General features: G+C 45.7%; 45 protein-coding genes and 5 pseudogenes (1 of these 50 only partly in view). 23 read left to right on the top strand and 27 right to left on the bottom strand.

Going from position 1 to position 57671, the window contains the following annotated elements:
• Positions 1-4 precede the first annotated feature (4 nt).
• Genes KJB05_RS25725 through KJB05_RS25745 form a run of 5 tightly spaced genes read left to right on the top strand, consistent with a single transcriptional unit; the run spans position 5 to position 5786 of the window.
• Complete coding sequence (locus KJB05_RS25725) at positions 5-988, top strand: DUF58 domain-containing protein (RefSeq protein ID WP_208444313.1); 984 nt, start codon at positions 5-7, stop codon at positions 986-988.
• A complete protein-coding gene (locus tag KJB05_RS25730) occupies positions 975-1451 on the top strand; it encodes a DUF4381 domain-containing protein (protein ID WP_020197346.1) in 477 nt (158 codons plus the stop codon). The genes KJB05_RS25725 and KJB05_RS25730 overlap by 14 nt, the downstream gene beginning before the upstream one ends.
• Positions 1444-2448: a VWA domain-containing protein gene (locus KJB05_RS25735; RefSeq protein ID WP_208444314.1), complete on the top strand. Its 1005-nt coding sequence runs from the start codon at positions 1444-1446 to the stop codon at positions 2446-2448. The genes KJB05_RS25730 and KJB05_RS25735 overlap by 8 nt, the downstream gene beginning before the upstream one ends.
• Positions 2441-4144: a VWA domain-containing protein gene (locus KJB05_RS25740; protein WP_213053119.1), complete on the top strand. Its 1704-nt coding sequence runs from the start codon at positions 2441-2443 to the stop codon at positions 4142-4144. Before KJB05_RS25735 ends, KJB05_RS25740 begins: the two co-directional genes overlap by 8 nt.
• Positions 4145-4148: 4 nt before the next feature.
• Positions 4149-5786: a BatD family protein gene (locus KJB05_RS25745; protein WP_208446387.1), complete on the top strand. Its 1638-nt coding sequence runs from the start codon at positions 4149-4151 to the stop codon at positions 5784-5786.
• Between the two features lie 81 nt (positions 5787-5867).
• On the opposite strand, the gene KJB05_RS25750 is transcribed toward KJB05_RS25745, so the two are convergent.
• The 5 genes from KJB05_RS25750 to KJB05_RS25770 all read right to left on the bottom strand — a co-directional run bounded on the left by KJB05_RS25750 (position 5868) and on the right by KJB05_RS25770 (position 11855).
• Entirely contained in the window at positions 5868-7934 is a 2067-nt protein-coding gene (locus KJB05_RS25750) for a GGDEF domain-containing protein (protein ID WP_208446386.1), read from the bottom strand.
• Positions 7935-8306: 372 nt separating this feature from the next.
• Entirely contained in the window at positions 8307-9056 is a 750-nt protein-coding gene (gene pstB, locus KJB05_RS25755) for a phosphate ABC transporter ATP-binding protein PstB (RefSeq protein WP_005441058.1), read from the bottom strand.
• A 60-nt stretch (positions 9057-9116) separates the two neighbouring features.
• On the bottom strand, positions 9117-9980 hold the full coding sequence (pstA, locus tag KJB05_RS25760; protein ID WP_005441059.1) for a phosphate ABC transporter permease PstA: 864 nt from the start codon (positions 9978-9980) through the stop codon (positions 9117-9119).
• 22 nt (positions 9981-10002) lie between these two features.
• Complete coding sequence (pstC, locus tag KJB05_RS25765; protein WP_020197853.1) at positions 10003-10935, bottom strand: phosphate ABC transporter permease subunit PstC; 933 nt, start codon at positions 10933-10935, stop codon at positions 10003-10005.
• A 98-nt stretch (positions 10936-11033) separates the two neighbouring features.
• Positions 11034-11855: a phosphate ABC transporter substrate-binding protein gene (locus KJB05_RS25770; RefSeq protein ID WP_005441064.1), complete on the bottom strand. Its 822-nt coding sequence runs from the start codon at positions 11853-11855 to the stop codon at positions 11034-11036.
• 333 nt (positions 11856-12188) lie between these two features.
• Between KJB05_RS25770 and KJB05_RS25775 the strand changes: the two genes are divergently transcribed.
• Together KJB05_RS25775 and KJB05_RS25780 are read left to right on the top strand one after the other, a co-directional pair.
• Positions 12189-13832 (top strand): methyl-accepting chemotaxis protein, encoded by a 1644-nt coding sequence (locus tag KJB05_RS25775; RefSeq protein WP_208446385.1) that lies wholly within the window; start codon positions 12189-12191, stop codon positions 13830-13832.
• Between the two features lie 143 nt (positions 13833-13975).
• A pseudogene (locus tag KJB05_RS25780) lies at positions 13976-14698 on the top strand (IS4 family transposase); the annotation flags it as partial.
• A 19-nt stretch (positions 14699-14717) separates the two neighbouring features.
• Here KJB05_RS25780 and KJB05_RS25785 read toward each other — a convergent pair.
• Positions 14718-16093, bottom strand: a pseudogene (locus KJB05_RS25785) (IS4 family transposase).
• A 108-nt stretch (positions 16094-16201) separates the two neighbouring features.
• On the opposite strand from KJB05_RS25785, the pseudogene KJB05_RS25790 reads away from it, so the two are divergent.
• Positions 16202-16822: pseudogene (locus KJB05_RS25790) on the top strand (transposase); the annotation flags it as partial.
• A gap of 62 nt (positions 16823-16884) precedes the next feature.
• Here the strand turns inward: KJB05_RS25790 and KJB05_RS25795 are convergent.
• From KJB05_RS25795 to KJB05_RS25825, 7 genes and pseudogenes are all read right to left on the bottom strand, one after another.
• Entirely contained in the window at positions 16885-17457 is a 573-nt protein-coding gene (locus tag KJB05_RS25795) for a DUF1566 domain-containing protein (RefSeq protein ID WP_208445322.1), read from the bottom strand.
• A gap of 1 nt (position 17458) precedes the next feature.
• Complete coding sequence (locus tag KJB05_RS25800) at positions 17459-18892, bottom strand: DUF1566 domain-containing protein (RefSeq protein WP_208445321.1); 1434 nt, start codon at positions 18890-18892, stop codon at positions 17459-17461.
• Positions 18893-18917: 25 nt separating this feature from the next.
• Positions 18918-21170 carry a proprotein convertase P-domain-containing protein gene (locus KJB05_RS25805; protein ID WP_208445320.1) on the bottom strand — a complete coding sequence of 751 codons (2253 nt, stop codon included), beginning with the start codon at positions 21168-21170 and terminating at the stop codon, positions 18918-18920.
• A gap of 9 nt (positions 21171-21179) precedes the next feature.
• Complete coding sequence (locus KJB05_RS25810; RefSeq protein ID WP_208445319.1) at positions 21180-23321, bottom strand: TonB-dependent hemoglobin/transferrin/lactoferrin family receptor; 2142 nt, start codon at positions 23319-23321, stop codon at positions 21180-21182.
• Positions 23322-25335, bottom strand: a pseudogene (locus KJB05_RS25815) (prolyl oligopeptidase family serine peptidase).
• A gap of 383 nt (positions 25336-25718) precedes the next feature.
• Positions 25719-25892: a hypothetical protein gene (locus tag KJB05_RS25820; RefSeq protein ID WP_208445318.1), complete on the bottom strand. Its 174-nt coding sequence runs from the start codon at positions 25890-25892 to the stop codon at positions 25719-25721.
• Positions 25893-26077: 185 nt separating this feature from the next.
• A pseudogene (locus KJB05_RS25825) lies at positions 26078-27420 on the bottom strand (DEAD/DEAH box helicase).
• A 422-nt stretch (positions 27421-27842) separates the two neighbouring features.
• Here KJB05_RS25825 and KJB05_RS25830 point away from each other — a divergent pair.
• The gene (locus KJB05_RS25830; RefSeq protein ID WP_005441096.1) at positions 27843-28091 is read left to right on the top strand and encodes an Lpp/OprI family alanine-zipper lipoprotein; all 249 of its coding nucleotides are present in this window, start codon (positions 27843-27845) and stop codon (positions 28089-28091) included.
• A gap of 26 nt (positions 28092-28117) precedes the next feature.
• Here the strand turns inward: KJB05_RS25830 and KJB05_RS25835 are convergent, their stop codons facing one another.
• Genes KJB05_RS25835 through KJB05_RS25850 form a run of 4 tightly spaced genes read right to left on the bottom strand, consistent with a single transcriptional unit; the run spans position 28118 to position 32233 of the window.
• Positions 28118-29044, bottom strand: coding sequence for a L,D-transpeptidase family protein (locus tag KJB05_RS25835; protein WP_005441098.1), 927 nt, complete (start codon positions 29042-29044; stop codon positions 28118-28120).
• 6 nt (positions 29045-29050) lie between these two features.
• Positions 29051-30466 carry a deoxyribodipyrimidine photo-lyase gene (gene phrB, locus KJB05_RS25840; RefSeq protein WP_208445316.1) on the bottom strand — a complete coding sequence of 472 codons (1416 nt, stop codon included), beginning with the start codon at positions 30464-30466 and terminating at the stop codon, positions 29051-29053.
• 23 nt (positions 30467-30489) lie between these two features.
• The gene (locus KJB05_RS25845) at positions 30490-31293 is read right to left on the bottom strand and encodes a MerR family transcriptional regulator (protein WP_208445315.1); all 804 of its coding nucleotides are present in this window, start codon (positions 31291-31293) and stop codon (positions 30490-30492) included.
• Positions 31283-32233 (bottom strand): DUF523 and DUF1722 domain-containing protein, encoded by a 951-nt coding sequence (locus KJB05_RS25850; protein ID WP_045479718.1) that lies wholly within the window; start codon positions 32231-32233, stop codon positions 31283-31285. Before KJB05_RS25850 ends, KJB05_RS25845 begins: the two co-directional genes overlap by 11 nt.
• Positions 32234-32631: 398 nt before the next feature.
• Here KJB05_RS25850 and deoD point away from each other — a divergent pair, with 398 nt between their 5' ends.
• From deoD to KJB05_RS25870, 4 genes are all read left to right on the top strand, one after another.
• A complete protein-coding gene (gene deoD, locus KJB05_RS25855) occupies positions 32632-33342 on the top strand; it encodes a purine-nucleoside phosphorylase (protein WP_208445314.1) in 711 nt (236 codons plus the stop codon).
• Positions 33343-33410: 68 nt separating this feature from the next.
• Positions 33411-34880 (top strand): lactate dehydrogenase, encoded by a 1470-nt coding sequence (locus KJB05_RS25860; protein ID WP_078608903.1) that lies wholly within the window; start codon positions 33411-33413, stop codon positions 34878-34880.
• 169 nt (positions 34881-35049) lie between these two features.
• Positions 35050-36534: a hypothetical protein gene (locus KJB05_RS25865; RefSeq protein ID WP_009704947.1), complete on the top strand. Its 1485-nt coding sequence runs from the start codon at positions 35050-35052 to the stop codon at positions 36532-36534.
• Positions 36518-38101: a GGDEF domain-containing protein gene (locus KJB05_RS25870; protein WP_009704948.1), complete on the top strand. Its 1584-nt coding sequence runs from the start codon at positions 36518-36520 to the stop codon at positions 38099-38101. Before KJB05_RS25865 ends, KJB05_RS25870 begins: the two co-directional genes overlap by 17 nt.
• Positions 38102-38219: 118 nt before the next feature.
• On the opposite strand, the gene KJB05_RS25875 is transcribed toward KJB05_RS25870, so the two are convergent.
• On the bottom strand, positions 38220-39110 hold the full coding sequence (locus KJB05_RS25875) for a DMT family transporter (RefSeq protein ID WP_208445313.1): 891 nt from the start codon (positions 39108-39110) through the stop codon (positions 38220-38222).
• Between the two features lie 146 nt (positions 39111-39256).
• Here KJB05_RS25875 and KJB05_RS25880 point away from each other — a divergent pair, with 146 nt between their 5' ends.
• The 5 genes from KJB05_RS25880 to KJB05_RS25900 all read left to right on the top strand — a co-directional run bounded on the left by KJB05_RS25880 (position 39257) and on the right by KJB05_RS25900 (position 44255).
• Positions 39257-39643: a DUF3302 domain-containing protein gene (locus KJB05_RS25880; RefSeq protein ID WP_005438987.1), complete on the top strand. Its 387-nt coding sequence runs from the start codon at positions 39257-39259 to the stop codon at positions 39641-39643.
• Positions 39643-40773 carry an HlyD family secretion protein gene (locus KJB05_RS25885; protein ID WP_005438989.1) on the top strand — a complete coding sequence of 377 codons (1131 nt, stop codon included), beginning with the start codon at positions 39643-39645 and terminating at the stop codon, positions 40771-40773. The genes KJB05_RS25880 and KJB05_RS25885 overlap by 1 nt, the downstream gene beginning before the upstream one ends.
• Positions 40774-41082: 309 nt before the next feature.
• Positions 41083-41631 carry an ECF-type riboflavin transporter substrate-binding protein gene (locus KJB05_RS25890; RefSeq protein WP_005432209.1) on the top strand — a complete coding sequence of 183 codons (549 nt, stop codon included), beginning with the start codon at positions 41083-41085 and terminating at the stop codon, positions 41629-41631.
• Between the two features lie 6 nt (positions 41632-41637).
• A complete protein-coding gene (locus KJB05_RS25895; protein WP_208445312.1) occupies positions 41638-43419 on the top strand; it encodes a DUF3744 domain-containing protein in 1782 nt (593 codons plus the stop codon).
• Positions 43416-44255, top strand: coding sequence for an energy-coupling factor transporter transmembrane component T (locus KJB05_RS25900; protein ID WP_208445311.1), 840 nt, complete (start codon positions 43416-43418; stop codon positions 44253-44255). The genes KJB05_RS25895 and KJB05_RS25900 overlap by 4 nt, the downstream gene beginning before the upstream one ends.
• A gap of 120 nt (positions 44256-44375) precedes the next feature.
• On the opposite strand, the gene KJB05_RS25905 is transcribed toward KJB05_RS25900, so the two are convergent.
• Positions 44376-45557, bottom strand: coding sequence for an MFS transporter (locus KJB05_RS25905; RefSeq protein WP_208445310.1), 1182 nt, complete (start codon positions 45555-45557; stop codon positions 44376-44378).
• Between the two features lie 175 nt (positions 45558-45732).
• Positions 45733-46200 carry a YhcH/YjgK/YiaL family protein gene (locus KJB05_RS25910; protein WP_208445309.1) on the bottom strand — a complete coding sequence of 156 codons (468 nt, stop codon included), beginning with the start codon at positions 46198-46200 and terminating at the stop codon, positions 45733-45735.
• 306 nt (positions 46201-46506) lie between these two features.
• Here KJB05_RS25910 and KJB05_RS25915 point away from each other — a divergent pair, with 306 nt between their 5' ends.
• The 3 genes from KJB05_RS25915 to KJB05_RS25925 all read left to right on the top strand — a co-directional run bounded on the left by KJB05_RS25915 (position 46507) and on the right by KJB05_RS25925 (position 49447).
• On the top strand, positions 46507-47385 hold the full coding sequence (locus tag KJB05_RS25915; protein WP_208445308.1) for an NAD(P)-dependent oxidoreductase: 879 nt from the start codon (positions 46507-46509) through the stop codon (positions 47383-47385).
• A gap of 243 nt (positions 47386-47628) precedes the next feature.
• Complete coding sequence (locus tag KJB05_RS25920) at positions 47629-48375, top strand: metalloregulator ArsR/SmtB family transcription factor (protein WP_208445307.1); 747 nt, start codon at positions 47629-47631, stop codon at positions 48373-48375.
• A gap of 832 nt (positions 48376-49207) precedes the next feature.
• Entirely contained in the window at positions 49208-49447 is a 240-nt protein-coding gene (locus KJB05_RS25925; RefSeq protein ID WP_039988561.1) for a hypothetical protein, read from the top strand.
• A 43-nt stretch (positions 49448-49490) separates the two neighbouring features.
• Here the strand turns inward: KJB05_RS25925 and KJB05_RS25930 are convergent, their stop codons facing one another.
• From KJB05_RS25930 to napG, 3 genes are all read right to left on the bottom strand, one after another.
• Positions 49491-49742 carry a hypothetical protein gene (locus KJB05_RS25930; RefSeq protein ID WP_199453957.1) on the bottom strand — a complete coding sequence of 84 codons (252 nt, stop codon included), beginning with the start codon at positions 49740-49742 and terminating at the stop codon, positions 49491-49493.
• A 204-nt stretch (positions 49743-49946) separates the two neighbouring features.
• Positions 49947-50801 carry a quinol dehydrogenase ferredoxin subunit NapH gene (napH, locus tag KJB05_RS25935; protein WP_208445306.1) on the bottom strand — a complete coding sequence of 285 codons (855 nt, stop codon included), beginning with the start codon at positions 50799-50801 and terminating at the stop codon, positions 49947-49949.
• Positions 50801-51571: a ferredoxin-type protein NapG gene (gene napG / locus KJB05_RS25940; RefSeq protein WP_005439014.1), complete on the bottom strand. Its 771-nt coding sequence runs from the start codon at positions 51569-51571 to the stop codon at positions 50801-50803. Before napG ends, napH begins: the two co-directional genes overlap by 1 nt.
• A gap of 670 nt (positions 51572-52241) precedes the next feature.
• Between napG and KJB05_RS25945 the strand changes: the two genes are divergently transcribed.
• Positions 52242-52742, top strand: coding sequence for a GNAT family N-acetyltransferase (locus KJB05_RS25945; protein ID WP_005439016.1), 501 nt, complete (start codon positions 52242-52244; stop codon positions 52740-52742).
• Positions 52743-52803: 61 nt separating this feature from the next.
• On the opposite strand, the gene KJB05_RS25950 is transcribed toward KJB05_RS25945, so the two are convergent.
• Both KJB05_RS25950 and KJB05_RS25955 read right to left on the bottom strand, forming a co-directional pair.
• Positions 52804-53787, bottom strand: a complete 984-nt coding sequence (locus tag KJB05_RS25950; protein ID WP_208445323.1) for a phosphotransferase — start codon at positions 53785-53787, stop codon at positions 52804-52806.
• Positions 53787-54062: a GNAT family N-acetyltransferase gene (locus tag KJB05_RS25955; protein WP_005439019.1), complete on the bottom strand. Its 276-nt coding sequence runs from the start codon at positions 54060-54062 to the stop codon at positions 53787-53789. Before KJB05_RS25955 ends, KJB05_RS25950 begins: the two co-directional genes overlap by 1 nt.
• A gap of 155 nt (positions 54063-54217) precedes the next feature.
• Here KJB05_RS25955 and KJB05_RS25960 point away from each other — a divergent pair, with 155 nt between their 5' ends.
• On the top strand, positions 54218-54952 hold the full coding sequence (locus KJB05_RS25960) for a flagellar brake protein (protein WP_009704960.1): 735 nt from the start codon (positions 54218-54220) through the stop codon (positions 54950-54952).
• Positions 54953-55115: 163 nt separating this feature from the next.
• Here KJB05_RS25960 and KJB05_RS25965 read toward each other — a convergent pair whose 3' ends face one another.
• Positions 55116-56063 carry a porin gene (locus KJB05_RS25965; protein WP_208445305.1) on the bottom strand — a complete coding sequence of 316 codons (948 nt, stop codon included), beginning with the start codon at positions 56061-56063 and terminating at the stop codon, positions 55116-55118.
• 408 nt (positions 56064-56471) lie between these two features.
• Positions 56472-57671 carry the 3' portion of a methyl-accepting chemotaxis protein gene (locus KJB05_RS25970; protein WP_005439025.1) on the bottom strand. Its footprint extends 429 nt past the window's final position, so only the last 1200 of its 1629 coding nucleotides appear in the window; its start codon lies off the right edge, out of view — the gene reads right to left on this strand; it ends in the stop codon at positions 56472-56474.

The following is a 57671-nucleotide window of genomic DNA, read 5'->3' on the forward strand; positions in this document are numbered from 1 at the left end:
TGACATGTCTGCATCATATGCATTGCCACCTCATGCGAATGGGGTGACATTAACCCTTGAAGAGCTGCTTCAATATCGCACTCAATCGGTTCGTTGGTTGCCACCAGCCCAGAGTATTTGGTCTCAAATGAGCGGTAACCATACCAGTCGTCAAAAAGGGCGCGGTATGGACTTCATGGAAGTGCGCCAATACCAAGCGGGTGATGACATTCGCAGCATCGATTGGCGAGTCACGGCTCGAACGGGAAAAGCACACACCAAGTTGTTTGCTGAAGACAAAGAGCAAGCGGTGATCTTATACATCGACTTGAGCCCAAGCATGCACTTTGGATCGCAATATGTATTGAAGTCGGTTCAACTGGCGCATTTCGCTAGCGTCTTGATTTGGCTGACATTAGCCAAGAAAGACCGCATCGGCGCGGTGATAGATGATGGTTCCCAGTGTATTGAGTTCCGCCCTTCTTCTCTTCAAAAGCAAGGGCTGAGAATCCTTGACGCGATAGTGAATACTCACAACCAATTGCTTACGAATCAACAAGCTGACAGCACACGTACGCTGCCTTACATGAACGCAATTGAAACGCTACACAACCTAACGCCGAAAGGCAGTGAACTCATTCTGCTGAGCGACTTTGCTCAAGTGGAAGAGAAAGAGCTGGTTCAATTGCGTCGATTAAAGCAACACAACAGCGTTCGTGCAGTGCAGTTTTATGATCCTCTTGAGCGAGGCGAAACTGACTTCCGAGGTCAAGCGAAAGCATCCGATGGCCATCGAAGTCAGTGGTTCAACTTCGGATCTAAAGGGGAACGTCAAGAATTGGAGTCTCACTTCGTTAAGCATCAACAAGCCATTAAACAGCAGTGTCATTCAATGGCAATTCCATTTAACAGTCTGTCGAGCGGGTTACCGCTGGTTCAGCAGTTAAGCAAATCAAAGCAACAACATACAAATCATTCAAGCAGTAGTAATAATAATGACAACGAATAATCAAAGCCTAAACCTTGAACCTTTAATCCTACCGAATGCACCTGATTGGTTCCCACTTGCTTGGGGATGGTGGGCTGTTCTGGGCGGTGTAGTTCTCTCCATCTTAATCGTCGTACTGTACTTAAGATGGCGTACAAAGCGTCTTGTTGCTAAGAAGACCGCATTGAAATTATTGACCAACCCGATCACACCACACACACCGTCTTCTGCATTAGAGGTTCTTCGTCAAGCGGCTTTGAGTTACTTCCCTCGTGAAGAAATCGCGCCATTAACAGGTTCTGCTTGGTACGAGTTTCTTGATAGCTACACCAAAGAAACTCGATTTGTCGATAAACAACAACAGTGGCAAGCGGCGCTGTATCAAAAGTCTGGTCAAGAACAGCATCAAGCCTTAATTGATGATTGCGCTTTCTGGATTGAAACCGCATTGCCACCAAAGAAAAAGGCAAAAACTCGTGACTGAGGCAACTCTCGTTTCGGGCCTCTCTCAGTGGTTGAACATTGAGTTCGTCTGGTGGTGGGCACTATTGTTACTGCCCCTACCTTGGCTGATTTATAAGTTCTTCCCTGAAGAGACTCAGCAAGCTGAAATTAAGCTGGCGTACCTGCCAGACAACAAACACAGCAACAAACCAAAACAGGTCGTACAAAAATTCCTGTCTATTGGCGTATGGGCTCTGTTGGTTGTCGCTTGTGCTCGCCCGGTTTGGTACGGCGATCCGGTTGAGTTCCAACCGAAATACCGTGACATGATGTTAGTGGTCGACTTATCTGGCTCTATGCAGAAAGAAGACATGAATGACAACGGTGAATACATAGACCGTCTAACCGCCGTCAAAAGAGTCTTATCTGATTTCGTAGAAAAACGCCAAGGCGACCGATTAGGTGTGGTTCTATTTGGTGATCATGCATATCTACAAACACCGCTAACCGCTGACCGTAAAACCGTGATGCAACAGATCAATCAAACCGTCATTGGCTTGGTTGGTCAGCGCACCGCGATTGGTGATGGTATAGGCTTAGGCACCAAAACCTTTGTAGACAGTGACGCACCACAACGCGTGATGATCTTGCTCAGTGATGGTAGCAATACTGCTGGTGTACTTGATCCGCTTGAAGCCGCTGAAATCGCTAAAAAGTACAACGCAACCATCTACACCGTAGGTGTGGGCGCAGGTGAAATGATGGTGAAAGACTTCTTCATGACTCGCAAAGTCAATACCGCCTCAGACCTTGATGAGCAAACGCTGACCAAGATTGCAGAGATGACAGGTGGTAAGTACTTCCGAGCGCGTGATGCTAAAGAACTTGAAACGATCTACGACACCATTAATCAACTAGAACCAGTTTCAAGCGATACGCAAACTTGGCGTCCTCAGTCGGAATGGTTCCCTTACCCACTAGGTGCTGCCCTTGTGCTTTCCGTGTTCCTGTTTGTTCTAAGGAGAAAACATGGCTGAGTTTACTTTCCTAAATCCGTATTGGTTGTTGGGTTTGCTCGTCATTCCTGTCGTCCTTGCAATTAACAGCCAATACAGAACCAAAAAGTCATCATTGATTGCGCCTCATTTAGCCAAAATGCTTGGTCATTCAGTGAAAACCAAGCACTACTTCGCCATTTGGGGATTAGCATGGGCGATCGCTTGTGTTGCTCTAGCAGGTCCAAGTTGGCAATCCAACACTCGGCCGAGCTTTGAACTAAGCCAAAACCGAGTGTTAGTTCTGGATATGTCGCGCTCTATGTACGCAACGGATGTGAAGCCAAATCGGCTGTCACAAACCCGCTATAAAGCGTTGGATTTATTGCCGAAATGGAAAGAAGGCTCAACAGGTTTGGTCGCGTACGCAGGCGATGCGTATACGTTAAGTCCGCTGACGACGGATTCCAGCACACTCGCTGGCATCATCGAAAACTTGTCTCCTGAGTTAATGCCTTATCAAGGATCCAACTTACCATCAGCGATTGAAACCGCGCTTGGTCAGTTTACTCAAGCGGGTGTAAATAAAGGTGACATCGTCGTGCTGGCAGATGATTTGGATGACTCTGAATTGTCTAGCTCATTAGCGCTATTAAACGGTAAAGACATTCGTGTGTCAGTACTTGCTATCGGCACATCAACTGGCGCACCAATTGCTCTTCCGGATGGTTCTTTAATGAAGAGCCGACAAGGCAACACCGTGGTAGCGAAGACTAACCTGAAAAACTTACAGAAGTTAGCCAAGGATACCGGCGGATTATTTGTGCCAATTCAACACAATAACCGTGATGTTGAGAACATTGCCGCGTTTACCAATAACGCGAGCAACAACCTTGCCGCCAAGCAAAGTGACGACGTAAAAACCGACTCTCGCTTGAACGGTGGTTTCTGGTTGCTACCTCTGCTGTTGATTCCTGCAGCCCTACTCTTCCGACGCGGCATGATTTGGGTACTGGTCGCGGCCGTATTACCGATGAGTTGGACACCGAAAGCAGAAGCAAATGCGTTCTTGAATCAAAACCAACAAGGCGAACAGCTTTATCAACAAGGTGAATACGAAAAAGCCCAAAGTACCTTTACTGATCCTAACTGGAAAGGCGCAGCAAGCTACCAAGTTGGGGATTACGAAAGTGCGATAGAAGCATTCTCCAATAATCCAAGCCTTGATGGCCGTTACAACTTGGCAAACGCACTTGCTAAGAACGGACAGCTTGAGGATGCGGCGGAGCTCTATAAAAACGTAATTCAAGAAAAGCCTGACTTTGAAGCTGCGAAAAAGAACCTGTCGGTTGTAGAGGAGAAACTGAAGCAACAGCAGCAACAGCAGCAACAGCAGCAACAGCAGCAACAGCAGCAACAGCAGCAACAAAAGTCTCAGAGTGATGCTAAACAAGAGCAAGGGCAACAGTCACAAAACCAGCAAGAACCTGAAAATAAACAAGAAAATCAGAAAGCTGAGCGACAAAAAGCTAAACAAGAAGAAGAGAAACAAGGCGAGCAAAAAGGTGAACCTATGCAGGCTCAAGCTCAGCCAGAGAAAACGCCTCAGGACGATCCTGAGTTCCGTCGCTTAGAAGCGGTAGAAAGCGCGCGTGACCCTAGTTTCTTGATTCGAGCTCAAATGCAGCTTCAAGCTCAACAAAAACAACGTCCACAACAATCTAATAAGGAGTGGTAAGTCCATGATGAAAAAAGGCGCAAAACTGGTCTTTGTTCTGATGGCCAGCCTACTGACTAGCTTTTCGGTTTTTGCACAAACCCTACAAGCTAGTGTAAACAAAACTCAGGTGGCGAAGAACGAAGTGATCAACCTAAGGATCATGGCAGATACCGAGCTTGGCTCAGATGCGATTGACTTCGATGCATTGAAACAGGACTTCTTTTTAGGACAACCTCGCTACGGCCGTTCTAGTAACAACATTAACGGCCACAAAACCGTTCGCACAGAATGGAGCATCTCAATTGCACCGATGAAAGAAGGCGTCGTCACCATACCAAGCTTTTCTGCTGATGGGATGAAAACCGAGCCAATCAAGCTGCGTGTGACAAAAGACAAAGGTGAGCCGAATCTAGACGATTTGTTTAGCTTCAACATGAGCTTGGATAGCCATACTTTGTACCCGCAGCAGTCAGCGACACTTCGCATGCAGTTGGCGATCAAAGTCGACCCTCGTCGTTTGGATAACCCACAAGTCGTGCCGCCAAGCATTGATGGGATGAAAATTGAGCCAGCCAGTGACATGAAGCAGGCACAACGCATCATTGATGGCTTGGAAGTGACGGTCGTAGAGCAAGCTTTTCGCATTACAGCTGAGCAACCTGGCACCTACACGCTAAATGGTCCTAAATTGACGGGGTCTTACATCTATGGTGACAGCCTAACTGGCTCAACCAAGATCATGCCAATCAATACTAAAACTGAGCAAATGCCGATTACTGTAAAGCCGATTCCTAAAGACTTTAAAGGTAACTGGCTGCCAGCTTCTGCTTTAGAATTGACGCAAAGCTGGCAAGATGAGCAAGGCAATCCGCTATCAGCAAATGCTGTCAGCACAGTGAAACAAGGATCTTCAATTACTCGTACGATTCGTATTCGAGCTCGTGGTACACAAGCGGAATATCTACCTCGTATTGGTATTGTCTACCCAAGTACACTGCGTGTTTATCCTGAACAACCTCAGTTCGAGACATCGCGTGATGGCACTGTCACCATGACAGTGAAGCAGGTTTTGATTCCCACAGAAGCCGGGGATCTCACCCTGCCGGGCTACAGCCTAAATTGGTGGGACAGTAACCGTGACCAAGCGAGAAAAGCCGACATTTCAGCGTTAAAGCTTAAGGTAGAGAAAAGTGACAGCGGCCTAATCACGCTGCCAGAAAGTGCGTTGCCAGCACAACCAGCGACAACCTCAGCACCTGTGGTTCAAAGTGGTGTGGATACAGTCTGGAAAACACTGACGTTCGTGTTTGGTGCCCTTTGGCTTGTCTCATCAGCAATTGCATTTGGACTTTGGAAAAAGCGCGGAACCGTAAAGCCTGAGAAAGTTGAGACTTCAACGCACGGCTCATCTCTGCAAGATTTGGAGAACATCATCAAACAAGGTGATAACGCCAAGATTGAAAGAGCGGTTAACGACTACTTAAACACCCATCACTTCAACAGTGAATCCGAAGCGGTGAAAGAAGAATTGAATGTGATGAATCAAGCTCGCTTCAGCGCTACTCAGCAAGAATGGAAACCAGACTCTCTGCTAGCTAAGATCAAACAACTCGCTAAAGAGAAGAAGAGTAAGCCTAACCACCAGCTAGAAAAGCTCTAGTCGAAGGCGAGGCGTGATTAATGAAAATGGCAGCTCTTATTGAGCTGCCATTTTTGTATCTATCCGTTCAGTCTCGATGTTTTAAGCGACAATTTGACTTGTCAGCTCACAGGTTCGAACACAGTTTCGACCACTGTTTTTTGCTAGATAGAGTGCTTTATCAGCCAGTTGGTATAAGTGATCAAAATTAAAGTCTTTGCCTTGCGCTTGATAACGCGAGTAACCCACTGAGACAGTAAGAAATTCTCCTTCTGGGTTATGGCAATGTCTTATGCCTTCTTCTTCAATGCATTGGCGAATACATTCAGCTCTCAACCTGACCTCTTCTTGGTTTGACCCAATCATCAACAAAACAAACTCTTCCCCGCCAATTCGGCAAAAAACTTCGTCTTCACTTTTTGTATGATGGTCGAGAATGTTGCCAATACGCATCAACGCAATGTCGCCTTCTAAGTGCCCATAATGATTGTTAAACAGGCCAAAATGGTCAATATCGATAAGAATCAACCCAAACGACATCACTTCGTTGTGCTCAAGAGAGCAGTACTTTTGCATAACGTGTTCTAGCATACGTCGGTTACCCAGTCTCGTTAAGGGGTCGAGCTTAGACAAGACTTCCAATTGCCGATTGGCTTCTTCCAACTCTTTAGTTCTGTTCTGCACTTCGAGCTCTAGATTCTCATTGAGCTCTCTGATTGCCTCTTGCGCTTGTGTACGCTGCAAGACTTCAACCAAGCTAGAAGCAAACATCCGAATCACTTCACGCAGTTGAGAGGTCAAAGGTGCACGAGTTAACAAGTTATCGACCGCGATGAACGCAATTGGCCCACTACTGTTCGACGTCAGCACTGTCATGGCCGCCCAACCAAAGCCGACGATATTGCAATCATGGTAAATAGGAACGGACTCTTCGAACGCCACTTCATTGGGCATGGATTTCGCTAAGTTAATCAAAGAGAAGTCTTGGGTTTCCCCAAAAAAATACGACTCATCAACCACATTGCCTTGAATGTCGGTTCCCCAAGTCCCTTGCATGTAAGAGCAATTTTCATCGGTCAAAAACACCGCCATACGGTCGATACCTAGATTCTTAATGGCAAACGTCACGGCAGATTTGCAAACATCGCTTACCGTTGTACAGCGTGATAACTCAACCATGCTCGAATGCAGCATACGTACGTTTTGTTCTTGGCGTTTGCGAATAAAGATTTGAGAGAAAAGCGAACCGAATGATTCCAGCATCTGTTTTTGATAGGCAGTGACGGGTTTACGGTGGATAAAGTTATCAAGCGCAAACCAACCAAATGGCTCATTTCCATCTCTTAAAATCAGCATCGCATTCCAGCCCTGCCCCACAACTTTGCCAGCGGTATAGATAGGCGCATCCTCTACAATAACGAGGTTACGATCCAAACTGGACAGTGATGCAATGTACTCTTCGCTCAACTGATGAAGGTCATATTGGGTGTGGAATTCATCAATGGTGATGCCATCCTCGTTCGTTCCATAAGTGCCACTGAAACTGCGCTTTTTCATGTCCAGTAACATTAACGTGGAGCGGTCGAAACCTAGGTGCTCTCGGAGTGCTTCCACCGCTTTCAAATAAAGATCTTTCAGAGAATCAGGATTAGAAATATCTAACGCAACCTGCTGAACAAGCTTCATGTTTTCAATAAAACGTTCACGTTGCCCAAGTTCATCGACATACTGCGCTTCTCGCACATCGCGATGCTTCATTTCTAACGAGGCGTGTTTTTCTGCGCGGACACACTGCCAACGCGCCGCTGAGAGTTGCATCGCGTCATAGCTTTCTTCATAAATATTGTGTGCGCTGCGAGCTTGAACGTTTTGGATCAGTAGGTAGGTACGTTTAATCGGTGTGTTGTCGAGCATCATGATATAGCTCTCGCCACCGAGGTCTTGGACATGATTCCAATTGCAAGTATTAATGGCCAGAGGAATGATGCTTTCTGAAGTATCGAATTGGTTAGCCCAATCCCAGAATGCTTCTGGATAATTTTGGAGAGGAAAGAGGTCACCCCGCGAGAATCGAACCGTCCAAGAAGGGTTGGTCAGCGGATCATCAAAGATCGCTATCGCACTGGGGGAAAAATGCTGATCTAGATGTTCGAATATGGCTTCAGCCAATAACCTATGATCCCTTGTGGAAGAGACCGTTCTTGTAAAACTCTTTAAACTCACCTGACCAACCTAATCTACTTTTTTATCCTCGATAAAAAACTACTTAGGGGTGGATATGCAATCAATGGAATCCAAGTTGAGCTGTTAAGTCATTCGCAAAAAATATGGACTTAATTTCACATTCGAGAACCCTTCAACATTTTTAGACAGGTGTTTCATCCGGATTACATACTGCAAAAATATGCGCAAAAATGAATCAACATGAACATTCTTAATATTGGTGTTTTTCAAGCCCAAAAATAAAAAAGGCCCCTCATCAAGAGGGGCAAGAGTACCATCGCTTATAGTTATTTGTGTATATGCCAGTAAATGTGTGGATTAACCGAAGTCACCGTTTACGTAACCTTGAGTACGGTCGTCTTGCGGGTTGCTGAAGATAACTTGTGTATCATCGTGCTCAACCAGTTCACCCATTAGGAAGAACGCAGTGCGGTCAGAAATACGACGCGCCTGTTGCATTGAGTGAGTCACGATAACGATGGTGTAGTTCTTCTTCAGTTCTTCCATCAATTCTTCGATTTTGTGTGTTGCAATTGGGTCAAGTGCCGATGTTGGTTCATCCATCAGAATCACATCAGGTTCCATCGCGATTGTACGTGCGATACATAGACGTTGCTGCTGACCACCAGATAGACCAAATGCATGTGACTTAAGACGGTCTTTCACTTCGTCCCAAAGCGCTGCGCCGCGAAGTGAGCTCTCAACCACTTCATCAATGTGCTTCTTATCTTTGATGCCTTGAGCGCGTAGACCGTAAGCCACGTTCTCGTAGATGCTCATCGGGAATGGGTTTGGCTTTTGGAATACCATGCCCACTTTGATGCGAAGGTCAGCAACGTCAATGTTGCCGTAAATGTCTTCACCATCCATTGACAGCTTACCCGTGATCTTTACGCCTTCAATAAGATCATTCATGCGGTTCAAACAACGTAGTAGTGTTGATTTACCACAACCAGAAGGACCGATAAGCGCCGTCACTTGGCGTACAGGAATAGGCAGGTTGATTGATTTCAGTGCTTGGTTGTCACCGTAAAACAGGTCTAGGTTTTCAATATCAAACTTGTTCATTTTCTTAATCTCTTAAATCTTGAATTCGTGTCTTTTAACGTGCGTTCTTAATTCGTTTTGTTAGTAAGTTGCGGTGTTAAAACGTCGTGCAATCAGTTTTGTAAACATGTTGATCAGTAGAACAACAACAATCAGAACTGTCGCCGTACCGTAAGCCTGATTCCATTCTTCAATGGTAAACAGTTCGGTAGTCAGTTTGTATAGGTGAACGGTTAGCGTACGACCTGAATCCAATAAAGAATCCGGAATACGTGCAACCATACCTGCTGTCAGGAATACTGGAGCAGACTCACCAATGACACGACCAATACTTAGAATGACCGAGGTTAAGATACCTGGCATTGCGCTCGGAAGAATCAAACGCCAGATAGTGTAAATCTTAGATGCACCTAGGCCATATGAGCCTTCACGGTACGTCTGTGGTACTGCCATCAACGCCTCTTCCGTTGTACGGATGATAACTGGCAGGATAAGGATACTTAGCGTCAATGCACCCGATAGAATCGAGAAACCAAGGCCAAGAATCGCCACGAAGAAAGTCATACCAAACAGACCGAAGATGATCGACGGGATACCCGCCAATGACTCAGTACAGAATCGGATGATTTTCACCAAACGACTGCCCACTTTCGCGTATTCGGTCAAGTAGATTGCCGTCATGATACCGAGTGGTGCTGCCACTGCGATAGAAGCGATAACCATGTAAATTGTCGCCACAATCATTGGGAAGATACCGTGCTCTTCACCTGTGCGCGTGTAGTTATCAGTAATGAAGTTCCAATCTACGTGTTGTAGACCGTTTGATAGGATGTACCAGATAATCCAGAACAAGAAACCTACCGTTAGTGCTGCCGAGATCCAGACAAATGCGTTAAAGACATTATCTTTGAACTGGCGTGCTTTTTTCAGTTTTGCGCGATCCATAATAGTCACCTTTAACGAGCGATTACTTCGCTTTTTCTCGGTTTAGGTACAGTAGTACAGCGTTCAACGACATGATGAAGACCAGAAGTACCACACCTGTAGCGTAAAGTGCGTTCGCGTGAACACCACTTGCGTAAGACATTTCAATAGCGATGTTTGCGGTTAGCGTACGAGCCGAATCAAGGATGCCTTCTGGCATTGCCGGCGCGTTACCCATTACCATGATAATCGCCATGGTCTCACCCAACGCACGACCGATACCCAGAATCACACCTGTCATGATGCCTGAGCGAGCCGCTGGAACGAGCAATTTAAAGATGGTGTAGATTTTCGATGCGCCCAGTGCCAAAGAACCTTCTTTGTAAGTACGAGGAACAGCGCGGATAGAGGTTTCAGATACCGTAATTACCGTTGGTAGAATCATCACACCAAGAACGATGATACCGGCCAAGATAGTGTTACCTGCTGGTACATCAAATACGTTCTGAATCAATGGAACGATAATAACCAGACCAAAGAAGCCGTAAACCACCGAAGGAATACCGGCTAGCAGCTCAACCGCTGGGCGGATGATGTCAGCTAAACGCTTTGGTGCGATTTCAGCGATGAAGATAGCGGTTAAGACACCAACTGGAACACCGACTAAAACAGCGCCGGCTGTCGACACGATAGAAGCAACAATCATGGTTGCAACACCGTACAGTGCCGGTGGTAGCCAGTTTTGGCCTAGAACGATGCCCGAGACGCCCGCTTCTTGGAATGCTGGGATACTCTCTCGAACGATGAAGTATGCGATAACTGCTAATGATACGATGCCGATTACAGCACTCGTTAGGAACAAGCCGTGGAAGATGCGCTCTCTCCAGTCGACGCGGCGTTTTTCGCGTAGGCCTGGCTTGCTGATCGCTTTTGCGTCAGTAGTCATAAGCTTTTCACTATTTGTTGCGATGGTCATAAAAATCTCACGGTTCTTGGCAATGGCGTCGAACACAATGGATAGAAAAGGCTCAGCCCGAAACGTTGGGCTGAGCAAACTTTAGAGTCCCGATAGGATTAGTTAACTGAGATGTAACCTTTTTGGTCAACTAGCGCTTGCGCTTCGTCAGTTAGCATCCAGTCTAGGAATTTTTGAGTTTCAGCTGATGGCTTGCCTTCTTTGTAAAGAACAAGGAATGGACGAGCAACTTTGTAAGAACCGTTCTTCACGTTGTCTACAGAAGCTTGGATGCCATCAATTGGAAGTGCGTTTACAGATGAATCAACCGTACCTAGAGAGATGTAGCCGATTGCGTATGGGTTAGAAGCAACCATTGTCTTCAGTGCGCCGTTACCGTTAGCAACTTGAGCACGTTGAGAGATTGCAGAAACTTTTTTACCAGAAATCTTCATTTTTAGAGACATGATGTCTTCGAATGCGCCACGAGTACCAGAAGCCGTGTCACGAGTGATAGCAACGATTGGCTTGTCTGCACCGCCAACGTCTTTCCAGTTTGTTACTTCACCTTTGTAGATTGCAGTAACTTGCTCAGCTGTAAGGCCAGTAAGTTTGTTTTGTGGGTTTACAACAACTGCGATACCGTCTAGAGCAACTGCTTCTTCTTTTAGCGTTGGCTCTTTTTCAGAATCTTTTAGGTTACGAGAAGACATGCCTAGGTCAGCAGAACCGTTCTTCGCTGCTTTAACACCTGCAGATGAACCAGGGCCTTGAACTTCGATAAATACGTTCGGGTTTGTCTTCATGTATGTTTCAGAGAAAACTTCCATCAGTGGAGTTACGCTGCTAGAACCCACTGCAGAGATAGTTTCTTTAGCAGAAACAGGAGTCACTGCCATTGCGCCTAGAAGTGCGATTGCACCGATTACTGTCTTTTTCATCACAATTTCCTTTAAGTGGCCTTATTGCCGTTGTGTTTCACTTGAACGGTGCTCACTTTAGAATCCAAATATGACAGTTGTGTTTCACTTAGTTGAAAGCTCTATGACACGTTGTCATTTCTGCTTAATAAATCGGCAATCAAACTTTATTTACTTTCGAGCTCAAAATACTTTGCAATGATTTGGTTATAACAAAATGCTAAGTACATCGCTTTTAATATATTTCATAACAAATAAACATCGTTAAATGATTGATATATCAAGCCTATTAATTAGAATCGGGTTGCTTTATTTACAAAAATGATAATAGTTCCAATCTTTAGAGGGTCAATCATGCGTCAATTACTTAGTACGCTGTCTATTAAGTCACAGGTTTTCGTGCCCGTACTTTTTACTGTCATACTTCTCATCGTCGGTTTGAGCATAGGCATAGGAAAGTTAGAACAAGCATTCGACAAGGTGACGGTTTCCACCAATAACCTTATCGTGCATAAAGAAGAGTTAAGCTCCATCGTAGACAACACTTACGCGATGCGCATTAAGGCAATCTACAGTCTCTTCAGGGCTGAAGATGTCAAAACACTTAACCAACAATTACAACAACGTCAGACAACCAACCGAGAATTCCTCAACTCCATCGACCAAATTGAAGGCATTCAAACGGAAGTGAACGCCATGCGCGATGCCATGAATCATTACGTCGATTTTACTCGTGTCACCATGACGCCACTTCTTAATACGAAGCATTCTTCTGATTACACCACGTCCGATTTTGACCGAGAGTATGAAACCGCAATGGGTCAATACCGCCTTGCTGGTGAAGCGATGATCAACGCTATCGACAACTTGTCTAAGAAGCTCAATCAAATCGTTACTGACGAAGTCGAAGAAAACGGTGTTCTTCACTCCACCACATTGACCTACAGCACGGTCTCTCTGGTGATTATTCTTTCTGTTGCTTCTTTGATCAGTTGGCTATTGGCGAGCTACATTGTGGCCCCAATCCGTAACCTGCAAGAAACCATGCGAGAAGTCGCAAAAGGCAACTTGTTGGTAGAAGCAGACGAAGTAGGCAAGAACGAAGTCTCACAACTGGCGCATGACGTAAACCAAACCATCTACCAGCTTCGTGGTACGGTCGATTCTCTGGTTCGAATCAGTGAAGACGTTGCATCAGCGTCGACTGAACTGGCAACCGTGATGACGCAAAGCAGTGCAAACTCCGATCAAGAGAAGCAAGAAGTCGAACAGGTTGCGTCTGCAATTAATCAACTTGAATCCACAGCGGCTGAGGTTTCAAGTAATGCACAACAAGCGGATAACGCTTCAAATGAAGCAAGTAAGCTGACTTCTCAAAGCTTAAGCATGTTTGAAGAAAGCACGCGCGCGAGTACCAAAATGGCGGATCAACTGAATGAAGCCGCACACGTCGTAACGTCGCTTAAAGATCAGTCCGAGCAGATTGGTAAAGTGATTGAGGTTATTGAGAGCATCTCTGAGCAAACCAACCTACTTGCTTTGAATGCGGCGATTGAAGCAGCACGAGCGGGTGAAAGTGGTCGAGGCTTTGCCGTGGTTGCTGACGAAGTGCGTATGCTGGCAGCGAGAACTCAAGAATCAACCAAAGAGATCCAAACCATCATTGAAGAGCTACAGCAGCAGTCTGGCCACGCAAATGAAAGCATGCATTCAAGCTTAGCCATGTTAGAAGACAACCAAGCGCTTGCTGCAGAAGTAAGTCGTTCACTGAGTGACATCAACAGCGCAATTTCAGATTTGAATGCAATCAACACCCAAGTTGCGACCGCTTCTGAAGAACAAAAGCAAGTAACGTCGGACATCAACAACAACCTGAGCACCATCTATGAATTAGTGAGCCAAAACGTTACTGGTATCACTCAATCAGCCGCGGCGGCGCAAGAGCTGTCTGGCTTAGCAGAAAACCAAAAGCACCAACTTAAGCAGTTCCAAGTTTAAACACTCTGCTCAAGACGATAAGTTTCAAAGGTTAGAAAAGAAAAAAGCTCCGCACTGGCGCAATGTAGATCAGATAAGGATCGGTTGACCGATCCTTCTGCTGAGAGATAATCGGAAGCCTGTTTCTAGGCTTCCGATTTTTTATGTCTATCCAAAACTGTTTTGCCGATTTCCTCGAAGAAAATCCTGTTGATGTAGCTCAACTCACCACTTTCTCTGAACATATCCCAGATGAATGGGTTGTTAAGGCAGCTAGTCTTTCTGATAAGGCGACTATTCGCCGACGTCGGCTACCAAGTGACATGGTCTTGTGGTTAATTGTCGGCATGGCCTTCTTCCGTAATGAACCTATTGCCGAAGTTGCACGAAGAATGAATGTCTGTGCGGATGGCTTAGCCGATGAAGAGTTATTAGCAAAAAGTGCTTTAACTCAGGCAAGACAACGTTTAGGTAGAGCTGCACCAGAGTGGTTGTTTAAACAATGTGGGCGGACGTGGGGTCTTGAACGATACCGTGATGATACGTGGCAAGGATTACAAGTTTTTGCTGTAGACGGTGCTCTTTTTCGAACCGCAGATACCCCCGAACTTAGAGAGCACTTTGGCTCGGGTAATACCTCCAGCAACAGACAGACACCGCATCCAGTGCTAAGAGTTGTGACTATCATGAATGTCCGCTCTCATGTCATCGTTGACGCCGCTATAAGCCCCTATCGGCGTGGTGAAATCCCGCTTGCTATGCCCTTCATCGACTCCTTGCCAGATAACTCTGTGACGTTACTGGATAAAGGGTTTTACGGTGCAGACTTACTTCTCTCTCTTCAAAATAGCGGTATCAATAGGCATTGGTTGATACCAGCAAGGAAGCTGTCTCTTGATCACAAGTCTAGTGATCAAGAGACATTGCGAGTTCGTAGCCTTCAAGGATGGTTTGTAGTTTAAACCATCCTTCCCAAAGTGCCTTTATTGAAGCTCTGCCCGTCCTCTTGGTATCTTTCCAACCGCCTAATTTAGCGAGATTCTTGTACGCCCAGCCCATATCCGGCGTTTCTTTAGGTAACGTCTTACTTTCTAGTTTCAACCACAGCAGCTTCCAAGCTTTTTTGCCCAAGACCTTTTCACAACTTTCTGTTGATAGCTCATCAACCTCTTTAATGAAGCGTAACGCCAATAAACGTGTCGCAACAAAGGCATAGATGACACTTAACCTCTCTAAGTTACCTTTACTTTGGAGTCTTAGTGACTCCACATCCGTACCTTCACTTTTCCAGACTTTATGGAAGTCTTCAATCAGCCATCGACGCTCGTAATAACCGATAATTCTCATGGCGTCTTCAGCGTTGTTTACTGGCTCCGACGTCAAGAGGTGCCATGCTAACTTGTCTTTTGATGTCCCTTGCTCAAGGCAACCAACATAATAAACAGGTATGCCTGCGTGCTCCTTTTGTTTGCTGGAGCCTTTAATGTCACCTGACCATATTTAACATCAAGATTTACATCTCTCGCTTTTCTTCCTCCTTTTTGGGGGATGGTAAGCTCTTTTGTCTGGACGCTTGGTAACGCTTGCGCATAGTCGTAAAGCTTTTGAGCGTGCTCTTCTAGACAGCGGCTTTGCATTGAACGAACGACAAAACGCTGCTGATGTTGACGTTTATAAGTTAAGTATTCGAATAGGTCAGCTTCTCGGTCACAGACCGAGATAACATCTAACATCTTATCCCCTAGGCGCTCAACGACACGGCGAGAAGCTTGCTCCCATTTGTAACTCTCTTTCTCCTCGTAAGGACGAGTCGCGTGTTGGTGCTTTTGCCCACGCTTAGTAATATCTCGGCTCCATCGTTGTTGCTCTATAAGACCAACAATGGTCTGACTTTGTGGTGCAAAAAGTAACGTCGAATGTACATGGAGAGCTCGAATTCTGTCGCCTTGATTCGTGTGCCCGAGTTCATCTTTTATACTTCGATGAGGAAAACAGAGCGTTGTTGTATCTTCAAGCGCGAGTAATTCCTCATGCTCGTTAGCTCGAGATACCGTTGATTGAAAACCTGCTTCAGCGATGTCTTTTGCATCGATGTTTTCATTGCGGATAAAGCGATATGCCCCTTCCATATCGGCGGGAAAAAGGAAGTTTAGCCACGGAGACTCTGGTTGATTAGCAATGGAAGTCGCTAAACTGATGAGGCGTTGTGTTCTTCGAGGGTCTTTAAGTTGTGCTTGTCCAAATTGTTCTTGTGCCCAAAGTTTAGCGTCTGAGTGTGTCATCTTAGTGTTTCAGTAAGGATTCTTAAGTGATCAGAGCGCACACACGTTAAAGAGTTCAAAAAAATCCCCAAGCTATAAGCTTGGGGATTTGTGTATAAGAGACAGGCAAGGAAGGGGCTGAAATACACACTTCTAGATGAAGAAGAAAGTAATGACATGCTCATAGAAATGAAAGTCTCTCCGCAAGCTCGCAAAAAGAACCCTAGCTTACCTGAGAAATGGCAAGTCAGAGCGGTGACCTACGAAGTACAAGGTAAGCAGAAAACCGTTTTTACCTCCCTTCCTAGAACAAACTACGACGCGAAGGCAGTAGCCAAACTCTACCACGAGCGTTGGGAAATCGAATTGGGTTATCGTGATATCAAAAGCTCAATGCAACACAATACCTTAGTATTACGCAGCAAAACAGTAGACCTTGTTTATCAAGAACTCTGGGGGCTGTTGCTTGGTTATAACTTAGTAAGACGTGAAGCGAGTCAGGCCGCGGTTGAGCATGGAAGAATGCCGAATGAAATTAGCTTTAAATATGCTTGTCAGTTTATAGCGAGCCAACTGAAGGTGATGAGTAAAGCGATATCGCCAGGCAATACACCTAAGCGTTTAAAGAGTCTCAGGGGAGATTTATCCATCCTCTTTATAGACAAACGCCCTAAGCCTAATCGGCCTAGGGCGGTAAAAATATCAAAGACCCGATATCCTGTTAATCGCAAAGCAACTCCGCTTAAGTGAACTACATTGCCGCACTGGCGGAGCTTTTTAATATCTGGATTAGAGAAAATCCAACTGTGTGATTATTCTTCGTCAGTGACCAATAGAACAGAGAAAGTGTTCGTTGGCTCTAGTGGGCTCCAGTTGTAAACCTCACCATTCACTGAATCAAACACCATGACGTTTGAACCATCGCCGTTCGGAGTGTTACTCCAAATGTAACCTGCATAGTCACCCACTTCTAGCGTGTAACCACTTGCGAATGCAGTGCCGTTCATCGCAGGGCTGTGGCAAGCACGCTCCGTCAGCGCGACCAACTCCTTAATGTTTGGTAAGCGCCAATTCTTTTTGCCAGCGAAGTCATGCAAAGCATGGTTACCCGATTCATTGCGGATTTGCTCAGCGGTTGATAGCGCTAGCTGCCATGACATTTTAGTCGCAGCGCCGTCACAAGCTTCATTTGCTGCATTCCACGTTGAGCCAACAGGACAACGCATCCAAGTTAGGCCCGTTTTTAAGTCAGTTACCGTCCCAGCATCAGAGTAGGTGTAACGAGAGTTAGGCGCTGTTTTTCCAAAATCAGTGGAACATTCTTGTGCCGCCATGGCTACTTGAGAAGCCAACATAAGAGATAGCGCGGTGATTAGTTTCTTCATCTTATTGGCCCTTTACTGCTACTAGACGGATTGGGAATTGGTATGACGTGCCTGTGTCACGCTCCACTTTGTCAGAATAAATTTCTACAAAGCTGACATAACCACGGTCAGCGCCTTTCGTAGCAACTACTGCAAACTGAAGCGCACCTTCGTAGTTAAAACTAGAGTAATTGTTAAATGTGAAATCACTTAGCCAAATAGCACCTGATTCAACATCTGGGCTGCCCTTGCCCTGTTGAGGGAAGTAAGCTGTCGTCATACCATAGACATTGCCGTCAGCATCTTTCTCTGTCTCACCTAAGTCGAGAACATCGTAAAACTCTTGGTATGTTGGTAGGCGCCAGTCACTAATGCCACATAGTGATTGCTTGTTTATATGTTCAACATATTGGCTTGTTGAACAGATGCCATCAGCAGCATCCACACAACCAACGACTTCAAGATCTTCGTAATACGGTTTGAATGTTGCTGACTCATACACGAATGTACGATCTTTAAATTGAACCGAGCTCGCATCCGCACTCTTGTTTTCCCAAACAAGACCAGTACGCTCGTCCATAGTACAAGCCCACCCAGTCGCATCTGCAGCTAAAGCAGCACCTTGTGAATCTAGCTTAACGAACTTAAAGCCCGCGCCTGTCGACGTTTGCTTGTCCTCTTTGTCGAAGCCGTATTCCGCATCTTGACCAGGGTAAGAAGCTTGAACCTCAGCAACATCTGCTGCGCCATCAGCAAAATGAAGAACGGCACCCGTATCGTTGCTACCAACCGTTTGTTCAGCAACCGCTGCAATTTCTTCAGCAAATGCACTCACTTCCGCTTCAGACAGAAGATCAGAGGCCAACGATTTACCTTGGAAGCTAAGACTTTGAGCAAGCAACGCTACGCCTTTGGTCATTTGTTGTGGTTGCATCGCAGCTAATAGCGCAACCGTGTTTTGCTCTAGCTTATCTAGCTCGCTGGTTTCTGCGTTAGACATTACCGTACCAGACAGAGAAACGCCGGCATCGGTGAGTTGCGCTTTCACGATCTCTTCAGCTTGAGCAACGGTTTTACCGTCAACCACAAGACCTGCGAGCAACGTTGTTACACCATTAACCGTGTTACCCGTTGCTAAATTTTGGCCCGGAGCCGCAAGACGCAACGTTTGGTTCGAACCTTGATCAACTTGAGCAAGAATGGTGCTGGTTAGTACGTTTTTATTGCTTGAAGTCAGGCTAAATTTACCGGCATTATCCGTTTTAGTGCTCGGTTCAGTCGTATCACAAACGTAGTTTTGGTTTAAATCGATGCACACTGGCGTATCAAGAAGTGTACCTGCAGAAACGATGGTGCCAGCTACATCATAGGTCGGTGCCGACGTATCATCACCAGAACCACCGCCACAGCCAGCTAGGGCTAGTGACATAGCAACGAAAGAATATTGAAACTTCATAGATTTTATCTTCTTTTGATTTTAATTAACGAGAGCGAATCACTCTCACCATTGAAAGCAGGAAAAGCCCTAACAAAGTCCAAGGCGAGCCACTGCCACCTGAACCACCACCACTGCTTTCTTTAGTGGTATCAGCACTGCACTGATACTGAGCAAAGTGACTCACACCCCACTCTTTCAACACCCCAGAGTTCCCTGACAAGCGGTCAGACACTTCGAGACGCCAAGTACCCCAACTCGGTTGACCGACAAGTGCTTGTAACTCCTCGTCATACTGAGCTGTGAAGTAACCTTTAAATCCATTGGTATTGCTTGATTGATGGCTAAGTAGCACGACCGATTTACCTTGTGGAGACACAAGCGTCACTTGCAGATCCTGCAGTGAGTCATGTTCGATGTTCAGGTAAACCGCGAACGAATCATCAATCGTGCGTGACTTGTCCGATAGCGTCTGCGAGAACAGTCTGTCGCCCTGCTCCGGCAAAGCGGAATTCACTGATTGAGGCTGGATATCGAGCTCTGGCGTACCATTAACCAACATCACCTTTTCATTCCACTGGTGAGTCTTTAGGCCTTCAGCAAATTGGTAATCCAATGAAATAGAGGAATCGAATTGCGTACCACACGTCAGACCGCTTGGTAACGCCACCTTCATTGAGGTCGAATCAGAAAGCGTTTCATCAAAGTCGAAAACGGATGCGTTGTTTAGCTGCCATTGCCCTTTGATGCTCGCTTCGCGGCCAGTTTGGCTCAGGCTCACACCAACTTCTTGACCTTGTGCGATGTATCGAGCGTCATAGCGAACGCGAAGAGGCGCTTTAAGTAAGTTGTGTTTGTTGAAGCTATCCGTCAGGAATAGGGCGTAATCTTTATTTGGGAACAAGGTGTTTGCGGCAAACACGGTCGATTCCGCCAGATCATGCATTTTCACGCCACGACCAATGCCATACATGCCTTCAAGAACAATGGCGTCAAACTCACGGAACACGTTATCGGTATCATCACCGTATCGTTCAACCGATGCTTTAAGCGCTTGGAACAGTGGCGTTGACCATAGCTCGTCGCCTAGTTCACCGCCCACACTGACGTGCGCTGGATACTCTGAGCCCTCGAAGTAACGCGCTCTTTGGTTCCATAAGCTGCGAGTTGTTTTGCGTGTTCCGAACACACCGTCCCAGTTGAACACCGTATCTAACTCGAATTCTTGACCACGACGCGAAGCATCCAAATATTGAGTGCGGTAGCTCGCGCTGCCCGCCCAGTAATCAGCAAAACCTTCTGCGATAGCACCAGTGTGACCGTACGCCCAATCCGGTACGATTTGGTAATGAATGCCATGCCCGAGCTCATGTATCACGACATCAGCATCGACTGCATCCGGAGAAACACCACCGACACCCAGCATGAGAGCTTTCGGACCGTAATAGTAAGTAGAGTTATCTTTTGATAAACCGCGAGCGTCAAAACGAAGCGGTTCATCAAACAAGTCGTAAGTCAGGCTTGTCAGATATTGGATCAAGCTATCAAGATGATAAAAAGCCATCAACTGTGGGAACGCATTGTCACCAAACTCGGTGCTTTGCATCTCATCAACATTGTCAAATGCTTGAACCCCTTCCGCGCTGAGAAAGTCCAACGTATCGAGTACAGGCGCTTCACCAGGTTCTGGGGCTGCAAATAAGCCCGTCGCATCCACTTGCTTCAATCTTGGGTTAGAGAGATAGAACTTACCGCCGGACTGTAAAACCTCAATCGACTTGGTTACGTACTCTATCGGCTGAGGGTAATCGGATAGTGCTGACCACGTCGATTCTGGTGCCGCTTGCTGTTGCATGGTACGAAGATCTGGGTTGAATAAAGAAACCTCAACATCAACCAAACTTCCAGAGCTCAAAGCCGGTGGCTCTTGTGCTTGCAGTTGGCGAGGCGATTCCAATTCCATTGCAACCGTTGGTTTACCGTTACGAATGATCGTATCGTCAAGGCTCTTAAACACTCGCACAACGTGATGATTTTTATCGGTTGTTACTACTAGGGCACGCTGTGCTTGATATTCACCGTTTACCCAAACATCAAAATTGTAATGCTCACCAAGCTGAGACTGGGTTTTGTAACGGAACTTAAACTCGCCCGCTTCTGAGTAGTGGCTGTCTAGATAAGTTTTCGCTTGCGCTTCATTCGTTACCACAGAGTCCGTTGCAGGATAATCCCACTCTGCAGCCTGCGCCGCAGGGGTACAAGCAATAAGCAGTGAAAACGCCAATGGTTTTAGCTTCATGATTTCGTCCTAGAATTCGTATTTTGCATTCAGCGTGAAGTAGCGCCCAGGCTCAGTTGAGTAACGCTTACTTTCCTCAGCGATACCCGCTACGTCTTGGTATCGGATGTACTCTTTGTCGAACAGGTTGACGATGTTTGCGCTAACACGAAGGTCTTTGGAAACGTGGTAAGTTGCGCCAATATCAAACGTATTCCACGCACTTGTCTGCGCGCACTCTGTCGCTAGGCCAAGCGTGGTCTGGCATTTAGGAACGCGATCCATGGCAGCGGCCCAGTTCCAAGCCACGTAAGCGTTGAAGTCTTGGTTGGCGTATTTCAGTTGAGCGTTACCTTCGAATGGCGTAATGCTTCGAACGTATTCGCCTTCCGCGTCTTTGCCATCTACGTAGCCAAACTTAATGCTGATGTCCCATTGTTTGGTGAGCGCGTAACCCGCAGAAAGCTCTGCGCCATACGTCTCTACGCCATCAAGGTTTTGGTACTGTTTGATGTAATTACCAGTGCTTGAATCAAAGCCAGTGGTCACAACATCGATGAAGTTTTCAAACTTGTTATAGAACACAGACGCATAGACATACGCACGACCGTTATCGAACTTGTTACCGATTTCAAATGAGTCCGAAGTCTCAGCTTCTAGGTCCAAGTTAGGTGCTATAACAAAAGGCGTTAGCGGTACGAAATCATGGTTCACGAAGCCATATGCTTTGTCGTATTCCGGAGCACGGTAACCGTGGTTGTACGACACATAAACGATGTTGTTGGCAAACATTTCACGAGAAACCGACAGGCTTGGAGACACCTCTGAGCTATCCATGTCTTTTAATGGGAAGCCGCCTACTTCTCCCTCACCGTCCGGCGTTAAACGGTGCGCATCAAAGCGCAGGCCGCCTGTGATGGTCCATTTATCCAGTTCCACCATGTCTCGAACGTACAAACCAATGTTATAAGCACGAGCAGGAGCGAAAGGTTGTTTGGTCGAAGGTGTTACGCCGTTCCAATCAATCTTGGAATCGCTATCTGTGCGTTCGTAGTAGTCAGTAGACAGCTCGACACCGTAAGCCAATTGGTGCTCTGCATTTGCTGCATAAATCGTATTGGTGAAGTCACCACGGAAGCCAATTGTCTCGTCAATGAAGGTTTTATATTCCAGTTCGCGACGCTTGGTGATCAAACCATTGTGATCCACTTGGCGCATTAAACGGTTGGTGTCTTCCACGACTTCGGTGTGACGCCAGTAAACTTTGGTATCCAACTCTTCGAACCAAGTTGGATTAATCGGTGTCACCTCTGCACCAATGTAAGCGCTGTACTCTTCGGAGGTTTCATCTTCAGCAAAGTCTTCAATGTGCCAGATGCCATCAGGTTGAATGGACGGTGCCCCCTCCAAACGCTCTTGATTCTGAGTGTAGAGTTCCGCTTTGGCTTTCAACATCACCTCTTCATTGAAAAAGTGGTTGATCGTATAAGCACCGCTGTAACCATCTAGGTCGCGGTTATACAAATCTTCATCAAAGTTACGTGTCTCTTGCCCTTGCCAGTATGAAACATTAAACAAACTCTCTGTATCACCGGAGCGGAAAGCTAGGTTACTCGTACCTTTGTACTTGTTGCTGATATCGGTGTAAGTACCGGAAACATCGGTGTAGAAGTCTTTGTCTTTTAAGAAATCACCCGGCTTACTGGATTCTAAAATCACCACACCGCCGATCGCGCCAGAGCCATGCACCGAAGAGCTTGCACCTTTAATGATTTGCAGCGATTCAAAATTGGATAAATCAAAAGTATCTCGCCCAACTGCATCATTAATGTCATTCGCACCGAAGCCATCCGCAGAACGAATGCCATCACGAACGATCATAATGCGGTTACCTGTCATACCACGGATGGTAATGTTTTGCGGACGTCCTGCACCGCCCGTCACGCTTACACCAGGTTCGTTACGCAGCACGTCATAAAGCTCGGTTTCGCCTCGTTCTTCGATTTGCTCGTTTGTGATAACCGCGACACTACCTGCCACTTTTGACAATGGCTGATCGATTTTATTGGCGGTTACAACCACCTCTTCCATTGAGAAAACCTTAGATTCGGCGTGCACTTGACTGGCAGCAAGTACCGAAAGTACTGCCGCTGACACTGGGGTAAGCTTCATTTACTGCTCCGCTTTAGATGTCTTAATTAGTGATAGTAGAAATGCGTATTCCTTCGCTTGTTGCTCTCTCGCCTGCCTTGGATCCATGCGGTGGCCAGAGTGAAAATCCGTTTTGCAACAAATAAGGGCCTGTCGATTCACTGGTCGACGAAATTTGAGCGAGATACTTCGCGCCTTCCCAATAAGGCAAACGTTGGTCGTTTAATCCGATTTGAACCAACATGGGTGGGTAAGCGTCTTTGTGGATATTGAGAATAGGATCATAAGCTTGCATCGCTTTGAGCTGCTCTGGGAGTGTCGGATTCCCCCATTCTCCATATTGTTGTGCGGTAAGTGGTAACGTCGTATCGGACATGCTAGCAACGACATCGACAAACGGAACCTTCATCACCGCGCCAGCAAACAAGTCAGGAGCTTGGTTGATCGAGCCGGCAACTAAAGTGCCACCAGCACTCGATCCAATCGCGTAGACATCACGTTCACCACCATCAAAGTGTTTAAGTGCTTGCGCAGCTGCCGTGAAATCATTGATAGAGTTAGCTTTAAGAACGCCTCGGCCTTGCTCGTGCCAGTCAGCACCAAAGTAACCGCCACCACGAACATGCGCTATCGCGTAGATAACGCCTTGATCTAGTAAGCTCACGGTTTGAGGCATGAAGTAAGGTTTCATGGTAAATCCGTAAGCGCCATAGCCGTACAGCACAACAGGAGCGTTGTCGCTGAGCTTATCTTTGCGATAAGCAAGAGAAACCGGCACTTCCACACCATGACTTTTGACCATAATGCGTTGAGAAACATAATCTTGGCTAGAGAAGCCGTGATAAACATCTTGCGAGAGATTTGTCTTTGTCAGTGCTTTAACATCAAACTCTTCCCACAACGGCGGTGTCGTCATCGACATACTACGAATGCGGATTTTGTTAGAGCGGTAATCACCAAGAGTGCTCAACCAAGCAACGCGACCTTCCGACTCTAACGGAAGAGATTTTTTCTCCTTGCCATCATAAGAGTAAACCGAGATTGTCGTTTGATTATCTTGCTTGGTTAATGCCACAAGTCCCGCATCGTACAAGTAAAATTGTTCTACGCCATTTTGTGAGCGTAAGAAAGACTTCCAATTAGACTCAACAGTGTCCGCATGTTTCTCGGGCATCGCTGTTTCAAACAAACCAAACTGACCATTAAGATTGCTGTTGATAAAGACTCTGTCTTGAGCAACATCTGCATAATACTCCACACCGGATTCCGGTTTACGTAGCGAGGCCGTTAGCTCTCCAGAATCAAGGTCTAGGATCTTTTGTTCGGTGGTCGATTCATTGTTACTTTGTACCAGTGCGAAACGCGCGTCGGCTGAGGGATAAAAAGACATGAGCCAATCGGTCTTGTCCTCTTGCCAAAGTACTTTCTGCTCATTGGTTTGAGTGTTAATTCGCACGATTTGGTAAGGACGTTGAGTTTTCGCTTCTTTTGAGACAGCGAAAGCAAACTTGCCATTTGGTGAGAGCAGAACCCCATTATCAATGTTGCTGATAAGCTCGCGTGCTGCACCACTCTTTAGATCAACCAACACAGCACGGTACTGCTCGCTGCCATCAATATCTTCTGTAAACCACAAAGAGTCGTCTTGAATACGCCATTGACCAATTTGGAAGTATTGACGTTCTTCTTGGCGAGAAGAGAAATCGTAAACCACTTTCTCTTGCGCGCTGCTATCAGCCCGCGAAAGCAAAACAAAGTTGCCTTGTCGAGGAGTGAGATTCCATTCTTGACCGTTTTTAATCGCCCAAGGCTTCTCGCCTTTTTCTGCTGCCATGGATTCCCATTGACTCAACAGATTTTGGGTAATCTCGTCATAGCGTTTCTGAAATTGTTCTGTTTTTTGGTTCTGTTGCTTGAGGTAAGAAAGGACTCGCTCATCTTGTCTGGAATCGTCTCTCAGCCAATCAAAGTTATCCGAGGCAACACTGGGCATAGAGGTGACTAAAAGCCCCAAAAAAACATGACTAAATTTCATATAAATGGCACAACTATTTATAGGATTAATATTATGTCGCGTATTCTGCCTTTAAATAAAAATGAGATCAATTATCATTTACATGTTTTCGTGACATTTTTATCGGTTTTTATTATGCCAAACGTTTAAATCATGGATGAATGCACTGTTATGCAAAGCTATTGTTAGATAAGTCATCTATTGCTATGCAATTAAGAATCTAGAAATGAAAACGTCACCTGAAGAAGGTGACGAGGGTAACTTTTTTACTTTAGTCAGTAGCTCAAAAGAGGTAGAAAAACTAGAAAAGATGACTAGTTACAACCCAAAGTAAAGCAAGAAATCCAACAAAATAGAGGGAGGAAAAAACAACCGATTTAATCAATTCACCCATTTGAGACTTTTCAGTAATCATGTGAGCCTCCGCGATTGTGTACTAAAGTACAACTCACCAACGCTACGCAGAGAAACGTCAACATCTCAACCCAGACGCCTTTCTTTCCCCAACCTAACGATTTGCACTGTTGTTCTGTAAGGCTCAGATCGATGTCTTCTAACCACTGTTCTTCTTGATACATATTTTGTCTCCTCTTCTGGAAACCTATGCTATGCAAAATTGGCGTTCAGAAAAATCAAAGACTATTTAACCCTTGTTTAGAACAGCTAAACAATAGCCCGTGAGAAGGCAAATTTCAGATATAAAAAAATCCGAGCTCGTAAGCTCGGATTTGAATTCAGTTAACCTCTAGCGCTGAGTTGAAGATTAATCTTCAGCTTTTGGTTCCGCTGGCTTTTTCTTAGGGATAAACACGTTTTCACCCACTGCCACGTTTTGGTAGAAACCTTTATCACGCTTAGCAGGTTTCTTCGCGACTTTTTTCGCTTGTGGGCGTGCTTTTTTGGTTTCTGTCTTCTTACCACGGAAATCAGGTTTACGTGGTTTCAAGCCCTTGAATCTACCCTTAAATCTTCAAATACAGAGAAGTTCAAATCTTGCTGTAGGTAAGTTTCAACACGCTTAAAGCTGTCCCAGTCTTTAGGGCCAACAAGAGACACTGCGTCACCTTTGTTACCCGCACGACCAGTACGACCAACACGGTGCACGTATTCTTCTGTGTGCTTCGGCATATCGAAGTTGATAACGTGCGTTACTGTTGCGATATCAAGACCACGAGATGCAACGTCTGTCGTTACTAGAATCTTAAATACAGCACGCTCAAACTGACTCATGATGGTGTTACGTTGAGTCTGGTTTAAGTTACCGCTCAGCGCGACCGCTTTAAGCTTCTTCTCATTCAGCTTGTTCGTTAGACGCTCAGTGTCATCACGAGTTGCAGTAAAGATGATCACCTGACGGTATTCTGCTTCTTCAAGAACACGCTCAAGGATCGCTTCTTTATGATCTAGGTGATCACACAAGTAGAATTTTTGAGTGATGTCTTTGTGCTCTTCGTTTGATACGCCGATAGCAATACGTTTTGGTGCATTCAGCATCTCTGATGCAATGTCATTGACTTCTGCGTGGTCGAGCGTTGCAGAGAACATCAGAGTTTGACGACGACGGTGCTTCGCCGCTTTGTGGATACGACGAAGCTCTGGTGCAAAACCTAGATCGAGCATACGGTCAGCTTCATCTAGAATCAGCGTTTCCAAACCATCAAGAAACAGAGAACGATGCTCTAGGTGGTCAGCCAAACGTCCTGGCGTTGCCACGATGAACTTCGGGTAGCGGCGTAGCGCTTTTACCTGATCGTTAAAGTTCTCACCACCAAGAATCAATGCTGCGTCATAACTCAGACCACCAAGCATTGAACGAAGCTCGCCATATACTTGTTTTGCTAGCTCACGCGTAGGAGCAAGGATGACTGCACGAGGGTCTTTTGCAGAAAACGACTTCGTCTTTAGTGACTTGTGAAGCATTGGTAATACAAACGCCAAAGTCTTACCCGAACCCGTTTTCGAAGATGCCAATAGATCCTTGCCTGCAATCGCAACAGGAATCGCCTGCTTCTGAATGTCAGTCGCTTTTTTGAAATCGTAGTGTTTTAGGTTCTTCAACAATCGGTTGTCTAGGCCTAGATCTTTAAATTGCAAAGTATTCTCCAATAAATAGTCATCGTTTGAGCGCTTTTTCAGTGTCGTTTCCGCTCTAACGCAGCAAAAAATAAAAGCTCGATATAATACCGCAAATCATAGGAGTATAGATAGAGATCACACAAACTAATTCCATTAGAAAAAATAAAGATTCATCTAAGAAACTTTCATTTGTGTAAATTTCGTCTAAATTATTGATATCAGGGACGTGGTAAAAGAGCTGCTGTACTACCCGATACTGGCGTTAAAGGTGAGTAAACGCTCACTTATGTAAACTAAAGGTTAGCGTCCGTATCAGGTACTCTATGAAATCCTTGGATTTTTTTGACTTTTGCTACATCATGTACTGATAGAATGTATTCACATTTACCACTATGACTATATGACACAAAACGTATAGCGTAGGAATTTAACTATAGGCAAGGAGTTCTAAAATGAACAAAACGTTGATCGCAGCTGCAGCAACTTCAGTACTTCTACTAGCAGGTTGTGCTTCTTCTGACGAAGCAGCAACAGCTACTAAACTAGACGAACTAAGCAACCAAGTTAGCCAACTAAGCCAAGACGTTCAGTCTCTACAATCTGACGTTCAAAAGTCTAACGACGCAGCTATGGCAGCTCAAGAAGAAGCTGCACGTGCTAACGAGCGTATCGACAACATCGCTCAGTCTTACACTAAGTAAGATGTGATTCCGCGCTTTAACGCTTGTTAAGGCGCGGTTATTTCTACTGGAACACCATTCTGAGCAGCAATCGTTGCTTTAGCTTTCGCATTCGTCATCCCATATTCATCCAACCACCAATTCAACTCTTGTGGAATTTGTAAGTGATCTTTCTCGCCGTTACTGCGAGTCAATGGTTCATGCGCCTCAACAAATACACTGCGGTCTGGTTCTAGCGTGACTTTAACCGGCTGATTGATGATCTTCACTTTTTCGCCACGACGTACTTTGTCGAATAGCCACTCGATGTCGTTAGGGTCCATACGAATACAACCCGCACTTACACGCATACCAATACCAAAGTCCTTGTTAGTACCGTGGATCAAGTACTCACCATGACCATACGCCAAGCGCAGCGCAAACATACCGAGTGGGTTATCAGGCCCAGCTGGCACAACTGCAGGTAGATCAATGCCCTTCGCCTTGTATTCCGCACGAATCGATGAAGGTGGTGTCCAGGTTGGGTTTGGACGCTTCTGGCTGATGCTCGTTGTCATCTCTGGCGTGTCTCGACCAATACGGCCAATACCTACCGGGAATACATGAACCACATTTTCTTTAGCCGGAAAGTAGTAAAGACGCAGCTCCGCCAAGTTAATAACGATGCCTTTGTGGGGAACGTCTGGGAGAATAAGCTGAGTAGGAATAGTCAGAACGTGGCCTTCTTTTGGTAGAAAAGGGTCCACGCCTTTGTTAGCCGCCATTAACGCCAGCATGCCAACATCGTACTGCTTAGCAATGTTTGCCATGGTTTCGCCTTGTTCAACCACATGGTTTTCCATGCGGCCTATGACGCGCGCCCCGTCCTCCGGCAATTCGTACATCTTTGCGAATGACAAACCACTCACTAAAGATAGCGATACAGACAACAGGGTTCGTTTAGCGATACTCATTGGACGCTTCTTGCTAGGCATCTCTCTCTATTCCTTGGCGTTTTTGAAGAGCCGTAAGGTTATCTCTCTTTCCACCTTGTGATCAACCATCGGCTTGTGATAATCCAGTAAATTAAAACCACTCCATAGCCAAGGGTTATGAATAAACTTATTCGGTACCTCTTTAATTTCCGGTACCCAATGGCGGACAAAGGTGCCATCAGAGTCAAACTTTTCGCCCTGACTGATAGGGTTGAAGATTCGGAAATAAGGTTGCCCATCACAGCCCGTGGACGCCGACCATTGCCATCCACCATTGTTGGCAGCGAAATCGCCATCCACCAGCTTACTCATGAAGTATGCCTCTCCCCAACGCCAGTCGATATGCAGGTCTTTAGTTAAGAAGCTCGCTACAACCATGCGTAGACGATTGTGCATCCAACCCGTCATGTTCAGTTGGCGCATTGCAGCATCAACAATAGGGTACCCTGTTATGCCTGTTTTCCAGCGTTCGAAAGCTTGCTCATCATAAGACCATTGAATCTTCTCTTCCCATGGAATAAAGCCCTTTCCTCTAACAAGCTTTGGTTCAAACACCAATAAATGTTGGTAAAACTCTCGCCAGATAATTTCACTCAACCAAGTGGCTTTCCCTTCGGTGAGATCAGGAAGTGGATTTTCTGCATAAAGCCTTGCGATACATTGTCTTGGCGACAGCGCGCCAATTGCGAGATACGGAGATAACTGACTCGTGCCATCGACAGCAGGAAGGTCTCTCTCTGCTTGATACGCATCGCTGCGCTCCCGGGCGAACTCTCTCAGTTGTTGAACAATATCTGTGGTTGAGGCGTGCCAACGTTCGCTGGATTCGCGTGGGTAAGAAAAAGGCACATCGGCATGATAAAGATCTGCTTCGACTGTCTGAAGCACATCTTTGGACAGCTCGGCTTGCGGTTGTGGTTTGGACACCATTGGCATTTGGAATTTCAACAACCAAGCACGCTTGAATGGCGTGAATACCTTGAAGTATTCACCTTGCTTGTTTAATACCGTGGTTGGCGCATGAACACATTTGTCGTGGAAAGCTTCGAACGTGACGTCGCTTTTAGCAAGAACCTCTGAAACCTCCCGGTCTAGCGCTTGTTCATTGACCTCGTAATGGATGTTCGCCATGACGCTTTCTGCGTTTAATGATAATGCCCACCCCTTAATGACCTCAGCCACGTCGGAAAATTTGGGTACTTCTTTGTACAGAAGCGGGATATTCAGCTCAGCAAGCTCTTCTTCAAGATACGTCAAACGTCGTGCAATGAGATCCGCCTGCATGGGTGCCATGTGGTGTTCTTGCCATTGCTCTGGCGTTGCAACAAAACCGGCAACAACAGGCTGCCCAGAATCGAGAGCAGCCTTAAGCGCTGTGTGGTCTAGCGTTCTTAGGTCACGTCGAAACCAAACCAGAATCATGTCGTCTCCTTACGAGGGTATTTTTAGGCAGCAAAGTGCAGCTTTTCTATCACTTCAGAAAACTGAATCTTTTCTGGAAGCTGCGTTCGCAACGTGGTTAGCACTTCCACTTGCTTTATAGGTAGTGCTTTGTTTGAGAAGAAGTGGACGAGTTGATAACGAGAGAGCACGTCATGGTCAATCAAACCAGAAACGTCTTCTACTTTATCGATCAAAGTAATGTGATAGCCCTGTTCACACAGTTTTGCTGCTTGAACCCAACTTTCTAAATCACGTGCTTGGTCAAAACTGAGCAGCAAACATTTACCTTTTGAAGACGCTTTGTTTTCAGAATCGACAACCAATGCCAATCGGGTGATCAAACAGGTTTGGAATAGCCCCAGTTGCAGGGAACGCTGCGACACTTTCACTAAGTCTAACGCTTCGAAAACTGGGTTTATCAGCTGTTCTATAACAATGTTAAGGGGGTATTCCTTTAATACACCAGATAACAAGGTTTCCGTTTTGCCACGGTTGAGTTCGGACAGGGCTTTCAGCACGGCTTCGGCTTCTTCCAAACGCTGAACGTCAGACGCGACGTCAACATCGGAGTCTTGACCCAATAATCCCTTAACTTTGCCAATCGCCACACCCTTAGCAAGCCACCCTTGGATCTCACGGATCGTATCTAGGTCTTGTTGGCGGTATAGGCGATGGCCTTTTTCTGTTCTCTGAGGTTGAATCAAGTTATAGCGTCTTTGCCAAGCTCTCAGGGTGACGGGTTTTACGCCCGTCAACTCTGATACATCTCTAATTGCGTATAGTTTTTCTTCTTGGCTACAATCCATAACGTAGTCTCATCTCCTGCGGGTATGGTTCTAAATATTTTTGTTTTTGTAGGTACTCATCTGGGTACGCATTGAGATAGTGCTTAATTAAGGTTAACGGGGCAAGCAATGGTAACAGGCCAGTTCGGTAGTCACTGATAACCGTCGCTAACTCTGCTTTTTCATCACTGTTCAGCGAACGCTTAAAGTAGCCTTGTAAGTGCATCAACACGTTGGTGTTATTTTTACGACTCGCTCGGTTTTGCAATGCCTTCATCAGGCCAAGGCGATATTCGTTGTAGAAGTCTTCGATTTCATAGTTCGCAACATCAGCCACCAATCGCCCTAGAGAACGGTAAGATTCTGGGTGGTGCGCCATTAGTGTTAGCTTGTAACGTGAATGAAACTCGATGATCTTGCCACGGGTTGCCTCGCCGCCCATCGACTCATAAAAGTCGTTCAAGCAGTAAACGCGAGTAATGAAGTTCTCTTTCAATACAGGGTCATTTAGGCGACCATCTTCTTCTACTGGTAACCACGGCATTTTTTCCATCAAAGTTTTGGTGTACAAGCCAATGCCTTCTTTCGCAGCACTGTTCTTGCTGTAAACCTTCACACGTTCCATGCCGCAAGTTGGAGACTTAGCACATACGATGTAGCCACACAGCTGTTCCCCTTGGAGCTCGTTCACTTTGTTTTCCGAGTACGTCAGCATTTTATCGGTATGATCGTTTTCGGGATTCTTTGTTTCGACCAATGCAATACGCTCTTCGTTGCTCACTAGGCGAATGGTTGGGCGAGGCACTGTCATGCCAACACCGACTTCCGGGCATACAGGCACGAAGCTGAAGTACCCATCTAATTCTTTAGTAACGAAGTTGCTGATTTTGTGCCCAGAGTCGAAACGTACACGTTCACCTAACACACAAGAGCTGATACCTACTTTGATTGACGATTCCATGATGACGCATCCCTATACAAAATGTTTTGTTGTATAACTTATAGCAAGCCTTTCCAGATTGTACAAGAAAATAAATTGTACAATTTAACCGTTTTACTCACTTATATAGGAATTCGATCAGCACGATTTCAGAAAAAATTTAGGCTAAGAAAGGAAGAATTTGTGCGCGCAATCGACAAACTGCTCAAAAGCAAATCGATTGCCTTTTTGCTTTCAACAGATTTAGTTATCAACAGAATATTTAAACACTAAAACCGACCGTTTTGTGACTTAACTCTCAAGTCCCCTTACCCTGTCCCGATATTATGGCCTCAACGAAAACGAACAAGTTCAACAGAATTGGTAATAGCATTCTATAATTGATGCGTTTTACCTGAACAAAACTTTGGAGAGCACTTATGGCAACCCCACACATTAACGCACAACCAGGTGATTTCGCTGAAACAGTTCTAATGCCAGGCGACCCGTTGCGCGCTAAATACATCGCAGAAACGTTCCTAGAAGATGTGAAACAAGTTTGTGACGTTCGCAACATGTTCGGCTTTACTGGCACTTACAAAGGCAAGAAAGTTTCTGTAATGGGCCACGGTATGGGTATCCCATCTTGCTGTATCTACGTACACGAACTGATCGCTGAGTACGGCGTGAAAAACGTTATCCGTGTAGGTAGCTGTGGTGCAGTACGTGACGACGTGAAACTAATGGACGTTGTTATCGGTATGGGTGCATCTACAGACTCAAAAGTTAACCGTATCCGTTTCAACAACCACGACTTCGCTGCAATCGCTGACTACGCTCTTCTAGAAGAAGCGGTTAACCAAGCACGTGCTCAAGAAGTACCAGTTAAAGTTGGTAACGTTTTCTCTGCAGACCTGTTCTACACACCAGAAGCAGACCTGTTCGAGAAAATGGAAAAACTAGGCATCCTAGGTGTAGACATGGAAGCGGCTGGTATCTACGGCGTTGCTGCAGACCTAGGCGCGAAAGCTCTAACTATCCTGACAGTTTCTGACCACATCATCCGTGGCGAAAAACTAAGCTCTGAAGAGCGTCAAAAGTCGTTCAACGACATGATGAAAGTTGCTCTAGAAACAGCAATCAACATCTAAGAAACACCTAAGTAGTAAATAGCAGCCGGGGCCTGACCGGCTGCAAGAATTATCCCGAGGGGGCGATTGTGTCTAACGGCGAACTGCCAAGGGACGCAGATGGGTTACAACTCAACTTTTGTAAAACATTGGCGTGTGACAACTTTGGATTGAGTGATGCAAAGCGATACGTTTTGCAACATGCTAACCCTAAACGTCCGGCGATGGTATGCCGTGAGTGTGGAGCTTTCCCCCCCTTACTTAATAACCGCGATGTAGTGAACGAACTTCATCGTCTGCGTCACGTCCACAGTGACGGGTTACCTGCTTGTCGCAACGATGACTGCGATAACTTTGGGCTTTCTGTCCATACTCATAAACACCTCTATCACGCTTTCGGTTACAGTGGCGATCGCCAACGTTACCGTTGCAAAGTGTGCCAAAGTACTTTTGTCGATAAATGGTCTGGTGCCAACAAAAAGCTTCAATTCCAAGAGAATTTGATGGGCTTGTTGTTTACTGGTTATTCCGTTCGTGAAATCTGCCGTAAACTCAGCATCAACCCAAAAACCTTTTACGATCATGTTGACCACATCGCTAGCCGTTGCAGACGCAAACTGGCGACGATTGATGCACGTTGGGTAAACCACGCTGAGCATTATGAGCTCGCATCAAACTACGTCGCGCTGCAGCCAAACAGCAATAATGGCGTTTACTGGATCGCTTCAGGTGAAGCACATTCGGGTTACATTCTTTGTCAGCATGTGAACTACTCTTCAGATGATGAGCCAGTCGCTACACTGGATCACAACCCATACGATGAAGTGTCTCGCTTTGTCTCGCAAGAATACACAGCAGAAGCGAGTGAACCGCCACCAGCACCGTCTAAGAAACTGCGTGAGCGCATCGATCAGAAATATCAAACCATTCTGGCGCGTGGCAACGTTGAGGATCCTTTGGGTAACCTTTCGGTGTTCCATTACCCATCCAAAGGCGCTTTGATTCGTCCACCATACACTTCTTACGCGCACTATCTTCATGTGCTAGATATGTGCTGCCCTGAGAAGCGCGTTTCTATTTACATGCCTCAAGATCCCCTGCTCCGCTCTGCTGCGTTGAGCGTTTGTTTGTCTCGTATCCAAGAGAAAAATGTGGATCTGATGTACGTAGAAGAGGACGCGATTTGGGACATGAATGCGCCATTTGGCAAAGTAGACATTGCCTACATGAGTTGGTGGCGAGATCGCTGGGCGATTTCTAGCCAGTATGAGTGCAACAAGGGTATTTGCTATTTAGCTGGCGATAAAAACGAGCCAGAAGCCTGGTTTAATGTGGCAACAACACGTCACATTCAGTTCTATCAAAACCGCTTCCAATTGCTGTTTGAGAGCTTCATCAACGAGCCACGTCGCAAATTACGACCTGCCGGGATATTGCCTCTTTTAGATATATTCAGAGCTTGGCATAATTTGTGCTATCAGGATAAGCAAGGACTTACTGCTGCTCAAAGACTGAAGGTCACAGACGCACCGCTAACGATCAAACAATTGTTGTCATGACTATTTAACAGTTTACTCATTTATGAGTGGTAAGTAAGTGTTGAACACGGTATACATTACAGTATCCGATTCCTTATTGGTGTGGCCATTTTCCACACCAAAACGATAAACGCATCTAACCACTTGTTTTTAGGTGTAAATTCCAGTTCGATAGTCATGGATGTGAACGTTGGATAAAAGCCAAATTCAGCTCGAGGCCGAGCTCAACGCCCTTGAAGGCCAGATAAAATCTGATCCCGAGCGAGCATTCCGAATCGCAGAACAGTGCCGTATTCGTGCAGAACAAATTCTATTTGTCGACGGCGAGATTCGTGCACTTATCATCATGTCGCACGCATGCTGGTGTAGCATGGACTATCGTCATGGCCTAAAGCTGATTAAAGACGCTTACAATATTCAAATTCAACTCGATACTGACGATCACCTTCCAGAAATTCTCCACCTGTTTGCGCTTCAATATTGGGGACAAGCAAAGTATTACTCCGCTCAGCAATATTGGATTAACGCCCTTGAACAATCGGCCTTGGTCGACGACATCGAGATTCAAATCGAAGCCTTAATTGGCCTAGGCAATGTTTGGCGAATCACTAACGAACATAAGCTTGCCGCTTCCACGCACGAACTTGCGGTTAAAGTGGCAAACAACGTCCGTATTGCTTGGTTAGAAGGGAAAGCGAGAATCCTGCTGGCTTGGGATTACTACCTACTCAACAACTTTGTTGAAATGCTCACCGTTTTAGACGGCGCAACCGAAGTCCTAAGAGATCATGAAGACAGCACTTGGCAAGCCGAGATATGGGATTTTAAAGGTCTTGCGCTTCTTGGCTTAGAACGTCTCGATGCCGCAGAAGAAGCGACGCAAAAAGCCCATCAGCTCGCGATAGAGCAAGACCTGACTTGGATGAAAGCCCACTCTTTCATCAGCCGAGCAAGGCTCGAACTACTGCGTAAAAACACCGAGAGCGCAGCTAAACTTTTGCAATCCGCCGAACAATCCGCGCTCGCGTTTGATAACGGTGAGCTGCTTAGTCAAATCTGCTTTCAACAATCACGAGTTGCCGAAGAGCAAGGCAATTACGAGCTCGCTTTCCAAGCGTTTCAAAAATATCGCAAACATGCCCTCAAGATGCTTAAAGAGCAGACACACCGAGTCAGCATGGACAAAGCTCGTGGCTCAAAACGCCAGTTAGAACAGCGAGCAAGAAAACTCATCAACCGTATTCGTGCTCAACATGAATATGACCCAGAAAAGCAGTTCTCAAATGTAGTGTCAGAAACCTATTGGTGGGAACAACTGGTTCTGTTTAAGACCGAACTAAAACGCTCTAATCATGCGATCATCATGATCCGCCACTCCGATCCGGCGTTTCTCGACATCTGTACCGAATTGGTCCATTCGCTCACCACGTCTAGTGATCTTATCTCTCGCTTGAGCAGCGATCGTCTGGCGATGTTGATTGCTGAAAAGGATCAAGCCGCTGAAGATCTCTACCGCACCGTCTGCGCTATGTTGGACATCTACCCTTGGAAACGTCGCGGTTTAACTGGCCCTAAGCCGACCCTTTATCTACAGGACATCCTAACCTTCCCGTTCACGTTAGAGCAGTTGGAAGAGAGCCACATTGAGGTAATGAAGAATGGAACAACTGCTTAGTAAGGTCACCGATGCAGGCATGGATCCCTCTTCAGTCACTGGTGAAGAGGCGTTGATCTTGTGGGAACACATTCGCCTACACATTGCTTCAACCAATCGAGAGAAAGCGCATTGCTATATCATCAGTGCCGAGTACCGCAGCAAGATTAAACAGTTAACAGAAAGCATTGAAGAGCTACGCCACGCGCTCGATTTACTCAAACTGCCAGAGGACGTTGAAGACATCCTTTCGGTGAAATCGAGCTTGAGCGATCGCTTGGTCGAGAAAGGCGACTACAACGCGGCATTAACCGAGTACATCTCTTCCTCCAATATATCGGTGGAATACGGTTACATTGACGAGTACGTGTTAGCTATCATTGGAATGGGCAATCTGTGTGACGCGTATGGCGATCATAATCGCGCTCTACGCTACTACCAAAAGATCGATGCAATTGATCATGCGATTGGTAGCCGCTCGCTGAGATTGCGTTACAAACTCTATATGTTGGCGTGTTACATCAGCCTTCAGCGTATCGGCGCGGCGACAGACTTACTCAGCGAATGTGAAGAACTCAGCATCTTGGTCAGTGATAAAAACCTAACCGGCCAGATTCATTTATACCGAGCCAAACTGCACCGTTTACAAAAAGAGTACAACGAAGCGCTGCTTGCCATCTCTCAAATCCAATACGCAACCGGTAAGCAGCACACATTCTGGCTCTCAACCATGGTAAAAATTGAGACGGCTTACTGCTTGAATGAAGTCGGTCACCAATCGCTGTCAAACCTACTGTTGGCCTCGACTGGCAAACGTATCAACGAACATTCTTCACCACTGATTGCGAACCGCTTTTACAATGCAATGAGCCAAGTGTGTTCATCGCAAGGTTTGTTCAAAGAGGCGCTCAATTACGAGAAGAAAGCGTTTCGCGTTGAATCTGACTTGGTGAAACACATTCCAATCAGCGAGCTAGGGCCTGCACAGTTGCGCCGCCTGACTCGATTTGAATTACAACTCAAACTAATCCTTTCAGAGATTGAAAACAAAGAACTGAAAGAGACGACTCAACAACACAAAAACACGGTAGCCCAGTTGCAACAAGACGTGTTCACAGATCCTCTAACGTCTTTGCACAACCGACGTTGGTTGGAAGTGAAGCTAAAAGATTTGCTGCTGCACGACACGCCTTTTGCCTTACTGGTTATCGACATTGATCACTTCAAATCGATTAACGATGAGCTCAGCCACTTAGTGGGTGATAAAGCCATTGTGAACGTTTCGAAAGAACTCTCCGGTTACTTTAAATTCCGTGGGTCTTCGTGTGTGCGTTTTGGTGGAGAAGAGTTCTTGGTGATTCTTGAAAACACTGAAGTCGCTAAAGCCGAAATGCACGCAGAAAACTACCGTGAGCGCATTTACCAGTTTGGTTGGCATGAAATCTTGGGCGAGCGCGGTCTGACCGTCTCCATCGGCATCACCTTACATCGCGAAGGTGAAAACACTCAACGTACCTTCTATCGTGCCGACAAAGCTCTATATCGTGCGAAAGCCAACGGCCGAAATCAAGTGTGTACCGAGCTATAAGCCAAGCCCTCAACGATAAACAAAGCTCTGCCCCTCAACCAAGCTCTGAACAATGAAAAACGCCCCAGCTCAAACTGGGGCGTTTTTATATCTTGCTTCCACTTGCTAAGACAAAGGCTTAAAGAAAAAACAATGAAATACCGCCGAGCGCGACCAAAGTTCCTATTACACTCTTCGCGCCAACCTTTTCACCTTTGATCGCATAAATCACTAAGATAAACAGCGGGCTTGTAGCGATTAAAGTTTGCGCTATCGCTGGGTTGGCGTACTTCAACGCAATCTGTTGTAGCCAAAGGGCAAGGAAGGTCCCGACAAAGATCGCCAGTAGCAACCATCCCATTGCTTTGTTGCCCATCTCTTGAATGTGCTGCTTGATGCCTTTAAACGGCGCAGGCTCAACGACTTTAATCACCAAGCAAACCGCTAACACACCAATGCTGAGTCTAATCAATGCACCAAGCAACGGTGGAAGATCGCCCGCCACCAACGCATAGTGAGAAATCACTACGCCCGAAGCTTGGCATACACTCGCCAACAGACCAAACCCGATGCCGCTCCAATTTGTTTCTTCGCCTGAAGAAGAAGGCTGAAAGACAACAAAAGTCACCGCTGCGGTTGTCACCACCACGCCAAGCCAGCTTTGTAATGTCAGTTCTGAACCAAGAAACACCAAAGCAAGCACGCCCGATAGCGGAGGAGCAAGAGATTCTAGCAATAAGGTTTTGTTCGGGCCAATGCGCTTCAACGCGGCGAAGTAAGCACTGTCACCAATGGCAATACCAATCACACCAGAAACCGCCAATACAGCGAGATGTAATGGTTCAATTTGTGTTGGTATACCCTGCGGCAAAAATGGCATGACCACCAGCATCATCGCCGACGCAATAATGCCTTTGACGATGTTCAACTGCATCGCCGAAAAGCGATGGCTGAACTGACTGTATATCCATGTGGCAACCGCCCAAACGACCGCCGCGCTAATTGCAGCGATCTCACCTGAATATTGCACTGCTTACTCCTTCGTATTGCATGCCGTATCTCTCAATAACAGCGAATTGAGTTATAAATAACTTGATTCACTTATTGTTTCATCAAATACTTAAACAGTTAATTTACGTAAGTTTTTCTATTTAGCAACAAGCACAGGGAAGTAAGATGTTTCTAGACTATTTTGCACTTGGGTTACTCATTTTCGTTGCTTTGGTTATCTTCTACGGAATCATTGTGATTCACGATATTCCTTATGAAATAGCAAAAGAGCGCGAGCATCCTCACCAAGACGCTATTCATTACGCTGGCTGGGTAAGCCTTTTCACACTTCACGCCCTTTGGCCTTTCCTTTGGATTTGGGCGACATTATGGCGCAAAGAACGAGGCTGGGGCTTCAAACAACTCGAACAAGAGACGCATGATATCCATCATCGCCTCGAAGAGCTAATAGATGAAGTCAACGAATTGAAAAAAGAAGTCTCTACGCTGAAAGGTGAAAAACCAGCATCGAGCACTCCAGCACAAAAAGAACAAGGTAAGGAGGAACAATAATGGATTTACTACTGGTTCTGACTTACGCCGCGTTATGTATCGCGATTTTCAAAATCTTCAATATCCCATTGAACAAATGGACAGTTCCAACCGCTGTACTTGGTGGTGTGGTATTGGTTGGTACACTTATCTTGCTGATGAACTATAACCATCCGTTCACGCAAATTGGTAACCAAGTTTTCTCAACCACACCTGTCGTCTCTGGCGTTCGTGGACGAGTGATAGAGGTGCCTGTACAACCAAACCAACCTCTACAGAAAGGCGACGTGCTTTTCCGAATCGATCCCGTACCTTTCCAAGCTGAAGTCGACCGACTAAGAGCAAAAGTGAAAGAAGCAAGTCAGGGTGCACTAGGTCTTGAATCTAATGTTCAAGAAGCAGAAGCTGCGGTATTAAAAGCCCTCGCTGAACGTGATAAAGCACAGCGTGAGTTTGACCGTTACCAACGTGGTTTCGATCGCGGCGCGTTTACAGAGCAACAATTGGATACTCGTCGACAAGCATTCAAAGCTGCGCAAGCTGCATTAGAAGTTGAACAATCGAGACAAAAGCAAGCGCAAATCGCACTCGAATCTGAAGTTGGTGGTGAAAATACTCAAGTTGCCTCTCTATTGGCTGAATTGAGAAAAGCAGAGTTCAACCTAGAGCAAACAGTCGTTACCGCACCAACCGACGGTTACGTCACTCAGCTTGCCTTGCGCCCAGGTGTAATGGCGGTACCTCTGCCTTTAGCGCCTGTAATGACCTTTGTTCATACCGAAGAAAAGCTATATACCGCCGCGTTCCGTCAAAACTCGCTGCAACGCCTAGAGCCGGGGTTTGAAGCGGAGTTCATGTTCCGTGCACTACCGGGCAATGTGTTTAAAGGCGAAGTGGTTGAAGTTCTACCTGCGATTGGGGAGAGCCAATTCCAAGCTCGTGGTTCTCTACTTGGCACTGAAGCATTACGTACCAGTGGCCGTGTGTTTGTGACTCTCAAAATCACTGATGATTTGGCAGAGTTCCACTTACCTATGGGTACTGCTGTAGAAGTTGCGGTGTATTCAGATAGCTTTACCCACGTTTCTATCATGCGAAAAGTACTTATCCGCATGAAGAGCTGGCAAAACTACCTATATCTAGACCATTAATTTAATGGCGAAAAACGCATCAAAAAGTGTAATCAGGGGCTGACAGTCAGCCCCTGTTTTCATTCTAGCCATCCAGACAGATAGCATTCCCACTTTTATCAATATTCTGTATAATGCGCGCCTTATTTTTGATGCTTGCTGAAAAACTAAGCCAGTCAATGGGATGCGTGAATCCAATCACACATTTCTTGAAGAAAAACAGAGCAAACAATAAGCAGCTTGGTTGTTTCCTAACTTTGTTACACAATCAGCGCTATAAAAAAAGCAAGTGAACGTTCTTTAAAATCGACAATTGAACTGAGGTTATCTATGAATCTTTCTGCTAAAACCGTAGTGGTTATTGCAATCGGTGCTGCTCTATACGGCATCGGCGGTTTGCCAATGTTTGGCATTCCTGTGTTTGCAAACACGACGCTGAAACCAGCAATGGCGGTATTGGCATTGTTCTCAGTGTTATTTGGCCCTCTTGTAGGCTTCTTGGTTGGCTTCATTGGCCACTGGGTTACTGACCTATTTGCAGGCTGGGGCGTATGGCTAACTTGGGTACTTGGTTCAGGCATTGTCGGTTTAATTATCGGTCTTTTCCCTTCTCTAACACGTAACCGCTTAGAGAAAGGTGACTTCAATATGAAAGACTTCGCGTTATTCGTGGTGCTTGCTCTATTGGGTAACGTATTTGGTTACGGCTGCTCAGCCTTCCTAGACACCATCTTGTATGCAGAACCGTTCACTAAGGTATTTACACAGCTGTCGATCATCGCACTGGGTAACACCATTCTTATTGCTATTGTTGGCTTCTTCATTCTTAAGTCTGTCGCAAAACGTAACAAGCAAAGCCGCAACTTAACAGAGGCTTAATGTCGAATGACAATCGAATTTTCTAACTTCTCTTTTAGATATGAGTCGCTGGACAAACCGACGCTAAAAAATATCAATCTAAGGATAGAGAAAGGAGAGAAAATCGTCATTATCGGTCCAAGTGGTAGTGGTAAATCTACCCTTGGCCAATGTCTTAACGGACTGATCCCACACGCTATCAAAGGGGAAACCAGTGGCCAGCTGACCATCAACGGTCAACACACCGCTCCTTTTGACATGCACCAATTCACCGAACAAGTTGGTACCGTACTGCAAGATACGGACAGCCAATTTGTTGGGTTGAGCATTGGTGAAGACATCGCATTCGCGTTGGAAAACCAATTGATGTCTAACATCGACATGTACCCATTGGTCAAAGCGACGGCCAAGATGGTCGATTTGGAACAGATGTTAGATCGCTCCCCTCACGATTTATCAGGCGGTCAGAAACAACGCGTTTCTTTGGCGGGTATTTTAGTCGATGACGTCGACATCTTGTTGTTTGACGAACCACTTGCAGCCCTTGATCCAAAGACGGGTAAGAAGACCATCGAGATTATCGATGATCTGCACCGTGAAACGGGCAAAACCATCATCATTATCGAGCACCGTCTTGAGGATGTACTGCACCGCTCTGTTGACCGCATCATTCTAATGGAAAGCGGTGAAATAATCGCAGATACCACACCAGATGAAATCTTAGCGTCCCCTCTTCTTGAGGAATACGGTATTCGTGAGCCACTTTACCTTTCCGCGTTGAAAGAAGCAGGCTGCGCGATTGAAGGCGATGCAAAGCCATCGAGCTTAAATACATTGCCATTGGTGCAATACCAATCCGCCGTCAGCGCATGGTTTGAAGCCTCAAAAACAACCAATGTTGAAAAGCAAGCCGAGACTCTTCTGGCTGTTCGTAACCTTACCTATTCATACGATGGTAAGAAAAACGCGCTTGAAGACGTTAGCTTCGATGTAAAACGCGGCGAATTCGTTTCGGTTTTGGGTAAAAACGGCTCTGGTAAATCCACCATTACTAAGCTTGTGATGGGCGTGATTGAACCAGACCAAGGTTCGATGAGCTTGAACGGCCAAGACTTAAACGAGCTAACCATTTTCGAGCGCAGCCAAAAGGTTGGCGTAGTAATGCAAAACCCAAATCATATGATTTCGCATCACATGATTTTCGACGAAGTGGCTTTCGGCCTGCGTAACCGTGGTGTTGAAGAGAAACAAGTCGAAGCGAAGGTATTGGAAGCCCTTGAGCTGTGTGGTTTGAGCAAGTACCGTCATTGGCCGATTGAAGCACTAAGCTACGGTCAGAAGAAGCGAGTGACGATTGCATCGATTCTTGCCCTAGAGCCTGAGCTTTTGATTTTGGACGAGCCTACTGCTGGCCAAGATTACCGTAACTACACGTCGATGCTGAGCTTTATCGAGAAGCTTAATCGTGAACTTGGCATTACGGTGATGATCATCTCTCATGACATGCACTTGGTCTTGGAGTACACCACTCGTTCCATCGTGATTGCCGACAGCAAGTTGATTGCTGACGCGCCAATGACTGAGGTGTTTAGTTCCCCAGCACTGTTAGACCAAGCGAACTTGGCAACGACTAGCTTGTATGAACTGGCTACTGAGTTAGGCATTGAGAACACGAACGACTTTATGCAGCACTTTATTGACGTTGAAAAAGCGCGTCGAGAGCGTGAAAACAACGCCGATATTCAAACTTCAGAAGCTCAAGATTCACAAAATAATGATGTTAAAGACATTGAGAAAGTAGTGGCATGAAAGACAATAAGATGAAGTTTGGTATCAACTACATCGATACCCAATCGCCACTGCACAAACTCAATGGCATCACCAAGTTTTTGATGTTCATTGCATGGGTAACGGTGGTACTTACGACCTTTGATTTGCGCATCATTGCTCTACTGATCGTTGTAGGTCTTGGTTTGTTAAAAATGACCAAGGTACCTTTCCATGTGTACAAGCCTTTACTGATCGGTACAGGCAGTGTTTTATTGATTAATGCGCTGTTTATGTTTGCATTAGCGCCGCAACAAGGCAGTGAATACATGGGGTCAACAACGGTATTGTTATCGTTACCGGGTAATTACTCACTCACCCAAGAGACCTTGTTTTATCTGGTGACCGTAACACTGAAATACTTCAGCATGTTCCCAATTGCTTTGGTGTTTGTGTTTACTACGCATCCTACTGAGTTTGCAGCAAGTTTGAACCGCATGGGTGTGCCTTACAAAATTGCCTATGCAGTAAGTTTGACCTTGCGTTACTTGCCAGAAGTGAAGAAAGACTTCGTGAACATCATGCACGCTCAGCAGGCTCGTGGTGTTGAACTGAGTAAGAAAGCGCCGTTGTTTACCCGCATGAAGAACGTTTCTAAGATCTTAGGCCCTTTGATTTTCTCTAGCCTAGAGCGCGCCGACCAAATCTCTAACGCCATGACATTGCGTGGTTTTGGCCGTCATTCTTCTCGTACTTGGTACAGCCTAAAGCCGCTGACCAGAGCCGATATGGTGTGTATAGCAGGCATCGTAGTGATTGTTGCCGCAGCGATTAGCAAACGCGTGATAGACACTCAACTATTTTGGTATCCGTTCTAAACGAACCACTCTCACAACAAACCAGTCTCACGTTGAAAACCGAATACAAAAATGGGATGCCTCTGCATCCCATTTTTATAACCAGATTTCGCATTCAGTTATTGAGTAGTAAGTACTAACTTAGTTCCATCTCAACACACGTGTTTCGTTACCCTCTCCCGGCTTAGCTGGAATATTCAAAGACAATAACAAGCTCACTGCGGCCATAGCAGCACCAATGTAAAACACGCTTGAAGGCGAAACCAACCAGATCACACCAAAGGTTACCGGAATCACGACAGCGGCAATATGGTTGATGGTAAACGCCACACCAGCCGTTGATGCCATGTCTGCCGGATCGGCAATCTTCTGGAAGTAAGTTTTGATTGCGAGTGCCAGCGCAAAGAACAGATGGTCAATCACGTACAATGCTGCCGCCCACTCCGCTGTTTGCACTAAACCATATCCGACGAAAACAAAAATCAGTCCCACATATTCAAACATCAATGCTTTGCGCTCACCAACGGCTCCGATAAAGCGACCAATACGTTTAGCAAACAGGAAGTTGAACAAATAGTTGATTAAGAAAAGCAGTGTGATGTCCGCTGCCGAATAGCCAAACTTCTCCACCATCAAGAAACCAGCGAAGACCGTGAAGATTTGACGGCGAGCACCACTCATAAAGGTCAATGCATAGTAAAGCCAGTAGCGCTTACGCAGCACCAACTTTTTGTTTTGTGGTACTTCCGTTTTGAATTCAGGGAACGCAAACGCCATCACCATAATCAGGATAAAGCCCGTACCGCCTGCCAATAAATAGACCGTCTTAAAATCCAACTTCAGCTGTTCTAGCAGTACCCAAATCGCACCATAGGTAATTAAAGACGCCAACGCCCCAACCGAGATGAACTTACCCAGCCTCTCTGGCGCCTCTTCTTTAGAAAGCCATTGTAAGGACAAAGATTGCTTCAGTGTTTCGAAATAGTGGAAGCCAGTCGACATCAACAAGGTGGTAAAAAGAAGTCCAAACAAAGATGGGAAGTAACCTGTGATTGCCGTGCCCAGTGTCAGCATGGCGAGCGAGACCAACATAAAACGTTGCTCGCGGATAAACAGCAAAACAAAGACAACAGTAAAAGCAAGAAAACCGGGAATCTCACGCACACTTTGCAGTAAGCCGATATCGGCCCCATCAAAGTTGGCTTTTTCGATAACGAAGTTGTTCAGTAGCGCCATCCAAGTGGAGAAAGCAATAGGAACAATAATGGAAATCAGCAGAAGAAAGTTTTGTGGCGTTCTCCAGCTTTTCTGTGGCGTATTCATGACGAGTCCTTAGGATATGAAGCCGCCATCATACCGTCAAATGTAACAAATTCGCAATATCATTATTATTTATTTACTTTCTGTTTTTTACTTAAATTTCCGAAAGTTAGAATAAAAAACCGCCTCTAAACTTGCGTTTAAAAAGCGGCTATGTCGTTATTTTTTAAAGTTTATTTTACAAAAAATCTTTATGTACTTTGATGATTGCCTTACGAACGGATGCCGGTCCTGATTCTGTAGTAACCAATGGGCGATGTGGTTGCCCCGGATAGAAAATAATGAACTCTCCGGCTCCCACTTTTATGAACTTCTCATCAACCAACTGTTCACTGAAGGCCACGTCTTTATCTGCTAGCAGGTCTTCTTCTATTACCTTAAAAGGATTCAAACTGTAGCCAAATACCTCTTCACCTTCGAGTAGGATTTGTACATCTAGATAGTTACGGTGAATCTCAGAACGTCGGTTTTCAAGTGGCTGGGTTTGATCTTCAACCACCATCATAAAAGCCGATTCTCCAAATAACTCATACTTACCATTTTCAATCGGTGTGCTGAGCTTATCTTTTGCTATCTCGATGACGCTTTGCAGCTTAGGAGATAAATAAGAAAGGAACGTTAAGTGTGCTAAATGTCCGGTGTACATAAATGCCTCAAGTAAATAAAACAAGATATATTTGTAATACAAATGAACTTATTCTACTTACGAAGACTTGTATGCTCGCCAGATCACAAAACCGTGAATTCATGCCTCTAGCTATTCAACCTTTTCAAGCATCAAAACTGAACGTAAGCCATTGATATAAAATGAAAACAAAAACATAAAATTTAATTCATTAGAAGAAACTGAGATCCGACAACACATTTGGAGAATTTTTTCATTGCAAATTCCAGACGGGCGAATATTATAATGACAATATAATCATACAATAGTATATTTTAGGAGTTAGATATGACAAAACCTGTGATTGGTTTCATTGGACTAGGTCTAATGGGCGGCAACATGGTTGAGAACCTACAAAACCGTGGTTACGAACTTAAGGTAATGGACCTGAACAAAGAAGCGGTTGCAGCGTGTGTTGCTCGTGGTGCGAAAGAAGCAAGCTCTGCAAAAGAACTGGCTGCAGCAAGTGACATCGTGATGCTTTGTCTAACCACTTCAGAAGTTGTAGAAAAATTGGTTTACGCAGAAGACGGTATCCTAGCAGGCATCAAAGAAGGTGCAGTGCTGATCGACTTTGGTACTTCTATCCCAGCTTCTACTCGTAAGATTGGCGCAGATCTAGCGGCAAAAGGCGCAGGCATGATTGACGCACCTCTTGGCCGTACTCCTGCTCACGCGAAAGAAGGCCTACTAAACATCATGGCTGCTGGTGACATGGATACATTCAACAAAGTTAAGCCAGTACTTGATGAGCAAGGCGAGAACGTATTCCACCTAGGCGCGCTAGGTTCTGGTCACGTGACGAAGCTGGTAAACAACTTCATGGGTATGACAACAGTAGCAACCATGTCTCAAGCGTTTGCGGTTGCAAAACTTGCTGGTGTTGATGGTCAACAACTGTTCGACATCATGTCTGCAGGCCCATCAAACTCACCATTTATGCAGTTCTGTAAGAACTACGCTGTAGATGGTAATCCAAACCTAGGTTTCTCTATTGCAAACGCAAACAAAGACCTTGGTTACTTCCTAGAGATGGTAAAAGACCTAGGTACTGAGTCTCTTATCGCTGAAGGTACTTCTGCAAACCTACAATCAGCGCTAAACGCTGGTCTAGGTCAATCTGACGTACCAGTAATCTTCGACTACTTCACTAAGTTAGAGAAGTAATTCGGATTGAGCCTTACTGCGCAAACGTCGCAGTAAGGCTACTTTACTCTTCCCGCTATAACTTTCTATTCCGCACTTTTCTATTCCCCACTTTTTCATCACGATTCTTCATATCTAGCACGTCTAAACGGTTAATATAGAACCTGATGCACGTTCGAGTGCTTCTTGTTCACCCCATGCAGCGTTATACTGTCTTCTATCAATGGTCACAGTGGCATACGCCTCCGCATTTTTTAGTTTGATATGATGAAAAAACAAGTCCTATTTCTTTGCACTGGTAACTCCGCTCGCTCGCAACTTGCCGAAGCGATCTTTAACCACATGGCAGGAGACCGTTTTCATGCTGACAGCGCAGGCGTTCACCCAAGTGAAGTCGACCAAAGAGTGTTTGAAGTTTTAGATGGGCAAAACATCGTGAGTGAAGGGCTTCGCTCCAAAGATTTTGCTGAAGTTGAAAACAATCACTACGACTTTGTCATCACCTTATGTGACAACGCAAAAGATGAATGTGTTATTTTCGAGCAAGATGTCGATCAGCTGCATTGGAATCTTGTTGATCCCAAACCACTGGAAGGCGTTAAGCCATTTAAAAATACCGCCAAAGAACTGATTGAACGCATTAGCCTCTTTTTGCTCCTCAACAGCGAAGAGAACAACACGCATGTAGACCCGAGCAGCTTCTTTAAACTGATGAGCGATCCGCTACGCTTGAAAATATTAATGCTTTTGGAAGACGAACAAGATTTAACGGTCACGGATCTTAAAAATGCGTTAAATGAAAGCCAGCCGAAAGTCTCTCGCCACTTAGCGTTGTTGCGCGATACCACGTTCTTAAAAGACACTCGTCAAGGGCTTTGGATTCATTACCGCTTATCGCCATCTTTGCCAATGTGGATCAAGCATTTACTGCAAACGGTTCGCGTTGGTAACCCTGGTATCATTAACGTTGAGAAATCGCGCTTAAAAACCGCACAACAGAACGAGCAATAAGAGCTTCACTCCCCCACACTGCTATATTTAACCCAGAGACACTGCTGAGTATTTTTATTTGAAGCAGTGTCACCTTGTCATCGTTTCGTCAGTTCTATTGCTTGGAAATTACCCAAGCTCAACCAAAATTCAAACCATTGATATATTTGAACAATAAAGCGCAATCTTTCCGCTTTTGGGTACAACCCATACCTCTTCGTTTTATATGAGCAAAATAACCATTTCTCTGTTGGGCATCGACCAAAATCGCTTTATTTAAGATGCCTTTTTGAACACACCGGCAAACGATATTGTAAGTATCTTGCTACTACGGTCCCGACTCCAGCTGGTAGCAGTTTGTGACTCCACATAAGCCTTGCCCACCTACCACTCCATAGGTGGGCTTTTTTTTTCAAAAAATGCTGTGTAGGCATTGCAGACCGATATGTTTTAAAGGTGATAACTTCGACTAGCATTCATTGAGATATCATCTGGACATCAGCCAAATAAACGGCTCAATCAATATTTCATCTTTGATAATCGGGAATACCCATGCGAAACGCTAAAATCGCGAAGACCATTTTGTGGGTTGTGGTCAGCAGTTCGATACTTTGGCGACAGCTAGTCAGCATGGAATACCTACTCCATTAAACAAGCAGACCGCACGCCTAGTGATAATGAGGTGAAGCCTCATCGAAAGCCCTTTTCTCACGGAAGAGAGAGGGCTTTCAACTTTCTGTACCGACCTAAACGTCTATAGTCATCTCGTGAATGAACAATCTTGGGAATGCCTAAATCCTTTTTAGTACCGATGCTAAATTAAGCATCGAATTGAAAGATTAGGATTCATGAGATGAAATACGCATTTTCAGTGATGTTATTGTCACTGCTTCCTGTGGTCACAAACGCTGGCCTTATTAATCCGAAATGTGACCCAAAGAAATTGGTAGACGGTGTTACCAGCAGAGTAGGCAACCGCTGTACTCTCGACGAAACCATCGCTGACACAACAAAAGAAACTCTAGGCATCGATCATCGTGTCAATCCTAAAAAGCGGATGGAGAAAAAAGGCCTTATTAAAGACAAAAAATAGGACCAAGCACCCACCATCCATTCCTTCCTAAAATGGCCAGTGTTTATCGACACTGGCCATTTGGTTTTAGCTCAACCGAAGCCCCCTCGCCTTTAATGGTCGTAGGCCCAATATCAAAGCGGCATGCTTCGCCACTAAGGTAAACGGTATTCAATAGATTGTGCTCTTGATAAGTGACTCTAACTTGAGACTCCGTCGGAGCAACAACGATGATGTCGACTTCACGTCCAGTGGGTTGAGCTTGGTTTACACAACCAGCGCTAAGTAAAACAAGAGGAACTAAGAGGCTTTTCATAACAATAGAGTCTTTCATTCACGTCATAACAGTCAAAAAAAACCACCCAGATACAAGGGTGGTTAATAAAAAGGAATACGCTATTTCTATAACAGTGATGAATCTTAATTAAGCTCAATAATATTTTGATGGCATCGTAAAATTAAGCAAAACTAGACTGCCTAGCAGCTAAACTCGCTCTTTGTTCTATTACTCTTTGTTTTGTTACTCAATGTTCTTCACATTCAGTCGATTCTGGAACTCAAACACCTTTTCAGGACAAACATCTAAACAACGCCCACAACTCATGCAGGTTTGATCCATCACGCGACGGTCACCCTCTTTTAGTGGTTGACGCAGAACTTCCGGCTCGGGGCAAACATAAAAACAATCCATGCACTTAGTACAGTCTTCTCGGCGCACAGCAGTGACTCGCATTAAACTCTTGCTACCAATCACGCTGTACGTTGCTCCCAGTGGACACAAGTGACCACACCAGCCGTGCTCAACTAGCAATAAATCCAGCACAAACACCAATAAGATCAAAACCCAGCCAGCGCCCATGCCAAATACCAAACCACGATGCAGCGCCGCAACAGGATCCAGCCAAGTCCAAAGCACTGAGCCCGAAATCGCGCTGCCAAGCATCAATGCAGGGATTAACCAGTAACGAATATTTGGCGACCAACGATAGCTCGCTTTGAGATTGAGTTTTCTGCGCAGCCACGCAGCAAAATCCGTCACGATATTGAGCGGGCACACCCACGCACAAAAAGCGCGCGGAGCAAGAATCGCGTAAAACACCAACACAATCGTGACGCCTAGGAAAGCGTTAAACTCTGGAATATGACCTGTGGCGAGAGACTGTAATACAATCAGAGGATCGCTCAGTGGCACCGTATTAAGCAGCATACTGGAAGATAAATTGCCTTGCAGAATGCCCCATGTTGGCCCAGCCATAAACAGAACAATGATGGTCAGTTGGCATAATCGACGTAGAATGAGAAAACGATGCGCACGCCACCAGCCCAGTTTTTCTATGGCTTCTTTACCAGCATCTTGCGCTAAGTTCTTGGCCATTATTGACCTCCTTTGAGCGACTCAAGCGCACCACTTGGTACTGGATTATCTGCTGGTAAGACATTTTCAAGCGGCTTGTCGATTTCTTGCCAGCCAAAGTTGTAGTGACTACCAACCTTACCTTTGGCGAGATCGGTCGGCACCACTTTGATCGCTGCCACATCAAGCACGCAAGCTTGTTCACATTTACCACAGCCCGTACACACATCAGAATTGACGGTTGGGATCAGTTTCGCGTGATAGCCCGTTCTGTCATTGCGAATATTTTCCAATGTGATCGCTTCATCGATCAGCGGGCACACGCGGTAACAAACATCACAACGTAAACCTTGCCAGTTGAGGCAGGTTTCGTGGTCGATCAGCACAGCCGTTCCCATTCTCGCATCATCTATATCGGTGAGGTCATGATCCAGCGCACCGCTAGGACAAGCCACGACACAAGGAATGTCTTCACACATTTCGCAAGGAATATCGCGCGCAGTAAAGTACGGTGAACCTGTGGCAACGGGGGATAGCAGACTCGCAAGCTTCAAAGTGTCATAAGGGCACGCCTGAACACACAACCCACAACGAATACAGGCAGACTCAAAATCACCTTCTGGCAAAGCGCCAGGCGGACGAATAGGCACACCTTTAGTTTCGCGCGCTTGGCTCTGCAAAGACTGCAATCCAAGAACACACGCTGCCGCACCCACACCAGCGGCGGTACGGGCAGTGTCACGCAAGAATCGACGTCGACTTTGCGAGACTTTTGACTGAGAGGATTTCATTATTATTTTCCTCAAACACGCTCTAATTGCTCTTAAATAAGTTAAGCATAAATAGCGCTAAAAAGGCGTGCTCCCCATACCCCATAAGAGGTAACTCCAACCTGTCTTGATTAAAATCAACTCGTTGCAGATACCAACTTCACACTTTGATAAAAATGGCTTTATTTTGATGAATATACCCAAGTGACTTCAAGATGCTGGGTTCAGAGCGTTGTCATTGATTCGAGGTCAAAGAAAACAACGCAGTGGAATAGCGAGCTCTTTCCAAGTTGTTTGAAGCAGAGATCGAGTCAATGACACGCTCCCGAAGGGCGAGTTGCCTTGGCTTGCATACTTTGTTGTCGATTCTTGATTTAGACCCACTAGACCTTTAAATCGCCGCCGCGTCTACAAACCAAATCATTCTCGCTGAACCAAGCATCTCGAGGTTACTTGGGTATACAACTTCACCATTATTCTCCATAAAGGTGAAGTTCCTTAGTACAAAAATTCAACGGAAAATCACTCTCATTGGTATTTTCAATGATAATTCACTATAAAAAGTGAAAGTTAGAGGTTAGTAACATACTAATTTAAAAGCCATTTGAAGGGTAAAAGTAAAAAAAGGCTATTCAAAGTGACGTTCTCTGGTTAGATTGAAGTTAATTCCAACAAACCACAGGAGAGAAGCATGGAAATTATCGTTCGTCCAACCACTGTTGAAGACGCTGCTGCGCTAGTCGAAATTTATTCGCAACCAAAAGCACAACGTGAAACCCTGCAACTCCCTAAGCCATCTCTCAAGATGTGGGTTGAGCGACTATCGAACATGCCAGCTGGTGTGTATAGCTATGTTGCAGAAATCGATGGCAAGGTAGTGGGAAACATTGGATTTCATCATTCACAGCGCCCGAGAACTTCCCACACCGCCTCGTTTGGCATTGGTGTTCATGACAAGTTTCACGGCTTAGGCGTTGGAAGTGCGCTGATTAGTACGGTGACAGAACTGGCCGATAACTGGTTAAATGTAAGACGTATCCATATCGAAGTGAATGCCGATAACGACGCTGCAATAGGCTTGTACAAGAAGCACGGCTTTGAGATTGAAGGTGAGTTTGTTGATGCCTCTTTCCGAGACGGTGAGTTTATCAACACCTATAGCATGGCTCGCATTCGAAAACCGAAAAACTAACAGTTATCCACCATAATAAAACTCCCGCTTTTTCACTGTGAAATCCAACGGGAGTTTTTATTTACCGCTTCAAGTCCAAATAGTCTAACGCTCGTTTCGTTAACGATTCGGTATAGGGGTTAATCTTCCAGTGACTAGGACTCCAGCCTTTCACAAAGCGCTGAAAATCCGCCCAAGCAACAGCAAACAATGGTCGCCATTCTTGCTCAACCACTGAAGCATCAAGCTCAGGCTGATAGTGTTTAAGTGCACTATCTAGGGCGTCAAAGTAGGTATTCAGCACCCAAGATTCCATCTCTGCACACTGATTCGGTTCAACAGCACTGCTCATGAACAGCGCCACGTCTTTCATCGCGCAGCCATGACCTACATACTGAAAATCTACTGCAGCAACGGCTGAGCCTTCATCATCAAAGCAAAAATTGGCCAGCTTGGCATCACCATGAACCAGTGTTTGAAAGCGCGCCTGACGCAAAGTGCAATCAATCATCTCCGCATGTTGCTTGAGCCTGTCATCTTGCAGTGCGGCCAATTCATCTGGTCTTGTGTCCAAATGCCAATAGGTGCCTGTTGGCCATAAACTGTCGTCACTAACACCAATATAGCGCGCGTGGAAGTTTGCCAACCAAACCAAGCAGGCTTTCAAGTGTGCTTTACTCGCCTCTTTAATCACGTTTGGATAACCGGCTTGAGCGAGATCTTCCATTACAATCAGCCATTCATTTTCGTTCTGAAAACACTTGAGCCCTTGCGGGATTCGGCAACGTTCGTCGGCCTGTTGACTGAAGTGCTGATACCAACTGACTTCAACCTGATAAGAATGCAGCTTACGTTGATGGGAGCGATCGGTGTTCCAACCACGCGGATGTTCCGATGGTTTAGGAAGTTGAACGTGTTTAACGATGATCGAGCGGCACGGAAAAGTCAGCCGAACTAACTCACCATAACCACCCCATAGAGATTGAATCACATCGATGCGTTCAAGCGAACCTAGCTTGAGCTCGTCACCGATGTTTTGATAAAGCGGATTGTTCATTGGCTCCATTATGCGAGTAAATGCGCCCATTCAGGGTGTGTTGCCATGTATTTAATCACGTAAGGGCAAACGGGTACAACGCGATAGCCTTGTGCTTCAATCTCCGGCAAGACGGCTTCCATCATCACTTTGCCATAGCCTTTACCGCGCACTTCTTCAGGTATCAGCGTGGACGTTATGTGCATCTCTTGTCCATCAAGCTTATAAACCACTTTTGCTTTGTGGTCTTGCTCTAAATCGACCCAAAAAATTTGGCTTGTTGTGTCTTGTGTCACTTTCTGCATTATCCGTGCCCCACTTTTCACTCGTGCTTTATTGAAACCAGCTATGTGACTGCATAGAATGATATCCACGCAATAGTCTAGTCATTTAGTACTACCATAACATAGCGCAAAACCGTCTTCTCACATTAGGTACGACAATAATAATGAGAAATATGATGACGAGTGCAAGGGACAATCGTTCGTCTCTTACAAATAAAAAAGCACCAGAACGTCAGGCAAGCACATTAAACAGCACCGATGCAATGGCAATGGTGGAACATGGAAGTGAAGTGACACTTAACGTCACCACGCCGGTAGGCACCAAGTTCATCACCACCAGCACATTTATGGGCTGTCATTCCAACAATACCGCGCTGATTGAACTCCCAAATATCTCCGACGAGGATTTGAAGTTTTACTTTCAGGAAGGCTTCTGGATTAACGTAAAAGCCTACTCCCATCGTGGTGAAGGCGCCGTGATCCCTTTTCGCGCCCAACTTCAACACCGTTTGGGTGACCCATACCCATTATTGGTACTGAGTCTGCCTAACACTATGCAGGTTTATCAGCTGCGAAAAGAAGTGCGATACGAAGTGAATCTGCGCAGCCGCCTTCAGTTCGAGCAATACCGAGCAGAATGTGAAATACGAGATCTTTCCAAGAGTGGTTGTCGATTTGTCACCTCACCGATGAGTAGAACGCTCCAAGTCGGTGATCTTGTCACTCTCGACATAACGATGCCGGGTAACGGACGCATGTTAGCGCCACTAAAAGGGCGAATCTGTAACTTACAGAAATCGACACACTACGCACGATACGGGGTCGAGTTTGATGATTTCGGGAAAGCAAATGCCAAAAACCTTTTAAGTCACCTCAAATTTGATGGCACCAAGCTAACGCTGAAAGGATAAACCAGTCCATATCCAACGTATGAAGCACTGCGTTCAAGTAGCCTAATTAGTTCAAATAACCCTAAAGCGTTCAAATGCCCCTTAAATGAAGAAAACCCCTTACCACACGGTAAGGGGTTTTGTTTTACTAAGAAAAAGGCGGGATCTTAGAAAACAATTTGACTTAGAAGTCGTAACGTAGACCTAGTGCTAGTTCGTCTTGCTCGTCAGAACCTTCATTGTCCATTAGGTCGAAGTTGTATGACGCGTAGCCACGGAAGTTAGGCTTGAAGTAGTAAGTTACGTCAACTGCTAGGTTTTCTACAGTATCTGTGTCTTCTACGTCACCTTTGTTGTAAGTAGAAGTGAACACTGTTTGACCCATAGTGTATGCAGCTGCTAGTTCGTAACCTTTGTAATCGTCAGAATCTTGCTCGATACCTGTGTAGTTACCAGCAACGTAGAAGTTACCTACAGTGTAAGAAGCCGCTAGCATGTGTTGGTCAACGTCATCTTGGTTAGCGAAGCCAGCACCTAGCTCAAGGCCAGTGTCAGCGAATGCGTAAATACCAGATAGAGAGAAACCATCTTGCTCGTTGTCGTCAAAACCGTTCGCATCTGTTGTGCGATCAGCAAAACGGTAGCTTGCACGAAGCGCTAGTTGCTCGAATTGGCCTGAGTAAGAAACCATGTTGTCTGTGCGGTCTGCAACTGGCAGTTTTAGTGCTGCAGTGTTGCCGTGGTAAGCCATGATATCAGTGAAGTCAGTGATAACGCCTAGTGCACCGTCGTTTTTACCGTAAGTGATTTCACCGTATTTACCGCCAAGACCTGCGTACGCGTAACGAGTCTCTAGATCGCTGTTGTTATCAACTGCGCCGTTTTCGAATGTTTCGAACTCACCTTCCCAAAAACCAACACCGTATAGGCTATCGCTGATTTCCTGTTTGCCTAGGAAGTTAAGACGGATACGTGAACGGTCTTCTGCTTTGCCGTCGATCATAGATAGACGAGCTTCAGCGCGGCCGCCCATTTCTAGTGATGTACCGTCTTGGTTGTACAATTCTGAAGCGACAACTTGAGATCCAGATGCCATTAGCGCCACTGCTACAGCTAAAGTTTTCAATTTCATTTATAGTTTTCCATATCTTTGTTTTGTCATCATTTTCTCACCAGAAAACAGGACTTTTCTGTACCAACGAGAAAACGGGCGGCATCGTAGCAGCTGTTATTTTTAGCGCAACAAGTTGAATAAACAGCCTTAATTGAGCAAAACACCACTGAAGATGACGATATGAATACCTCCAAACCCTCAAGTTATCGGTTCGGTGAATAAAAGCGTGCGCGTCAAAAAACTTTTGACGCTAAAAAGTGAGATTCAACATTTATAAATGTGACATGAATCACCTTTTGTTTTGGGTAACTGACTGTTTTAATTACTGTTAATTAAATCATTACTCGGTTTTTGATAAAAAAATCCCCAAGCCGAAGCTCAGGGATTCTTTTCAATCAGTCGATGTTTGTCGCTTGCTGCTTTTGACTAAAGCTTGAAGAAACTCAACTGCTCTTTTTGTTTTTCAGCAAGATGAGAAAGCTCTGTACTTGCGCTCGCGCTTTGGCTGATGCCCGCTACGTTTTGGTTTACAAGTTCAGACATGTTTACCACGTTACGGTTAATGTCTTGTGTTACTTGAGACTGCTCTTCCGCTGCCGTCGCCACTTGCGTGTTTGAATCGTTGATGTTCGCTACCGACTCGGTAATACCAATCAACGCATCGTTCGCTTGCTGAGTGAGCTCGTTGTTGCGGTTAAGCATCTCTAGGCTCACCTGCATGCTGTCATTTGCAAGACCAGACTGCGCTTGAAGCTCTTCAATGATAGAAGAGATTTCTTGCGTTGAGTCTTGAGTGCGTGCCGCTAGCATACGAACTTCATCTGCTACAACAGCAAAACCACGACCAGATTCACCAGCACGTGCCGCTTCAATCGCCGCGTTCAGTGCTAGAAGGTTAGTTTGCTCAGAGACGCCACGAATCACTTCAATAACATCGTTGATTTGAACCGATTGTTCTTTCAGACGAAGAACCACTTGCGCCGCATCGTTAAGCGCTTGAGACATTTGCTCGCTTGCTTGTGCACTCTCTTGGAAGATAGCTAGGCCAGATTGCGCTAGACCGTCTGCTTCACGTGCTGTTGCGTCTGCTGATGTCGCGTTGTCGCTTACGTTGTTTGCTGTGCTTGCTAGCTCGTTAACCGCCGATGCTACTTGCTCGATTTCAGCCAATTCTTGTTGAGCATTCGCTTCAGCTTGTGTCATTACCGCTGCAAGTTCTGTTGAAGCAGAAGCCACTTCTTCACTGATGCGCATTAGTTGGTCAACCGTATCGTGAAGCTGTTTCGCTGTTTGGTTTACGTCTTTGCTTAGCTGCGAAATTTCGTTGTCGCCATCAATGTCTGCACGTACCGACAGGTCACCACCTGCTAGCTTGCGCATCACTTCTTGCAGTTTTTGGATTGGCGTAACAATCATGCCAGATAGGAACCAAGCACCTAGCAAAGAGAATGCAAATACCGCAATGACTGACATCATGGCATTGTTTTGTACGCGAGTATGTTCACGTGCGCTTGCTGCGGTTGCTTCCGTCGCAATCTCATTCACACGTTGTGATAGTGAGTTGATGGTTGCAACCATTTCGTTACCAACACGGCGGTAACCTGAGATAAAGTTTGTGTATTCGCT

It is taken from the genome of Vibrio sp. B1ASS3 (genome assembly GCF_905175355.1).
GTDB classification, from domain to species: Bacteria; Pseudomonadota; Gammaproteobacteria; order Enterobacterales; family Vibrionaceae; genus Vibrio; species Vibrio owensii.

Coding starts and splice junctions, on each gene's coding strand:
- KJB05_RS25725 (WP_208444313.1), top strand. CDS start 5: ATGTCTGCATCATATGCATTGCCACCTCATGCGAATGGGGTGACATTA.
- KJB05_RS25730 (WP_020197346.1), top strand. CDS start 975: ATGACAACGAATAATCAAAGCCTAAACCTTGAACCTTTAATCCTACCG.
- KJB05_RS25740 (WP_213053119.1), top strand. CDS start 2,441: ATGGCTGAGTTTACTTTCCTAAATCCGTATTGGTTGTTGGGTTTGCTC.
- KJB05_RS25745 (WP_208446387.1), top strand. CDS start 4,149: ATGATGAAAAAAGGCGCAAAACTGGTCTTTGTTCTGATGGCCAGCCTA.
- pstB (WP_005441058.1), bottom strand. CDS start 9,056: ATGAACAAGTTTGATATTGAAAACCTAGACCTGTTTTACGGTGACAAC.
- pstA (WP_005441059.1), bottom strand. CDS start 9,980: ATGGATCGCGCAAAACTGAAAAAAGCACGCCAGTTCAAAGATAATGTC.
- pstC (WP_020197853.1), bottom strand. CDS start 10,935: ATGACCATCGCAACAAATAGTGAAAAGCTTATGACTACTGACGCAAAA.
- KJB05_RS25770 (WP_005441064.1), bottom strand. CDS start 11,855: ATGAAAAAGACAGTAATCGGTGCAATCGCACTTCTAGGCGCAATGGCA.
- KJB05_RS25775 (WP_208446385.1), top strand. CDS start 12,189: ATGCGTCAATTACTTAGTACGCTGTCTATTAAGTCACAGGTTTTCGTG.
- KJB05_RS25795 (WP_208445322.1), bottom strand. CDS start 17,457: ATGAAGAAACTAATCACCGCGCTATCTCTTATGTTGGCTTCTCAAGTA.
- KJB05_RS25800 (WP_208445321.1), bottom strand. CDS start 18,892: ATGAAGTTTCAATATTCTTTCGTTGCTATGTCACTAGCCCTAGCTGGC.
- KJB05_RS25805 (WP_208445320.1), bottom strand. CDS start 21,170: ATGAAGCTAAAACCATTGGCGTTTTCACTGCTTATTGCTTGTACCCCT.
- KJB05_RS25810 (WP_208445319.1), bottom strand. CDS start 23,321: ATGAAGCTTACCCCAGTGTCAGCGGCAGTACTTTCGGTACTTGCTGCC.
- KJB05_RS25820 (WP_208445318.1), bottom strand. CDS start 25,892: ATGTATCAAGAAGAACAGTGGTTAGAAGACATCGATCTGAGCCTTACA.
- KJB05_RS25830 (WP_005441096.1), top strand. CDS start 27,843: ATGAACAAAACGTTGATCGCAGCTGCAGCAACTTCAGTACTTCTACTA.
- KJB05_RS25835 (WP_005441098.1), bottom strand. CDS start 29,044: ATGCCTAGCAAGAAGCGTCCAATGAGTATCGCTAAACGAACCCTGTTG.
- phrB (WP_208445316.1), bottom strand. CDS start 30,466: ATGATTCTGGTTTGGTTTCGACGTGACCTAAGAACGCTAGACCACACA.
- KJB05_RS25845 (WP_208445315.1), bottom strand. CDS start 31,293: ATGGATTGTAGCCAAGAAGAAAAACTATACGCAATTAGAGATGTATCA.
- KJB05_RS25850 (WP_045479718.1), bottom strand. CDS start 32,233: ATGGAATCGTCAATCAAAGTAGGTATCAGCTCTTGTGTGTTAGGTGAA.
- deoD (WP_208445314.1), top strand. CDS start 32,632: ATGGCAACCCCACACATTAACGCACAACCAGGTGATTTCGCTGAAACA.
- KJB05_RS25870 (WP_009704948.1), top strand. CDS start 36,518: ATGGAACAACTGCTTAGTAAGGTCACCGATGCAGGCATGGATCCCTCT.
- KJB05_RS25880 (WP_005438987.1), top strand. CDS start 39,257: ATGTTTCTAGACTATTTTGCACTTGGGTTACTCATTTTCGTTGCTTTG.
- KJB05_RS25885 (WP_005438989.1), top strand. CDS start 39,643: ATGGATTTACTACTGGTTCTGACTTACGCCGCGTTATGTATCGCGATT.
- KJB05_RS25890 (WP_005432209.1), top strand. CDS start 41,083: ATGAATCTTTCTGCTAAAACCGTAGTGGTTATTGCAATCGGTGCTGCT.
- KJB05_RS25895 (WP_208445312.1), top strand. CDS start 41,638: ATGACAATCGAATTTTCTAACTTCTCTTTTAGATATGAGTCGCTGGAC.
- KJB05_RS25900 (WP_208445311.1), top strand. CDS start 43,416: ATGAAAGACAATAAGATGAAGTTTGGTATCAACTACATCGATACCCAA.
- KJB05_RS25905 (WP_208445310.1), bottom strand. CDS start 45,557: ATGAATACGCCACAGAAAAGCTGGAGAACGCCACAAAACTTTCTTCTG.
- KJB05_RS25910 (WP_208445309.1), bottom strand. CDS start 46,200: ATGTACACCGGACATTTAGCACACTTAACGTTCCTTTCTTATTTATCT.
- KJB05_RS25915 (WP_208445308.1), top strand. CDS start 46,507: ATGACAAAACCTGTGATTGGTTTCATTGGACTAGGTCTAATGGGCGGC.
- KJB05_RS25920 (WP_208445307.1), top strand. CDS start 47,629: ATGATGAAAAAACAAGTCCTATTTCTTTGCACTGGTAACTCCGCTCGC.
- KJB05_RS25925 (WP_039988561.1), top strand. CDS start 49,208: ATGAAATACGCATTTTCAGTGATGTTATTGTCACTGCTTCCTGTGGTC.
- KJB05_RS25930 (WP_199453957.1), bottom strand. CDS start 49,742: ATGAAAAGCCTCTTAGTTCCTCTTGTTTTACTTAGCGCTGGTTGTGTA.
- napH (WP_208445306.1), bottom strand. CDS start 50,801: ATGGCCAAGAACTTAGCGCAAGATGCTGGTAAAGAAGCCATAGAAAAA.
- napG (WP_005439014.1), bottom strand. CDS start 51,571: ATGAAATCCTCTCAGTCAAAAGTCTCGCAAAGTCGACGTCGATTCTTG.
- KJB05_RS25945 (WP_005439016.1), top strand. CDS start 52,242: ATGGAAATTATCGTTCGTCCAACCACTGTTGAAGACGCTGCTGCGCTA.
- KJB05_RS25950 (WP_208445323.1), bottom strand. CDS start 53,787: ATGGAGCCAATGAACAATCCGCTTTATCAAAACATCGGTGACGAGCTC.
- KJB05_RS25955 (WP_005439019.1), bottom strand. CDS start 54,062: ATGCAGAAAGTGACACAAGACACAACAAGCCAAATTTTTTGGGTCGAT.
- KJB05_RS25960 (WP_009704960.1), top strand. CDS start 54,218: ATGACGAGTGCAAGGGACAATCGTTCGTCTCTTACAAATAAAAAAGCA.
- KJB05_RS25965 (WP_208445305.1), bottom strand. CDS start 56,063: ATGAAATTGAAAACTTTAGCTGTAGCAGTGGCGCTAATGGCATCTGGA.